General features: G+C 68.4%; 50 protein-coding genes and 1 tRNA gene (1 of these 51 cut by a window edge). 28 read left to right on the top strand and 23 right to left on the bottom strand.

Translation table 11 applies throughout. The annotated features are described in order from the left end of the window. A protein-coding gene (locus tag ASF43_RS10810; protein ID WP_156373273.1) for a FimV family protein crosses the window boundary here: on the top strand, nt 1-76 show its 3' end. The gene continues 2129 nt to the left of window position 1, outside the view; 76 of the gene's 2205 nt are visible here — the last part of the coding sequence; its start codon lies beyond the left edge, outside the window; the stop codon is at nt 74-76. Between the two features lie 9 nt (nt 77-85). Here the strand turns inward: ASF43_RS10810 and ASF43_RS10805 are convergent, their stop codons facing one another. From ASF43_RS10805 to lexA, 4 genes are all read right to left on the bottom strand, one after another. Then, nucleotides 86-1093: a D-2-hydroxyacid dehydrogenase family protein gene (locus ASF43_RS10805; protein WP_056180291.1), complete on the bottom strand. Its 1008-nt coding sequence runs from the start codon at nt 1091-1093 to the stop codon at nt 86-88. Between the two features lie 361 nt (nt 1094-1454). Continuing rightward, nucleotides 1455-2564: a phosphatidylserine/phosphatidylglycerophosphate/cardiolipin synthase family protein gene (locus ASF43_RS10800; protein WP_056180288.1), complete on the bottom strand. Its 1110-nt coding sequence runs from the start codon at nt 2562-2564 to the stop codon at nt 1455-1457. Between the two features lie 317 nt (nt 2565-2881). Further along, nucleotides 2882-3250 (bottom strand): hypothetical protein, encoded by a 369-nt coding sequence (locus ASF43_RS29805; RefSeq protein ID WP_156373272.1) that lies wholly within the window; start codon nt 3248-3250, stop codon nt 2882-2884. Nucleotides 3251-3407: 157 nt separating this feature from the next. Then, complete coding sequence (gene lexA, locus ASF43_RS10790; protein WP_056180282.1) at nt 3408-4094, bottom strand: transcriptional repressor LexA; 687 nt, start codon at nt 4092-4094, stop codon at nt 3408-3410. 76 nt (nt 4095-4170) lie between these two features. On the opposite strand from lexA, the gene ASF43_RS10785 reads away from it, so the two are divergent. Beyond that, nucleotides 4171-5130 (top strand): asparaginase, encoded by a 960-nt coding sequence (locus tag ASF43_RS10785; RefSeq protein ID WP_056180279.1) that lies wholly within the window; start codon nt 4171-4173, stop codon nt 5128-5130. A gap of 34 nt (nt 5131-5164) precedes the next feature. Here ASF43_RS10785 and adk read toward each other — a convergent pair whose 3' ends face one another. The 6 genes from adk to ASF43_RS10755 form a co-directional block, all read right to left on the bottom strand. Beyond that, entirely contained in the window at nt 5165-5821 is a 657-nt protein-coding gene (gene adk, locus ASF43_RS10780; protein WP_056180276.1) for an adenylate kinase, read from the bottom strand. Nucleotides 5822-5939: 118 nt separating this feature from the next. Beyond that, entirely contained in the window at nt 5940-6692 is a 753-nt protein-coding gene (gene kdsB, locus ASF43_RS10775; RefSeq protein WP_056180275.1) for a 3-deoxy-manno-octulosonate cytidylyltransferase, read from the bottom strand. Further along, nucleotides 6692-6874: a Trm112 family protein gene (locus ASF43_RS10770; RefSeq protein ID WP_056180272.1), complete on the bottom strand. Its 183-nt coding sequence runs from the start codon at nt 6872-6874 to the stop codon at nt 6692-6694. Before ASF43_RS10770 ends, kdsB begins: the two co-directional genes overlap by 1 nt. Then, nucleotides 6855-7886 (bottom strand): tetraacyldisaccharide 4'-kinase, encoded by a 1032-nt coding sequence (lpxK, locus tag ASF43_RS10765; protein WP_056180269.1) that lies wholly within the window; start codon nt 7884-7886, stop codon nt 6855-6857. Before lpxK ends, ASF43_RS10770 begins: the two co-directional genes overlap by 20 nt. A gap of 18 nt (nt 7887-7904) precedes the next feature. Next, nucleotides 7905-8333 (bottom strand): biopolymer transporter ExbD, encoded by a 429-nt coding sequence (locus tag ASF43_RS10760; RefSeq protein ID WP_056180266.1) that lies wholly within the window; start codon nt 8331-8333, stop codon nt 7905-7907. Continuing rightward, nucleotides 8330-8965 (bottom strand): MotA/TolQ/ExbB proton channel family protein, encoded by a 636-nt coding sequence (locus ASF43_RS10755; RefSeq protein ID WP_056180263.1) that lies wholly within the window; start codon nt 8963-8965, stop codon nt 8330-8332. Before ASF43_RS10755 ends, ASF43_RS10760 begins: the two co-directional genes overlap by 4 nt. A gap of 354 nt (nt 8966-9319) precedes the next feature. On the opposite strand from ASF43_RS10755, the gene xseA reads away from it, so the two are divergent. Next, nucleotides 9320-10618: an exodeoxyribonuclease VII large subunit gene (gene xseA / locus ASF43_RS10750; protein ID WP_056180260.1), complete on the top strand. Its 1299-nt coding sequence runs from the start codon at nt 9320-9322 to the stop codon at nt 10616-10618. 63 nt (nt 10619-10681) lie between these two features. After that, on the top strand, nt 10682-11263 hold the full coding sequence (locus ASF43_RS30675) for a superoxide dismutase (RefSeq protein WP_056180257.1): 582 nt from the start codon (nt 10682-10684) through the stop codon (nt 11261-11263). 78 nt (nt 11264-11341) lie between these two features. Here ASF43_RS30675 and ASF43_RS10740 read toward each other — a convergent pair whose 3' ends face one another. Further along, complete coding sequence (locus tag ASF43_RS10740) at nt 11342-11797, bottom strand: DUF192 domain-containing protein (RefSeq protein WP_056180254.1); 456 nt, start codon at nt 11795-11797, stop codon at nt 11342-11344. A 254-nt stretch (nt 11798-12051) separates the two neighbouring features. On the opposite strand from ASF43_RS10740, the gene ASF43_RS30670 reads away from it, so the two are divergent. From ASF43_RS30670 to ASF43_RS10730, 3 genes are read left to right on the top strand one after another with little or no spacing between them, the layout of a single operon-like run. After that, complete coding sequence (locus ASF43_RS30670; RefSeq protein WP_156373271.1) at nt 12052-12228, top strand: hypothetical protein; 177 nt, start codon at nt 12052-12054, stop codon at nt 12226-12228. Nucleotides 12229-12249: 21 nt separating this feature from the next. Further along, nucleotides 12250-13050 (top strand): glycoside hydrolase family 19 protein, encoded by an 801-nt coding sequence (locus ASF43_RS10735; protein ID WP_200932502.1) that lies wholly within the window; start codon nt 12250-12252, stop codon nt 13048-13050. Next, nucleotides 13047-13646 (top strand): hypothetical protein, encoded by a 600-nt coding sequence (locus ASF43_RS10730; RefSeq protein WP_056180251.1) that lies wholly within the window; start codon nt 13047-13049, stop codon nt 13644-13646. Before ASF43_RS10735 ends, ASF43_RS10730 begins: the two co-directional genes overlap by 4 nt. Nucleotides 13647-13650: 4 nt before the next feature. Here the strand turns inward: ASF43_RS10730 and putA are convergent, their stop codons facing one another. Continuing rightward, nucleotides 13651-17388, bottom strand: coding sequence for a trifunctional transcriptional regulator/proline dehydrogenase/L-glutamate gamma-semialdehyde dehydrogenase (putA, locus tag ASF43_RS10725; protein ID WP_056180248.1), 3738 nt, complete (start codon nt 17386-17388; stop codon nt 13651-13653). A gap of 92 nt (nt 17389-17480) precedes the next feature. On the opposite strand from putA, the gene ASF43_RS10720 reads away from it, so the two are divergent. Continuing rightward, nucleotides 17481-17954, top strand: coding sequence for an Lrp/AsnC ligand binding domain-containing protein (locus tag ASF43_RS10720; RefSeq protein ID WP_056180246.1), 474 nt, complete (start codon nt 17481-17483; stop codon nt 17952-17954). Here ASF43_RS10720 and ASF43_RS10715 read toward each other — a convergent pair. Next, a complete protein-coding gene (locus ASF43_RS10715; RefSeq protein WP_056180243.1) occupies nt 17951-18841 on the bottom strand; it encodes a LysR family transcriptional regulator in 891 nt (296 codons plus the stop codon). The genes ASF43_RS10720 and ASF43_RS10715 overlap by 4 nt on opposite strands. A 104-nt stretch (nt 18842-18945) precedes the next feature. Between ASF43_RS10715 and argC the strand changes: the two genes are divergently transcribed. Continuing rightward, nucleotides 18946-19902: an N-acetyl-gamma-glutamyl-phosphate reductase gene (gene argC, locus ASF43_RS10710; protein WP_056180241.1), complete on the top strand. Its 957-nt coding sequence runs from the start codon at nt 18946-18948 to the stop codon at nt 19900-19902. A 21-nt stretch (nt 19903-19923) separates the two neighbouring features. Here argC and ASF43_RS10705 read toward each other — a convergent pair whose 3' ends face one another. Next, nucleotides 19924-20715 (bottom strand): hydroxyacylglutathione hydrolase, encoded by a 792-nt coding sequence (locus ASF43_RS10705; RefSeq protein WP_056180238.1) that lies wholly within the window; start codon nt 20713-20715, stop codon nt 19924-19926. 543 nt (nt 20716-21258) lie between these two features. Here ASF43_RS10705 and ASF43_RS10695 point away from each other — a divergent pair. The 7 genes from ASF43_RS10695 to ASF43_RS10665 all read left to right on the top strand — a co-directional run bounded on the left by ASF43_RS10695 (nt 21259) and on the right by ASF43_RS10665 (nt 33609). Next, nucleotides 21259-21513 carry a DUF1488 family protein gene (locus tag ASF43_RS10695; RefSeq protein ID WP_056180465.1) on the top strand — a complete coding sequence of 85 codons (255 nt, stop codon included), beginning with the start codon at nt 21259-21261 and terminating at the stop codon, nt 21511-21513. Further along, nucleotides 21510-29972, top strand: coding sequence for a GH36-type glycosyl hydrolase domain-containing protein (locus ASF43_RS10690; RefSeq protein WP_235578214.1), 8463 nt, complete (start codon nt 21510-21512; stop codon nt 29970-29972). The genes ASF43_RS10695 and ASF43_RS10690 overlap by 4 nt, the downstream gene beginning before the upstream one ends. A 58-nt stretch (nt 29973-30030) precedes the next feature. Next, the gene (locus ASF43_RS10685; protein WP_056180234.1) at nt 30031-30327 is read left to right on the top strand and encodes a hypothetical protein; all 297 of its coding nucleotides are present in this window, start codon (nt 30031-30033) and stop codon (nt 30325-30327) included. 12 nt (nt 30328-30339) lie between these two features. Then, nucleotides 30340-32001 (top strand): PepSY domain-containing protein, encoded by a 1662-nt coding sequence (locus ASF43_RS10680; RefSeq protein WP_056180231.1) that lies wholly within the window; start codon nt 30340-30342, stop codon nt 31999-32001. After that, the gene (locus ASF43_RS10675; RefSeq protein WP_235578213.1) at nt 31994-32326 is read left to right on the top strand and encodes a DUF3325 family protein; all 333 of its coding nucleotides are present in this window, start codon (nt 31994-31996) and stop codon (nt 32324-32326) included. Before ASF43_RS10680 ends, ASF43_RS10675 begins: the two co-directional genes overlap by 8 nt. Beyond that, complete coding sequence (locus ASF43_RS10670; protein ID WP_056180226.1) at nt 32323-33066, top strand: 2OG-Fe dioxygenase family protein; 744 nt, start codon at nt 32323-32325, stop codon at nt 33064-33066. Before ASF43_RS10675 ends, ASF43_RS10670 begins: the two co-directional genes overlap by 4 nt. 96 nt (nt 33067-33162) lie before the next feature. Beyond that, entirely contained in the window at nt 33163-33609 is a 447-nt protein-coding gene (locus ASF43_RS10665; protein ID WP_056180223.1) for a universal stress protein, read from the top strand. Between the two features lie 23 nt (nt 33610-33632). On the opposite strand, the gene ASF43_RS10660 is transcribed toward ASF43_RS10665, so the two are convergent. The 6 genes from ASF43_RS10660 to ASF43_RS10635 form a co-directional block, all read right to left on the bottom strand. Continuing rightward, nucleotides 33633-33827 carry a hypothetical protein gene (locus tag ASF43_RS10660; protein WP_056180220.1) on the bottom strand — a complete coding sequence of 65 codons (195 nt, stop codon included), beginning with the start codon at nt 33825-33827 and terminating at the stop codon, nt 33633-33635. Between the two features lie 280 nt (nt 33828-34107). Continuing rightward, complete coding sequence (locus tag ASF43_RS10655) at nt 34108-34875, bottom strand: THxN family PEP-CTERM protein (RefSeq protein ID WP_056180217.1); 768 nt, start codon at nt 34873-34875, stop codon at nt 34108-34110. Between the two features lie 353 nt (nt 34876-35228). Beyond that, a tRNA-Ser gene (locus tag ASF43_RS10650) sits at nt 35229-35319 on the bottom strand. A 24-nt stretch (nt 35320-35343) separates the two neighbouring features. Beyond that, the gene (locus ASF43_RS10645; protein ID WP_056180215.1) at nt 35344-35721 is read right to left on the bottom strand and encodes a DUF2237 family protein; all 378 of its coding nucleotides are present in this window, start codon (nt 35719-35721) and stop codon (nt 35344-35346) included. Nucleotides 35722-35740: 19 nt separating this feature from the next. Continuing rightward, a complete protein-coding gene (locus tag ASF43_RS10640; protein WP_056180212.1) occupies nt 35741-36658 on the bottom strand; it encodes an SPFH domain-containing protein in 918 nt (305 codons plus the stop codon). Nucleotides 36659-36693: 35 nt separating this feature from the next. Next, complete coding sequence (locus ASF43_RS10635; protein WP_369803255.1) at nt 36694-37194, bottom strand: NfeD family protein; 501 nt, start codon at nt 37192-37194, stop codon at nt 36694-36696. 62 nt (nt 37195-37256) lie between these two features. On the opposite strand from ASF43_RS10635, the gene ASF43_RS10630 reads away from it, so the two are divergent. After that, the gene (locus tag ASF43_RS10630; protein WP_056180209.1) at nt 37257-39608 is read left to right on the top strand and encodes an arginine/lysine/ornithine decarboxylase; all 2352 of its coding nucleotides are present in this window, start codon (nt 37257-37259) and stop codon (nt 39606-39608) included. A 98-nt stretch (nt 39609-39706) separates the two neighbouring features. Here the strand turns inward: ASF43_RS10630 and ASF43_RS10625 are convergent, their stop codons facing one another. The 3 genes from ASF43_RS10625 to fabI all read right to left on the bottom strand — a co-directional run bounded on the left by ASF43_RS10625 (nt 39707) and on the right by fabI (nt 42174). Continuing rightward, a complete protein-coding gene (locus tag ASF43_RS10625) occupies nt 39707-40351 on the bottom strand; it encodes a choice-of-anchor E domain-containing protein (RefSeq protein WP_162241798.1) in 645 nt (214 codons plus the stop codon). Between the two features lie 211 nt (nt 40352-40562). Further along, nucleotides 40563-41438: a DNA ligase gene (locus tag ASF43_RS10620; protein WP_056180204.1), complete on the bottom strand. Its 876-nt coding sequence runs from the start codon at nt 41436-41438 to the stop codon at nt 40563-40565. Beyond that, nucleotides 41392-42174, bottom strand: coding sequence for an enoyl-ACP reductase FabI (fabI, locus tag ASF43_RS10615; RefSeq protein ID WP_056180203.1), 783 nt, complete (start codon nt 42172-42174; stop codon nt 41392-41394). The genes ASF43_RS10620 and fabI overlap by 47 nt, the downstream gene beginning before the upstream one ends. A 171-nt stretch (nt 42175-42345) precedes the next feature. On the opposite strand from fabI, the gene ASF43_RS10610 reads away from it, so the two are divergent. The 11 genes from ASF43_RS10610 to typA all read left to right on the top strand — a co-directional run bounded on the left by ASF43_RS10610 (nt 42346) and on the right by typA (nt 56464). After that, entirely contained in the window at nt 42346-44103 is a 1758-nt protein-coding gene (locus tag ASF43_RS10610; RefSeq protein ID WP_235578212.1) for an extracellular solute-binding protein, read from the top strand. A 6-nt stretch (nt 44104-44109) separates the two neighbouring features. Beyond that, on the top strand, nt 44110-45144 hold the full coding sequence (locus ASF43_RS10605; protein WP_056180199.1) for a microcin C ABC transporter permease YejB: 1035 nt from the start codon (nt 44110-44112) through the stop codon (nt 45142-45144). Between the two features lie 55 nt (nt 45145-45199). Further along, complete coding sequence (locus tag ASF43_RS32030; protein ID WP_255358111.1) at nt 45200-45334, top strand: hypothetical protein; 135 nt, start codon at nt 45200-45202, stop codon at nt 45332-45334. Further along, on the top strand, nt 45331-46380 hold the full coding sequence (locus tag ASF43_RS10600; protein WP_056180196.1) for an ABC transporter permease: 1050 nt from the start codon (nt 45331-45333) through the stop codon (nt 46378-46380). The genes ASF43_RS32030 and ASF43_RS10600 overlap by 4 nt, the downstream gene beginning before the upstream one ends. After that, nucleotides 46377-48014, top strand: a complete 1638-nt coding sequence (locus ASF43_RS10595; protein ID WP_056180193.1) for an ABC transporter ATP-binding protein — start codon at nt 46377-46379, stop codon at nt 48012-48014. The genes ASF43_RS10600 and ASF43_RS10595 overlap by 4 nt, the downstream gene beginning before the upstream one ends. A gap of 123 nt (nt 48015-48137) precedes the next feature. Then, nucleotides 48138-48722: a ribosome maturation factor RimP gene (rimP, locus tag ASF43_RS10590; RefSeq protein WP_056180190.1), complete on the top strand. Its 585-nt coding sequence runs from the start codon at nt 48138-48140 to the stop codon at nt 48720-48722. Nucleotides 48723-48788: 66 nt separating this feature from the next. Next, nucleotides 48789-50285, top strand: coding sequence for a transcription termination factor NusA (gene nusA / locus ASF43_RS10585; protein ID WP_056180187.1), 1497 nt, complete (start codon nt 48789-48791; stop codon nt 50283-50285). 24 nt (nt 50286-50309) lie between these two features. Further along, nucleotides 50310-53210 carry a translation initiation factor IF-2 gene (gene infB / locus ASF43_RS10580; protein WP_056180185.1) on the top strand — a complete coding sequence of 967 codons (2901 nt, stop codon included), beginning with the start codon at nt 50310-50312 and terminating at the stop codon, nt 53208-53210. A 21-nt stretch (nt 53211-53231) separates the two neighbouring features. Continuing rightward, nucleotides 53232-53603, top strand: a complete 372-nt coding sequence (gene rbfA, locus ASF43_RS10575; protein ID WP_056180182.1) for a 30S ribosome-binding factor RbfA — start codon at nt 53232-53234, stop codon at nt 53601-53603. A 66-nt stretch (nt 53604-53669) separates the two neighbouring features. After that, nucleotides 53670-54641, top strand: a complete 972-nt coding sequence (gene truB / locus ASF43_RS10570) for a tRNA pseudouridine(55) synthase TruB (protein ID WP_056180179.1) — start codon at nt 53670-53672, stop codon at nt 54639-54641. Beyond that, complete coding sequence (gene typA, locus ASF43_RS10565; RefSeq protein ID WP_056180176.1) at nt 54638-56464, top strand: translational GTPase TypA; 1827 nt, start codon at nt 54638-54640, stop codon at nt 56462-56464. The genes truB and typA overlap by 4 nt, the downstream gene beginning before the upstream one ends. Nucleotides 56465-56881 lie beyond the last annotated feature (417 nt).

Raw genomic sequence — 56881 nt, 5'->3', positions numbered from 1 at the left:
GGACAGCGGCCTGGTCGACTTCGACCTGTTCGACCCCGGCACCGAGGCGCGCATCGCGCCCAAGTCGACGCGCTGACCGGGGCCCTCAGCGCCTGACCTGCAGCGCGCCGGGGTTGACGATGTTGGTCGGCGTGCCCTTGATGAAGTTCAGCACGTTGTCGAACGCGGCGTTGAAGTACATCTCGTAGCTCTGCAGTTCCACATAGCCGATGTGGGGCGTGCAGATGCAGTTCTCCAGGCGCAGCAGCGCATGGCCTTGCAGGATGGGCTCGCTCTCGAACACGTCGACCGCAGCCATGCCCGGGCGGCCGCGGTTCAGGCCGGCCAGCAACGCATCGGGCTCGATCAGCTCGGCACGCGAGGTGTTCACCAGCAGCGCCGTGGGCTTCATGCGCGACAGGTCTTCCAGCGTCACGATGCCGCGTGTCTCCTCGTTCAGGCGCAGGTGCAGGGACAACACATCGCTGTTGGCGAACAGCTCTTCCTGGCTGGCGGCAACCTGGTGGCCGTCGGCCCGCGCGCGTTCGCAGGAGCCGGCCCGGCCCCAGACCAGCACGCGCATGCCGAAGGCGCGCGCGTAGGTGCTCACGATCTGGCCGATGCGGCCGTAGCCGAAGATGCCCATGGTGCGCTCGCGCAGCACCGTGCCCAGGCCGAAGTTCGGCGGCATCGAGGCGGTCTTCATGCCGGACTGCTGCCAGGCGCCATGCTTGAGGTTGCCGATGTACTGCGGCAGCCGCTTCGTGGCGGCCATGATCAAGGCCCAGGTCAACTCGGCAGGCGCCACTGGTGAGCCCACGCCCTCGGCCACGGCGACGCCGCGCTCCGTGCAGGCGGCTACATCCACATGCGAGCCGACCCGGCCAGTCTGGGCGATCAGCTTGAGCTTGGGCAGCTTCTCGATCACCTGCCGGTTCAGATGCGTGCGTTCACGGATCAGCACGATCACGTCGGCATCGCGCAGCCGCACGGACAGTTGGCCCAGGCCCTTCACGGTATTGGTGTAGACCTTGGCGGCATAGGGTTCGAGCTTGACGGCGCAGTCGAGCTTGCGGACGGCGTCCTGGTAGTCATCGAGAATCACGATGTTCATACGTGCCCCGCCGTTTGCATGTGAGGGGTCTGTGTGGAGCTTTCTCCGCAAGCTGGTCGATTCATTTGGGATGTGCTGTCCGATTGTGCGGCCTGACGCCTTAACTGGATGTGCCCCTGGGCCTGGTGTCGCCTGCGCAATTCGGGGTGCGCGCGCCGCCAGGCTGGGGCCCGGTGGGCGCATTGTCGTACAGGCTTGCGCCGGCCCAGATCCGGCGAGCAACGCCGGCACGCATCACTGGCGCGTCATGGGAGGCGTTGCAAGCCGGTGGATCGGCCCCGCCCGTGCTGCAGACGGTGTTCGCGAAATGCAAGGCTGAAGGCCGGTGCACCCCAAAGCTACACGCCCGCCGAAACCTCGCTCACAGCACTTCGTTGAACAGGTAGGCAACGTTGTCCTTGAGCTTGTGCCATGTGCCGCGGTGCTGCCATGCGTGCAAGTCGATCTCCTGAGCCCGCGCCACGTACTTCTCGAACACGGCGTCCAGCTGTCCGGCGGTCTGTTCGTCCGTGATGGCCAGCGTGATCTCGTCATTGGTCTCGAATGAGCGGTCGTCGAAATTGCTTGAGCCGATCGCGCTCCAGCAGCCATCGATCGTCATGACCTTCTGGTGCAGCAGCGTGTGCGGGTATTCGAACAGCCGCACGCCGCATTTCAGCAGCTTCTCGAAGTTGCGATGGCCGGCGTGCTGCACCATGGGGTTGTCCGACCCTGCCGTGGAAGGCATGAGCACCCGCACGTCCACGCCGCGCCGCACGGCCGCGCCGAAGGCGTCGATGGCTTCGGGCTCGGGGATGAAATACGGGTTCTGGATCCAGATGCGGCGCCGCGCCAGGCAGATGACGGCGTGGTGCAGGATCTTCACGGCTGGCGCCGAGCGGTGCGGCTTCGCAAACGCCGCATGGATCACGATGTCGCCGGCCGGCTCCAGGCGCGGAAACACGTCGTCGCCCAGGAACAGCTCGCCGGTGTGGCCGCCCCAGTTCTCGCTGAACGCGCTCTGGATGCTGTTGACGATGGGGCCGTGCAGCCGCACGCTCAGGTCGGCGAAGTGCTCTTTGTCCTGGGCATCGCCGAGCCAGGTGTCCACGATGCAATGGCCGCCGACGAAGGCCTCGCGGCCGTCGACGATGAGCATCTTGCGGTGGGTGCGGTCGTTCAGCACGCCGATGTTCACGAAGGCGCGTTTGTGGAAGAACTCCACCCTGCAACCGGCCGTGCGCATCTGGGCGATCACTTCCTTGCCGGCGTCCTTCGATCCATCGGCGTCCAGCATCACACGCACCTTGCGGCCGGCCCGGGCCTGGGCCGACATGGCATCGGCGACGCGTTGGCCCAGCACGCCCTGCTTCCACAAGAATGTCTCGAAATGCACCGTGTGTCGGGCGCTCGCGATGCTTTCCAGCAGCGCGTCGAAAAACGCGCCGTTCTCCAGCACCTGCACGCGGTTGCCGCCCAGCGCCGTGCCCAAGGTCAGGCCTGCAACGGAAGGCGCAAGGCGGTCAATCGGGCTTTGGCATTCCACGCGCAGGGTGGGTGCGCGATGCCGCCGGATCGACCAGATCACGGCAGCGAGCAAGACGCAGACGCCGACTGACAGGTACAACCATGGTGAACTGGTGGGCAAGGGGTGATCCTCCGGTGGCGACACAGCGTTGCGCCAGACATCGAGGCAGACGCGCAAGCTCGACCACCTTGGCCCTCGTCGCGGCAGCTAGACCGATCTTAGAGGCTCCTCGAAAGGACGCAGCCGCAAGGCTGCCCGCGCCGTTCCCCTTACAGCCGTGCCTAGGGTTGGTTCGCCGCCTCGGCCGCGGCGAGCCGGTCGAGCTCGGCGCAGACATCGGCCATGCGACCGGAAATCACCATGCGGCCTGCGGCTGCGCGCGGCTGCTGTGGTTCCAGCACGCGCAACACGCGCAGGGGCCTGGGGTGGGCCGGGCGATCGGCCGTCTGCACCGGGAAGGGCGCGCCGGTGCGTTGCCGCCGTTGCGCCAGCCTGGCCAGCAGGCTGCCCGCGACCCTGGCCATGCCTGGCCAGACCGTACCGGCCTGACTGTCCACCGCCGTGCGCGCCACCGGCTTGCCTGCCCGATTGGCCCACCTGCCGGCCTTGAACGGCTTGCATTCCTCAACCCAGACCGGAACGACCTGCACCAGGCGAGCTGCTGCCAACATTGCGATTCCCATGTGAACTCCTAACACCGCGAAGGGGTGAACACAGGCAGGATTGGTTGACGATTCCGCTGCGCCAGGGTCGCCGTGCTGTCGCACGGCCAAACGCCCGCCACCTGGTGCCGCGAAGATCCGGGTGCTACATGAGCATGGTGTTGCGGATCAGGCCGACGGCCAGACCTTCGATCTCGAACGGCTCGCCCGGCTCCACGTAGATCGTGGGGTAGTCCGGGTTCTCGGGATGCAGCTCGACCGTGTCCTTGTTGCGGCGGTAGCGCTTGACGGTGACGTCGTCGCCGATGCGGGCCACCACGATCTGGCCGTTCTTGGCGTCCTTGGTGGCGCGCACGGCCAGCAGGTCGCCGTCCATGATGCCGATGTCGCGCATGGACATGCCGCGCACGCGCAGCAAGTAATCGGGCTTGTGCTGGAACAGGCTGCTCTCGACGTAGTAGGTCTGGTCCACATGCTCCTGCGCCAGGATGGGCGATCCCGCAGCCACACGGCCGATCAAAGGCAGCGCCAGCTGGGCCAGTTCCTGCAACGGCAACAGGAACTGCTTGCCACGGCTTTCGTGGATGGAGCGCAGCATGTCACCACGCAGACGGATGCCGCGGGATGTACCGCTGACCAGCTCGATCGCGCCCTTGCGTGCCAGCGCCTGCAGATGCTCCTCGGCCGCGTTGGCGGACTTGAACCCCAGCTCGCTGGCGATTTCCGCGCGTGTCGGTGGCGCGCCGGTGTTGGCGATGGCAGACTGGATCAGTTCCAGGATCTGCTGCTGGCGCGCGGTCAGCTTGACGGGGGTGGACGGTGCATCGGTCATGGCAGCTCCTTGTGGCCTGGCCCTGGACTTCTGTTGAAACGTCCAGTATCTGTATTTTTAACCAGTTTCTAAGCACATGCAAGCATTCGATAGCAGCAGTGAGCAAGTGGCTCGCAAAATTGTGGTGCTTGGCACCGGCGGAACCATCGCCGGCCTGGCCGCCGCCGCTGGCGACAACCTGGGTTACCAGGCCGCGCAGGTTGGCATCGCCCAATTACTCCAGGGCGTCTCGTCTGGCTCTGTAGATGCGATCCAGACCGAGCAGGTGGCGCAGATCGATAGCAAGGACATGGACGCCAGCGTCTGGCGCGCGCTGGCCATGCGGTGCGCACACTGGCTGGCCGACGACAGCGTGCAGGGCATCGTCATCACGCATGGCACCGATACGCTGGAGGAAACCGCGTACTTCCTGCACGCGACTTTGGCCCCAGCCAAGCCCGTGGTGCTGACCTGCGCGATGCGGCCGGCCAACGCCGCCATGCCGGATGGGCCGCAGAACCTGCGCGATGCCATGGCGGTTGCTAGCACTGCAGGCGCCCGCGGTGTGCTCGCCGTGTGTGCGGGTGTCGTGCACGGCGCGCCCGATGTGCGCAAGGTGCACGCGTACCGGCTCGATGCCTTCGGTTCAGGCGATGCCGGGCCGATCGGCTACGTGGAGGAGGGTGCCTTGCGCCAGGTGCGCGACTGGCCGCAGGCGGCGCGCGCATGTGCCCCGCGGCAATGGCCTGTCACGCCCGAGGCCTGGGCACGCGTGGAGATCGTCACCAGCCACGCCGGTGCCGGCGGCGCGCTGGTCCAGGCGCTGGTGCGTGACGGCGTGCAGGGCCTGGTGGTCGCCGCCACCGGCAATGGCAGCGTGCACCATGCACTGGAGGCCGCGCTGCACCAGGCGCAGGCGGCCGGCGTGCGCGTGTTGCGCACGAGCCGATGCGATCAGGGTCGGGTGATGGGTGCGGCCGCAGGAGCCTTGCCGCATGCGGGGCCGCTGTCACCGGTCAAGGCGCGCATCCAGCTGATGCTGGAGCTGATGGCGTAAAGGGCCGCGCCAGCCCAGCTTGGCCGGGGCTGCGTCAGGACGTGAGGGCCGCGAGGGCGCGCGTGGTGATCTCGTCGACCGTACCGGTGCCGCTGATGGCACGGTACTTGGGCGCGTTGGCCGGGTCGGCCTTGGCCCAGCGGGAGTAGTAGTCGATCAAGGGCCGCGTCTGGGCGCTGTAGACATCCAGGCGCTTGGCCACGGTCTCCTCGCGGTCGTCCTCGCGCTGCACCAGGGGCTCACCCGTCACGTCGTCCACGCCTTCGACCTTGGACGGGTTGAACTTCAGGTGGTAGGTGCGTCCCGATGCCGGGTGCGAGCGGCGGCCGCTCATGCGTTCGATGATGGCGTCGAAAGGGACGTCGATCTCCAGCACATAGTCCAGCTTCACCCCTGCAGACTTGAGTGCGTCGGCTTGCGGGATCGTGCGCGGGAAGCCGTCGAACAGGAAGCCGTTGGCGCAATCAGGCTGCCGGATGCGTTCCTGCACCAGGCCGATGATGATGTCGTCGCTGACGAGGGCGCCTGAATCCATCACCGACTTGGCCTGCAGGCCCAGCGGCGTGCCGGCCTTGACGGCCGCGCGCAACATGTCACCTGTAGAGATCTGGGGAATCCCGAACTGCTTGCAGATGAAAGTGGCTTGCGTGCCTTTGCCGGCGCCTGGCGCGCCCAACAGAATCAGTCTCATGGATGTCCTCGGATGTTGTGAATGCTCGCGGCGCCGCTGGCGGCTCGGGCCGCCGCAGTGCTTCATGCACCCGAGAATAGCATGCAGTAAGTCACGTTTCAGTCCATGCAACAGTTCGTCAGAACAGCCGCCGCACCCGTTCCAGATCCTGCGCCGTGTCGACACCAGGGCCGGGTGCCTGGTCGGTGACGTGGACAGCGATCCGGTGGCCATGCCACATCGCGCGCAATTGCTCGAGGGCCTCGATGTGCTCGATTGGCGACTGCGACAAGGCGGGGAACAGGCGCAGGAAACCGGCGCGGTAACCATAGATGCCGATGTGGCGCAACGGGGCCGGCGCGGGAAGGGCTGCGCCGCCGGCCGCGGAGCCGTCGCGCCACCAGGGAATGGGCGCGCGGCTGAAGTACAGCGCGTGGTCCTGTGCGTCCAGCACGACTTTCACCACGTTCGGATTGCGCAGGTCTTCCAGGCTGTCGAAGGGATGCGCGGCGGTGCTCATGCTCGCCTGCGGCCGCTGTTCGAGCAGCTGCGCCACGGCGTCGATCAAGCGCGGTGCGATGAGGGGCTCGTCGCCCTGCACGTTGACCACCAGGTCGTCCCCGTCCAGGCCCAGCAGTGCGCAGGCTTCGGCCAGGCGGTCGCTGCCCGAAGGGTGGTCGTTGCGCGTGAGCACGGCGTCCACGCCATGGGCCGCACAGGCGGCGGCGATCTCGGGGCTGTCGCAGGCGACCACGGTGCGTTGCGCCTGCGACAGCTGCGCCCGCTGCGCAACGCGCACGACCATAGGCGCATCGCCCAATGCAGCCAGCGGCTTGTTGGGCAGACGCGTGGACGCGAGCCGCGCGGGAATCAGGACGGTAAACGGGCGCATCAAAGACCCAATTCTTCGTCGCTCAGGGTGCGTGCCTCCTGCTCCAGCAGGATGGGAATGCCGTCGCGCACGGGATAGGCCAGCCTGGCGCTGCGCGAGACCAGTTCCTGGCGCTCGCGGTCGTATTGCAGGGGCCCTTTGGTCACGGGGCAAACCAGCAGTTCAAGGAGTTTGCTGTCCATCGGGGATGTGTGAATGGGAAGGGGAGGATGGTACCTGCGCGGCCAGGCGCGCATCGAGGTCCTGCAGCAGGCCGGGATCCAGTGCGAGTTCCAGCGGCACGGCCCAGGCTTCGGGGTGGCGGTCCCAGAGCTTGACGGCATCCTTTTCCGTGCAAAGCCAGGTGCTGGGCGCGCCCGCGGGTGACTGCCAGCTGCTGAAATCATGGTGGTCTGGCAGGCCCATCTCGACGAGGTGCCGGACACCGGCGGAGCGCAGCATCGCAAAGAAGCGCTCGGGCCGTGCGATGCCGGCAACGGCCAGCACCGGCGTGTCGGCCAGGCTGTGCAAGGCGAGCCGTGTGCCGTCCGCGCGCTGCGCGAAAGCGCCCAGGCTGCGCCGGGCGCGAAAGCCGCCGAAGGCCGGCCGCTCGCCGGTGTGCACCACGATGTCCGCCGGCCGCGGCCAAGGTTCGCGCAAGGGCCCGGCCGGCAGCAGCCAGCCGTTGCCGAGACCGCGGTCATCGAAGACACAGACCTCCACGTCGCGCTGCAAGGGCAGGTGCTGCAAGCCGTCGTCGCAGACCAGGATCTGCGTTTGCGGATGCCGCTCCAGCAGGGCCAGCCCCGCCTGGACACGCCGTGCCGCGACGAACACCGGGACCTGGCACATGCGCTGGATCAAGGCCGGCTCATCGCCGACCTGCGCGGCCAGGCTGCCGGGCTGCACCTCGCGGCAGTCGGTGGTGCTGCGGCCGTAGCCGCGCGAGACCACGCCGACCTGCCAGCCCGCGGCTTGCAGATGCCGGACCAGCGCCATGACCACGGGCGTCTTGCCCGAGCCCCCGGCCACGACGTTCCCGACCACGATGACCGGCACCGGCAGACGCGTGCTGCGCAACAGGCCGGTGCGGAACAGTGCGCGGCGCAGGGCGGTGACCGCGCCATAGAGTAGCGACAGCGGCCACAGCAGCATGGCAGGCCAGCCGCGCCGCAGCCACAGCTGCGGCAACGCAGCCGCAAGCCAGGCGCGCATGCCGGGTGGCCCCGCCGCCTAGCGCGCGCCGGCGCCGGCGGCCGTCTGCGTCGCGAACGTGATCTGGTGCAGGCCGGATCGGCGGGCCGCTTCCATGGCCGTGATGACGGCCTGGTGCGGCGTGCTGGCGTCGGCGCTGATGATCACCATCGCATCTTGCGCCTGCTTGGCCGCCTCCACCATCGCCAACGACAGCAGCTCGACGCTGCGCCCTTCGATCGCCTGCTTGTTGACCGCGTAGCGGCCGTCGGCAGCGATCGCGACCACCACCTCACGCGGGCGGTCGCGCTGCTGGTCGGCATTGGCCACCGGCAGCTGGATCTGCAGCTCGGCGTATTTGCTGTAGGTGGTGGACAGCATCAGGAAGATCAGCACCACCAGCAGCACGTCGATGAACGGGATCAGGTTGATCTCGGGCTCGTCCCGGTTCCGGTGCCGGAAGTTCATGGCTTGCGGCGCAGGCCGTTCAGGTGGCGCGCAAAAGCCTCGGCCGAGGTCTCCAGCGTCAACAGATACCCATCGACGCGTGCGCGGAAGTACCGCCAGAAGATCAACGAGGGGATGGCCACGATGAGCCCGAACGCCGTGTTGTACAGCGCAATCGAGATGCCCTGCGCCAGCTGCGCCGGGTTGCCGCCGACGCCGCTGGTGGCGCCGGCCTGCGAGCCGAAGATCTCGATCATGCCGATCACGGTACCCAGCAGGCCGAGCAGCGGTGCGGCCGACGCGATGGTGGCCAGTGCGCTGAGGTAGCGCTCCAGCCGGTGCGCCACGCCGCGCCCGGCCGATTCGATGACGGCGCGCAAGTCCGCCTCGCTGCAGTTCGGGTTGCTGTTCAGCGCGCGCATGCCGCTGGCCAGCACCTCACCGAGCGCCGAGTTCTGCGCCAGCTGCGCCACCACGCCGGGCGCCGGCACGGCGCGCTGCGACACGGTGATGGCCTCCTCCAGCAACTGGGGCGGAGCCACCTTGCGCGTGTTGAGGTTCATGAAGCGTTCGATGATCAATGCCAGGGCCAGGATGGAGCATGCAATCAAGGGCCAGATGGGCCAACCTGCGGCTTGTATGATCGAAAACAACACGAATCTCCGTGCGGATGGAAAGGTCGCGGATTATGGCCCAGGCCCTTTTCAGCGCGGTCTTATGAGCCAATCCCGGCCCACGTGGCGTCGGCTTTGCGCTGTCAGCGGCCGTCGGCGCAGACCCACAATTGCTGTGGATAACTTTGTGAAGAACTCTGGTGCAAAGCGCTGATCGCCAGCACTGGCGCGGGCTCAAGTCAGTTCGATTAAAAATCGGGCACAAGAATATTCAATGAAATCAACCATCTTCAACGTGAATGCTGGCTCTGGGACGCTGTGTGGACTGCGCACCAGCCCAGGGCGCACGCTTGTGGAGTATTGCGGCCTCGCATGCTGTGCTGCAGCATGCCAATGCCCTTGCACGACGTGCTGAGGCCAGGATTGGCGCCGTCCATCTGGGAAGTCGGCGCGCTATGCCGCGCCATTGCTGGGGCGCTGGACCACGGCTTCAATCCCGTCGCGGTCCGCGGCGAGATTTCGGGCTTTTCGCGCGCTTCCAGCGGGCATTGCTACTTCCAGATCAAGGACCCGCAAGGCCAGATCCGCTGTGCCATGTTCCGCCGCGCGGCCGCCCTGGTCGATTTTTCGCCGCGCGACGGTGACCTGGTCGAACTGCGTGGCCGGCTTGGTGTGTACGAGGCGCGCGGCGACCTGCAGCTCGTCGTGGAGAGCCTGCAGCGCGCCGGGCAGGGCGCGCTGTTCGAGCAGTTTTTGCAACGCAAGGCCCGGCTCGAGGCCGAGGGCCTGTTCGACGCCGAACGCAAGCGCAGGCTGCCGGCGCTGCCACGTGGCATCGGCGTGGTCACCTCGCTGCAGGCTGCGGCGCTGCATGACGTGGTCAGCGCGCTGCGCCGCCGCCTGCCGCATGTGCCGGTGCTGCTGGCGCCCGCGCTGGTCCAGGGCGAGCAGGCGCCGGCCGACCTGGTGCGCGCGCTCGACGGCCTGTACGCGCAGGCGGCGCCGCGTGCCATCGACGTGATCCTGCTGGTGCGCGGTGGCGGTTCGATCGAAGACCTGTGGGCCTTCAACGACGAACAGCTCGCACGCTGCATCGCGCGCAGCCCCGTGCCCGTGGTCAGCGGCGTGGGGCACGAGACCGACTTCACGATCGCCGATTTCGTGGCCGACCTGCGCGCGCCCACGCCCACGGCCGCGGCCGAGCTGGTCGCGCAGCCGCGCGAGATCTGGCTGTCGGTGCTGCAGGGCATGGGCGATCGCCTGCGCGATGCGGCCGACCGCGCCATCGACCTGCGCGCGCAGCGGCTGGACCAGGCCGCATCGCGGCTGGGCCGCCCCTCGCAACTGGTCGGCCGCCAACAGCTGCGGCTGGCACGCAGCGCGCAGCAGATGACGCATGCGCTGCGCTCGCAGCTGCAGCAGCGTCGCACCGCACTGGCCTTGCAGCAGCCGCGCCTGACCGGCAGCCTGCACAGCCGCGTGCGGCAGGCGCACGAGGCCCTCGCCCAGTCGCAGCGTGTGCTCGACCTGCTGGACCCGCGCGTCGTGCTGCGCCGCGGCTATGCCTGGCTGGCCGATGGCCAGGGCAAGACGGTCTCCAGCGTGGCCCAGGTGCAGGCCGGGGACTCGCTGCGCGCCACCCTCGCGGATGGCGAGGTTGATCTGCTCGTGCAGCAGGCGCGTCGCGTTTAATTCCTACAATGCCCCGTCCCCCACGACAGCATCATTCTTCACCCCCACCTCACGAGGAAAAAAATGGAACACAAGCTGCCTCCCTTGCCTTACGCGATCGATGCCCTGGCACCGGCCTATTCGCAGGAAACGCTGGAATACCACCACGGCAAGCACCACAACGCCTACGTGGTGAACCTGAACAACCTGCAAAAGGGCACCGAGTTCGAGAGCATGACGCTCGAGGAGATCGTCAAGAAGTCCAGCGGCGGCATCTACAACAACGCCGCCCAGATCTGGAACCACACCTTCTTCTGGAACTGCATGAAGCCGGCCGGCGGCGGTGAGCCTTCCGGCGCGTTGGCCGACGCCATCAACGCCAAGTGGGGCAGCTACGCCGCCTTCAAGGAGGCCTTCGTGAAGTCTGCGGTGGGCAACTTCGGTTCCGGCTGGACCTGGCTCGTCAAGAAGGCCGACGGTACGGTCGACATCGTGAACACCGGCGCGGCCGGCACGCCGCTCACCACGGCCGACAAGGCGCTGCTGACCGTCGACGTCTGGGAACACGCCTACTACATCGACTACCGCAACCTGCGTCCCAAGTTCGTCGAGACCTTCCTCGACAAGCTGGTGAACTGGGGCTTCGCCGAGTCCAACTTCGCCTGACATGCCGGCCGCCGCAGCGGCCTGGTCGAATTGAAAATGCCCCGCCATGCGGGGCATTTTTTTGGGCGGGCGATGCGCTCAGCGTGCGGCCGCGAACGGCTTGCCCGTCAGCTTGAAGCCGGGCTTGATGTTCTTCTTGGCGAACCAGCCCTGGTTCATCTCGAGCACGAATCGCACGGGCTTGGCCGAGCAGTGCGAGGCCTCGTCCAGCGGCCGCATGTCGGCCAGGTTCACGATCACGCCGGCATCGTCGACAAAAGCCGCGGTCAGCGGCAGCAGCGTGTTCTTCATCCAGAAACACTGCACGCCAGGCTGTTCGAACTCGAACAGCATGCCTTCGTGCTGCGGCATCTCCTTGCGGTGCATCAGGCCGATCTGGCGCTGCAGCGGCGTCATGGCCAGCTGCACATCGAGCTGGTGCATGCCCGCCGACAACGTGGTGCGGGGCAGGTCGAGCTGGGGGCCGTCCTGCGCCGCGGACAGGCCGGACAGGGTGACGAGAACGAGGCAGGCGAGCGAGCGGAGCAGGCGCATAGGAGTCGTTGGGCAGGGGCGAAAAGCGCCATTGTGACGGCAGGCCGGAGGTTCAGGACAGCTGGAGCGTACCGCCCGGTGCGCCCGGCCTGCCTGGGCCGACGTGCGTGGTTCTGCTTGGCCAGGCGCGCCTTGCTTGGCCCGACTGCGGCCGGCAGCAAGACGTGTCCGTCACCGAAGTCTTCGAACAGTGCTTGCATGTCGCACCCGCAAGCGCTCAAATCGGCGCGCACTCTTCTTGAGAGGAGACCTTCTTGAGCCATCTCATCGAGCTGGGTCGTTGCGACGCTGCCGGGTCCGACGCCCAGCGCAAGGCCTGCCTGGCCATGCTGGAGTACACACGGCTCGACGAGCTTGGCCCTCACCTGGACCCGGCCCTGAAGGACACGCTGGACGCCGCGCGCCAGCGCCTGTGCAAGCGCATCCACTGACCACGGACAGCAGGAGTCACCATGTGCATCGCCAAAACCGTGGGCGTTGGCGCCCGCAACGACACGGCCGACGTGGCCGTCGTGCAGATCCTGCTCAACGAGAACGCGCACCGCCTGCCCGCGCCGGGCAAGCCGCTCACGCCCGATGGCCGCATCGGCCCCAACACGCTGGCCGCGATCGAGGCCTTCGAGACGAAAGTGATGGGATTGCCCGAGTCCGACCGCGTGATCGCACCGGGCGACGCCACGATCCGGGCGCTGCTGGCCGGCCTGGCGCCCGGGCCCACCAAGGAGAAGCTGGCCATCGTGCTGCCGGCCGCGGCCAGCAGCAAGATCGATCTGTATTTCGAACCGCTCAAGGCCGGCATGGTCAAGTACGGCATCGCCAGCAGCCCGCTGCAGATGGCGCACTTCATTGCCCAGATCGGCCATGAGTCCGGCTCGTTCCTGTACTCCGAAGAGATCGCCAGCGGCGCCGCCTACGAGGGGCGCGGCGACCTGGGCAACACCCAGCCCGGCGATGGCAAGCGCTTCAAGGGCCGCGGCCTGATCCAGCTGACCGGGCGCGCCAACTACGCAAGCTACAGCCAGTTCAACAACGCCGACTACCTGAGCGACCCGACGCCGATCGCCCGCGACCCGCTGCTGTCGGTGGATGCTGCCTGCTGGTACTGGGCCGTGCTGCGCAGGATCGGCCCGCACGCCGAAGCCGACGACGCGAAGAAGGTCACGCGCCTGATCAACGGCGGCCCGCCGTTCAATGGGCTGGACGACCGGCTGGCCAACCTGGCGCGCGCCAAGGCCGTGCTGGGGCTGGCTTGAAGCGGGCCGCCGCGCTGGTCAGCGCGGCGCTGCTCGCAGCGTGCCAGCCGGCGGCTGCGCCACCGGCCGCCACGGCGCCGGCGGCACCTGCATCAACACCCGCGGCCGCCACCAGCGCGGCGCTGCAGTTCGCACGTGCCGGCGACACCATCGAAGTGCGCCGTGGCGCCGATGTGCTGCAGCGGCTTCAGATCCCGGCATCGGCCGAGGCGCCCGAGATCGAGGTGCTGGACATGAATTTCGATGGCGCGCCCGACCTGCGCGTCATCGACGTGCGCCCGGCCGGGCCGAATGTGCGCTATGTGAACTGGCTGTTCGACCCAGCGGGCCAGCGCTTCGTGCGCAGCGCGGCGCTCGATGAACTGCCGGCACCGGCGTTCGATGCGGCCCGGCGCGAAGTGCTTTCGTCGTGGCGCGACGGGGCCACGCAATACGGGCGCGACACCTATGCGTTTCGTGGGGGCGAATTGGTGCCCCAGGCGCGCGAGCTGCGGGCGTACTCGGCGCCCGGCGTCTACACCCTGAAGCGCTCGCGATGGGCGGACGGTGGCTGGCAGCTCGTGGAGACCACGCAGGGCCGCGGCGAGCCGCCGTGAGCCGTCAGCCGATCGCCATCAGGCTCGCATTGCCGCCGGCTGCAGCCGTGTTGACACTCAGCGCGCGCTCCACCACCAGGCGCTCCAGCGGGATCGCGGTGTCGCCTGCCGGCAGGCCGGTCACGGCCACCAGCGGGCCGGAGCGTGCCGCCACGCGCGCGTTCACCTGCTGCAGGGCCGCGGCGTTGCCGTGGTGCAGCACGGCGTCCAGCGGCACGGCGTCGGACGCCCAGTCCTGCGCCAGCACCACGCAGGCCTGGGTGGCCGCCGGCAGGCGAGCATGCAGCGCAGCCGCGTCGGCCGGCCACACGGCACGGCTGCCCACGGCCAGCACGGCCGCCAATTGCGCCAGCCGGTCGGCGTCGCTGTCGGCCAGGCACAGCACGGTGTCGCGCGGCACCAGGCTGTAGACGTTGCGCTCACCGGTCGGCCCGCGCAGCGTGCGCGCCGCGCCGGTACAGGCCAGGCTGGCATAGCGCGCGCACCAGGCGGCCAGATCGGGCTGGCCCGAAGCGCTCCAGGCGCGCAGCGCGTGCAGGGCCTCGGCCGCCTCGGTCATCGGCGTGGCGGCAGCCGGCGCGTCCTGCGCGCCGACATAGGCGAGCGCGCGGGCCAGCACATCCTGCGGCCTGCCGGACAGCAACCGGTACATGTACAGCGGCCCGCCTGCCTTGGGCCCGGTGCCCGACAGGCCCTCGCCGCCGAAGGGCTGCACGCCGACCACGGCGCCCACGATGTTGCGGTTCACGTAGACGTTGCCCGCATGCGCACTGGCCACCACCTGGGCGATGGTCTCGTCGATGCGCGTATGCAGGCCCAGCGTGAGGCCGTAGCCCGTGGCGTTGATCTGCGCGATCAGGGCGGCCAGGTCGCGCCGCTTGTAGCGCACCAGGTGCAGCACGGGGCCGAAGACCTCGCGCTGCAGTTCGGCGATGGTGTCCAGCTCGATCAGCGTGGGCGCGATGAAGGTGCCGGCCGCAGGCGCATCGGTGGCCTGGAACACGGCACGGCCTTTGGCACGCATGGCGTCGATGTGGCGCGCGATGCCTTGCTGCGCCTCGGCGTCGATGACGGGGCCGACGTCGGTCGCCAGCGCGGCCGGGTCGCCGACCTGCAGCTCGGCCATGGCGCCCTTGAGCATGGCGACGATGCGCTCGGCCGCGTCGTCCTGCACGCACAGCACGCGCAGCGCCGAGCAGCGCTGGCCGGCGCTGTCGAACGCCGAGGCCAGCACGTCGGTCACCACCTGCTCGGCCAGCGCGGACGAGTCCACGATCATGGCGTTCTGCCCGCCGGTCTCGGCGATCAGCGGCACGGTGCCGCCGTCGGCCGCCAGGCGCTGGGCCAGGCTCTTTTGCAACAGGCGCGCGACCTCGGTCGAGCCCGTGAACATCACGCCCTGCACGCGGGCGTCGCCGACCAGTCGCGCGCCCACGGTCTCGCCGCGGCCGGGCAGCAGCTGCACGGCCGCGCGCGGTACGCCGGCCTGCCACAGCAGGCGCAAGGCATGGGCGGCCACCAGCGGGGTCTGCTCGGCCGGCTTGGCCAGCACGACGTTGCCTGCAGCCAGCGCGGCGGCGACCTGGCCGACGAAGATCGCCAGCGGGAAGTTCCACGGGCTGATGCAGACCACCGGGCCCAGCGGCACGTGGCTGGCGTTGTCGTAGTCGTGGCGTGCCTGGGCCGCGTAGTAGCGCAGGAAGTCCGCCGCCTCGCGCACCTCGGCGATGCCGTTCGCATAGGTCTTGCCGGCCTCGCGCGACAGCAGGCCGAGCAGGGGCGCGAGGTCGGCTTCCAGCAGCGCGGCCGCGCGTTCCAGCGCGGCGGCCCGCTCGGCCGGCGCGGTGGCGGCCCAGCCGGCGGCGGCGGCCGTGGCGCTGGCCAGGGCGGAGTCCACGTCGGAGTCGCTGGCCTCCTGCACGCTGCCGACGGCATCGTCGTGGTCGGCCGGGTTGCGCACCGTGTTGGCCTGGGCAGCGGTGGTGCCGGCGGCCAGCAGCGGCGCGGCCGTCCACGGCGTCTGCGCGCCGGCGAGCAGGCCCAGGTCCAGCTGCGCCAGGTCGCGCTCGCTTGCCAGGTCGAGCCCGTGCGAGTTGGCCCGCGCGGCGCCGTACAGCGCGCCGGGCAGCGGGATGGCGGGGTGCGGCTGGCCGGCCGAGCCCTCCTGCGCGGCCATGCGCTCCACGGTGGCGACCGGGTCCTCGACCAGCGTCTCGATGGGGATCGACGCATCGGCGATGCGGTTCACGAACGAGGTGTTGGCACCGTTCTCCAGCAGCCGGCGCACCAGGTAGGCGAGCAGCGTCTCGTGCGTTCCGACGGGCGCGTAGATGCGGCAGGGCCGGCCCAGCTTGCCGTCGGCCGGGCGGCCCACGACCTGCTCGTACAACGGCTCGCCCATGCCATGCAGGCACTGGAACTCGTACTGGCCCGGGTGGTAGGTGGCCGGCCCGGCCAGCTCGTAGATGGCGGCCAGCGTGTGCGCGTTGTGGGTGGCGAACTGCGGGTACACGGCGTCAGGCGCTGCCAGCAGGCGGCGCGCGCACGCGATGTAGGCCACGTCGGTGTAGGCCTTGCGCGTGTAAACCGGGTAGCCGGCCTGGCCGTCGACCTGGGCGCGCTTGATCTCGCTGTCCCAGTACGCGCCCTTGACCAGCCGCACCATGAGCCGGTGGCCGCTGCGGCGCGCCAGGTCGACGATGTGGTCGATCACGAAGGGGCAGCGTTTCTGGTAGGCCTGGATCACGAAGCCGATGCCGTTCCAGCCGGCCAGCGCGGGCTCGAAGCACAGGCGCTCCAGCAGGTCCAGCGACAGCTCGAGCCGGTCGGCTTCCTCGGCGTCGATGTTCAGGCCGATGTCGTACTGCTGCGCCAGTTGCGCCAGGCCCAGCAGGATGGGGTACAGCTCCTCGTGCACGCGTGCCACCTGGGCGCGGCTGTAGCGCGGGTGCAGCGCCGACAGCTTGATCGAGATGCCCGGGCCGTCGTAGATGCCCCGGCCGGCCGACGCCGCGCCGATGGCGTGGATCGCCTGCTCGTAGTCGCGCAGGTAGCGGCTGGCGTCGGCGGCGGTCAGCGCGGCCTCGCCCAGCATGTCGTAGGAATAGCGAAAGCCCTGGGCCTCCAGCGATCGCGCGTGGTCCAGCGCCTGGCCGATGGTCTCGCCGGTCACGAACTGCTCGCCCATCATGCGCATGGCCATGTCCACACCCTTGCGGATCAGCGGCTCGCCGCCCTTGCCGACGATGCGCGCCAGCAGCGTGGACAGGCCGGCCTCGCTGTGCGTGGCGACCAGCTTGCCCGTCAGCAGCAGGCCCCAGGTCGCTGCGTTGACGAACAGCGAAGGGCTGCGGCCCACGTGCGGCTGCCACTGGCCGTGCGCGATCTTGTCGCGGATCAGCGCGTCGCGCGTGGCCTTGTCGGGGATGCGCAGCAGCGCCTCGGCCAGGCACATCAGCGCCACGCCTTCCTGCGACGACAGCGCGTATTCCTGCAGCAGCCCCTGCACGATGCCGGCCTTGCCGCCGGCCGCCTTGCGCTCGCGCAGCGTGCGGGCGATGCGCTGGGCCAGGTCCTGCGTGGCGCGCGCGACATCGGGCGCCAGCCGGGCCTGTTCCAGCAGCGCCGGCACGGCTTGCGGCTCCGGCATGCGCGTGGCCGCGGTGATGGCGGCACGCAGCGGCGAGGCCTGCACGCTGGCGCTGGCGAGGTCGTGGCGGGGCAGGGCGGGGGGTGGAGGCATGGCGGTCTCGGCAGTGGAAGCCGGGATGATGCTGCGCTTCTGCCCGAATTAAGATTCGTTTTTCCTCCATTTCGACGAACGATTCACTAGCCATGACCGAGCCCGTCCCGCTGGACCGCATCGACCTGCGCATCCTGTCCGTGTTGCAGGCGCACGGCCGCATCGCCAACCTCAAGCTGGCCGAGGCCGTGGGCCTGTCGGCCACCGCCGTGCTGGCGCGCGTGCAGCGCCTGGTGCGCGAGAACTACATCCTGGGCTACGAGGCGCGGCTGAACCCGCTCAAGCTGGGCGCCGGCATGATGGTGTTCGTCGAGGTGCTGCTGGACCGCACCACGCCCAACGTGTTCGACCAGTTCAAGGCGGCCGTGCAGGTGCGGCCCGAGATCATGGAATGCCACATGGTGGCCGGCGGCTTCGACTATTTGCTCAAGACGCGCAGCGCCGACATGGCCGCTTACCGCGAGTTCGCCGGCACCGTGCTGTGGCAGCTGCCCGGCGTGCGCGAGACGCGCACCTATGCGGTCATGGAAGAAGTGAAGAACTCGGCCCACCTGCACCTGGGCTAGGCGCGTCCTTCCTTCATCTCCAGCAGGGCCCGCAGCGTCACCTGCGTGGCTTCGTCGTCCGGCCGGGTGCGGTGCGCGATGCCCAGCGCGCGCGACAGCGCCGGCCGCAGCGCTCTAGTGCTGATGCGTGGGTCCGGCGCGGGCGCGCCGGCCTCGTGCGGCAGCAGCGCGGCGCCGTAGCCGGCGGCCACGAGGCTCTTCATCGCGTCGTTGTAGTTGAGCTCGATGCGCGGCTCGGGCCGCTCGCCGCCCGCGGCGAACCACTCGGCGGTCTGGCGCGAGAGCCGGGTGCCGCGGTCGTTGGCGATCAGCGGCCGGGCGGCCAGCCAGCCCGGCGTCACGTGCCGCGGCGGCTTCCAGGCGGCAGGGATGAAGGCCAGCACCGGGTCCTGGCGCCAGGGCTGAACCCGCAGGCCGCGCAGCACGGGCTGGGGCAGCGCGACGATGCCGATGTCCAGGCTGCCGGCGGCCAGCCGCGCCAGGGCCTCCTCGCTGGTCAGCACCGCCACCTGCACGTCGATTTCCGGATGCCGGGCGGCCAGCGTCTCCAGGGCCTGCGGCAGAAGATGCGCGAGTGCGCCGGTGGAGGCCCCCAGGCGCACGCGCCCGCCGCGCGCGGCGACCTGGCGCTGCACGGTCTGCAGCAGGTCGTCGGCCTCGGCCAGCAGCCGCCGCGCCTTGTCCACCAGCAGGGCGCCCGCCGACGTGGTGGTGACACCGGCCGGCGCGCGGTGCAGCAAGCGCGTGCCGAGCCGGGCTTCGAGCTGCGCGACATGCAGCGTCACCGTGGGTGGCGCCAGGTGCAGTGCCTTGGCCGCTGCGGCGAAGGAGCCGAGGTCGGCCACTGCCAGCAGCGTGCGCAGGCGGTCCAGGTTGATCTCGCGCATCGTGCCGCCCCTTCAGGATTCGTGAACGGCTAGTTTGTCAGATTCAACTGGCCTGCACGCGCTGGCCGGTGCACCATGCGTGCGGACAACACTCGGAGCGCGACATGACCCCTCTTGTTTTCATCGACGGCGACCAGGGCACGACCGGCCTGCAGGTGCAGCAATGGCTCCATGGGCGGACCGACCTGCGCCTGCTGCAACTGCCGCCCGGTCACCGCAAGAGCGCGGCGCACCGCGTCGAGGCGCTGAACGATTGCGACGTCGCCCTGCTGTGCCTGCCCGACGACGCAGCGCGCGAGGCCGTGGCCCTGGTGCGCCGCCCGGGCGTGCGCGTGATCGACGCGAGCTCGGCCCACCGCACCTCGCCGGGCTGGGTCTACGGCCTGCCCGAGCTGCATGCGGGCCAGGCCGCGCGCATTGCCAGTGCCACGCGCGTCAGCAATCCCGGCTACTACCCGAGCGGCGCGCTGGCCTTGCTCCGGCCCCTGGTCGACAGCGGCCTGCTGCCGGCCGACTACCCGCTGGCGATCCACGCCGTGTCGGGCTACTCAGGGCGCGGCCGTGCCGGGCTCGACGACCACGAGGGCGCAGGCGCGGCGCGTGCAGTGCCCTTGCAAATCTATGGCCTGGGCCTGCACCACAAGCACGTGCCCGAGATCCAGCAGCACGCCGGCCTGGCGCACGCACCGGTGTTCGTGCCGGCCTACGGCCACTACCGGCAGGGCATCGTGCTGACCATCGCGCTCCACCTGCGCCTGCTGACCGCCGGTGTGACGGCCGAACGCCTGCATGCCGCGCTGCAGGCGCGCTACACGGCGCAGGCCTGCATCGAAGTGCAAGCGCTGGCCGAGGACGCCGACGCGCAGCGGCTCGACCCCCGCGCGCTGAACGGGACGAACCGGCTGCGGCTAGCGGTGTTCGGGAACGCGCGCACGGGCCAGGTGCTGCTGACGGCGGTGTTCGACAACCTGGGCAAGGGCGCAGCCGGTGCGGCGGTGCAGAACCTGGACCTGATGCTCGGCCTGTCGGCGGCTGCGCCGCTGGAGCCAGCCGCGGCCTGAGAAGCCGTGCCGCGCTGCGGGTCACCAGCGGTTGCGCAGCTCCCGCAGCTTCACGAACACCGTCTTCGCATCAGGCTGCTCGGGCAGGTCCGGGAAGTCCTCGCGCAGACGGGCGATCAGCGCGGGGCTGTCCAGCCGCATGAAGGTGTTCACGTCCTTTTCCTGCGCCAGCGTGGTCACGGGGGCCTGGGCCGCATCCTGCCCGGCCACGCGGTCGAGCAGGCGTTGCGCCTCGGCGTTGCCGGGCTCGCGTGCGAGCGTGAAGCGCAGGTTGTTCTCGATGTAGTCGTGGCCGGGGTAGACGGCGGTCTGCGCGGGCAGTTGGGCAAGCTGGCGGGTGAACGTGTCGTAGAGCTGGTTCACGTCGCCGCCGTTGTGCACGTTGCCGGCGCCGGCGTTGAACAGCGTGTCGCCCGAGAACAGCGCGGGTTGGTCTGTGTGCGCAAACAGGCAGACGTGGCACAGCGTGTGGCCCGGCGTGTCCAGGCATTGCAGCTCCACGTGGCGGCCGACCTTGATCACGTCGCCGGCCTTCACGCCGCGCGTGACGCCCCCAATCTTGCCGGCCGCGCGCTCGTGCGCGATCAGCTGCGCACCGGTGGCGGCCAGCACGGCTGCGTTGCCGCCGGTATGGTCGTGGTGCTCGTGCGTGTTGAGCACCTGCGTGATGCGCCAGCCCTTGGCCTTGGCCGTCGACAGGGTCTTCTCGTGGTCCAGCGGGTCAATGGCCAGCGCTTCGCCGGTCTCGGGGCACGCGACGAGGTAGTTGTAGTTGCGGTAGGCGTTGCCCGTCCAGATGCGCTCGACGATCATGCGGCCGGCCCTCGCGCGGGCAGGGGGGCGGCTTGCAGGCGCGGCGTCGCGCGGCGCGGTTCTGTGGTGTTCAGGTGCATGGGCGGCAAGTGTTCCAGGAAATGAATGCCACGGCGCGCTGACGGTGCGCTGCGGTGGCCTACGCGGGCAGTACATTCGACCACTTTGACGAGGAACACATCATGGCCAAAGGCGAACAGCGGAGCAACAAGATGACGAAAAAGCCGAAGAAGGACAACAGCCCGCCGTCGGACTCCTCCAGCACCTCCACGCGCCCCATGCCGCCCACCACGGCGGTGCTGCCCAAGGGCAAGCTGAAGAACAAGTAATCTGCCGCCGCGGGTACAGCCAGACGCACCTGAGGGTTCGATCTCATCCTGGCTGGCGCCTCGCAGGCCTTATGTGCGGCAGCGCACAGACGGCAGCGCGTGGCGGGCCTACCCTGGGACACAAGGCCGGTGGCGTTGCGCCGCCTGTTGCAGGCGGCGAATTCAGGCGAAGCCAACTGCGGACGGTTGACCCGCCGCATTTTTGGAGTTCGCCATGTCCCAGGATTCTTTTTTCCACGAGGCCTCCGGCGCCGTGCGCTTCTGGGTCGAGATCGACGCCGCACTGGTCGGCGCCAGCATCCGCAAGGAAACGCTGCACTACGCCTACCGGCCCGACGGCCGCGACGACGACCCCATGGAGACCTACCGTCAGCACATGCCGGAGCTGGATGCCGCCGTGCGCCGGCGGGTGGCGGGCGGTGCGCGTGAACCAGTGATGCTGCGCGACGCGGATCTGGTCGTCGCTTGAGCGCCGCGAACCTGCTGTGGAACCGCACGCTCGGCCGTACACCCCGCACCACCCCCTGGCATGACACCGCGCCCGTGCGCGAGGAGCTGTTCGGCGTCGAACGGCTCGAGCAGCATGCGCGCAGCCTGGCCGCTGCGCAGACCGTCACAGAGCGCCCGCCGCGCGTCACCACCTTGCGCACGCGGCTGGACGACAACGCGCGCGTGTTGCTGGCCGCCTACCAGGACAGTGCCGCCGAGCTGGAGGCCGGGCGCCGTGTCGTGCCGGCGGCCGAGTGGCTGCTCGACAACTACCACCTCGTCGAGAAGCAGATCCGCGAGATCCGCGGCGACCTGCCGCCCAACTTCTACCGGCAGCTGCCCAAGCTGGCCGACGGCCCATTCGCGGGCTACCCGCGCGTGTTCGGCCTGGCCTGGGCCTTCGTCGCGCACACCGACAGCCATGTCGATGCCGGCGTGCTGGCGGGCTTTCTGGCGGCCTACCAGCGCGTGCAGCCGCTGACCATCGGCGAGCTGTGGGCCGTGGCGATCACGGTGCGCATCGTGCTGATCGAGAACCTGCGCCGGCTGGCGGACCAGATCAGCGTGGGCCGCGTGGCGCGCGCCGATGCCGATGCGTTCGCAGGCCGGCTCACGGGCCTGGAGGCTGCGTCCGCACTGGCCGACGACATCGCCGCGCGCTCGCCGCGGCCGCTCTCCGAGCTCTTCGCCGCGCAATTGGCCAAGGGCCTGCGCGACCGCGACCCGCAGACCATGCCGGCACTGGGCTGGCTGGAGCAGCGCCTGCAGCAACAGGGCAGCAGCGTGGACGCCGTGGTCGCGCATGCGCAGCAGCGCCAGGGAGCTTCCAACGTCACCGTGCGCAATGTGATGACCAGCCTGCGCCTCATGTCGGACATCGACTGGGCCGACCTGTTCGAGCGCGTGAGCCTGGTGGACGCCGCGCTGTGCGCAGGCAGCGGCTTCGCGGCCATGGACTTCGCCACGCGCAACCTGTACCGCAACGCCATCGAGCAGCTGGCACGCGCCTCGCCGTGTTCCGAGCTGGAGATCGCCGGCCACGCCCTGGCCGCTGCGCACGCGGCGCCGCCTGCGTTCGCACGCGCGCAAGACCCGGGCTACCACCTGATCGCCGAGGGCCGGCCAGCGCTGGAGGCCACCGTGCGCTTTCGGCCGCGGCTGGGCTTGCGCATCGTGCGCTGGCACGCGGGGCGCGGCCTGGCGGCCTACATCGGCGCGATCGCGCTCACCACCGTGGCGCTGCTGGCCCTGGCCTGGTGGTGGCTGCCGGTGGGCGCCGGCCTCGCCGTCGTCGCGCTGTGGCTGCTGGGGCTTGCGCTGCCGGCCAGCGAGGTCGCCACCGCGCTCGTGCAGCGCGCCGCGGCCTGGCGCTTCGGCGCGACCTTGTTGCCGGGCCTGGAGCTGGCCGGCGGGGTGCCCGAGGCGCTGCGCACGCTGGTTGCGGTGCCGACCCTCCTGGGCAGCGAGGCCGAACTGCGCGAGCAGATCGAACGGCTGGAGGTGCACCACCTGGCCGGCGGCGGTGGCGACCTCGTGTTCGCGCTGCTGACGGACGGGCTGGACGCGGCCAGCGAAACCCTGCCTGGCGACGCCGCGCTGCTGGCCGTGGCCCATGAGGCCATCGCGGCGCTGAACCAGCGCCACGGCCCGGCGCCCGGCGGCGCGCGCTTCCTGCTGCTGCACCGGCGGCGCACGTTCAACGCACGCGAAGCCGTGTGGATGGGTTGGGAGCGCAAGCGCGGCAAACTGCACGAGCTGAACCGCCTGCTGCGTGGCGCGACCGACACCAGCTACGGCCCGTGCACCGTGCCGCAAGGCGTGCGCTACGTGCTGACGCTGGACGCCGACACCCGCCTGCCGCGCGACGCCGCGCTGCGCCTGGTCGGCAAGATGGCGCACCCGCTGAACCAGCCGCGCCTGGACGCCGCGCTGCAGCGCGTGGTGGGCGGCTACGCCATCCTGCAGCCGCGCATCACGCCCTCGCTGCCCGTGGGCCGCGAGGGCTCGCTGTACCAGCGCATCTCGTCCAGCCCCGGCGGCATGGACCCGTATGCCATGGCCGTCTCCGACGTCTACCAGGACCTGTTCGGCGAAGGCTCCTACACCGGCAAGGGCATCTACGACATCGACGCCTTCGAGGCCGCGCTGCAGGGCCGCGTGCCCGACAACAGCATGCTGAGCCACGACCTGTTCGAAGGCGTGTTCGCGCGCGCGGGCCTGGCGTCCGACGTGGAGCTGGTCGAAGAGGCCCCCGCACGCTACGACGTGGCCGCGCGCCGCCAGCACCGCTGGACACGTGGCGACTGGCAACTGCTGCCCTGGCTGTTCGGCGCGCGTACCGGTGCGCAGGCCGTGCCCGCGCTGGGCTGCTGGAAGATGGCCGACAACCTGCGCCGCGCGCTGCTGGCGCCTTCGATGTTGCTGGCCCTGCTCGCCGCCTGGTGGATGCCGGCCAGCGCGGTGCCTGTGGCCGTGCTGCTGGTGCTGGCCACGCTGGCGGTCGCGCCGTTGCTGGCGCCCGTGTTCGGCATCTGGCCGCACCGGCCCGGCGTGCTGCTGCGCAGCCATGTGCAGGCCCTGGTGGCGGATCTGCGGATGGCCTTGCTTCAGATTGCAACGGCCCTGGCCTTCCTGCCCGAGCAGGCCTGGCGCATGGGGGACGCCATCGTGCGCACGCTGGTGCGCCTGGGCTTCACGCGGCGCCGGCTGCTGGAGTGGACCACGGCCGCGCAGTCCGGCCGCAAACCGCGGCTGGACCTGTGGGGCTTTTACCGCCAGATGGCCGGCGGCACGGCGCTGGGCCTGGCGGCCTGCGGCGGCGCGCTGCTGCTGGCGCCTGCGGCCGCGCCCTGGGTGCTGCCGTTCGCGCTTCTATGGGCCGCTGCGCCCGCGCTCGCGCTGTGGGCCAGCCGGCCACCGGCGCCCAGCCGCAAGCGCGTGCTGCCCGCGGCCGACGCGCTGGCCCTGCGCCTGGTCGCGCGGCGCACCTGGCGCTTCTTCGAGACCTTCGTGACGCCGGCCGACCACATGCTGCCGCCCGACAACTTCCAGGAAGACCCGCAGCCCGTGCTGGCACGCCGCACCTCGCCGACCAACATCGGCCTGTACCTGCTGGCCACCGCGACCGCGCGCGACTTCGGCTGGGCCGGGCTGGTGCAGACCGTGGAGCGGCTGGAGGCCACCTTCGCCACGCTGCATCAGCTGCCGCGTCTCAAGGGCCATTTCTTCAACTGGTACGGCACGGCCGACCTGCGTGCGCTGGACCCGCGCTACGTGTCCTCGGTGGACAGCGGCAACCTGGCCGGCCACCTGATCGCGCTGGCCAATGCCTGCGACGAGTGGCAGGCCGGCGCCGCGCTGGCCGACCCGCGTGCCGGGCTGTGGGACGCGGTGCGCCTGGCGCGCCAGGCCGATGGTGCCGCCGCGCCGCGTGCTGCGGCCGTGCTGGACGACATCACGGCCCAGCTGCAAAGCCCGCTGGCGCTGGACGCGCTGGCCCCCGCGCTGGTGCGCCTGGCCGACAAGCTGGCCGGCGCCGCGCGCGGCCTGGGCCAGCAGAGCGAAGACGCGTTGGCCGACCTGCTGTTCTGGGCGCAGGCGCTGGGCCGCCTGGCCGCCGCGCATGGGCAGGACCGCGCGCAGCCCCTGCCGCCGCTGGTGCTGCGCCTCAAGGCCCTGGCCGCCACGGCGCGCGAGATGGCGCTGAACATGGACTTCGCTTTCCTGCTCGACCCCGAGCGCAAGCTGCTGTCCATCGGCTACGCGCTGGCCGAGCAGCGGCTGGACACCAACTGCTACGACCTGCTGGCGTCCGAGGCGCGGCTTGCCAGCCTGTTCGCCATCGCCAAGGGCGACGCGCCCACGCGCCACTGGTTCCGCCTGGGCCGCACGGCCACGCCGCTGTTCGGCGGCTCGGCGCTGATCTCGTGGTCGGGCTCGATGTTCGAGTACCTGATGCCGTCCCTGGTCATGCGCGCGCCGGCCGGCAGCTTGCTGGAGCAGACCAACCGCCTCATCGTGCAGCGCCAGATCGCGTATGGCCATGCGCTGGGCATGCCCTGGGGCATCTCCGAGTCGGCCTACAACGCGCGCGACCTGGAGTTCACCTACCAGTACGCCAACTTCGGCGTGCCCGGCCTGGGCCTGAAGCGCGGCCTGGCCGACCACCAGGTGGTGGCGCCCTATGCCACGGCGCTGGCCGCCATGGTCGACCCGCAGGCCGCGTGCCGCAACTTCACGCGCCTGGCCGCGATGGGCGCGCTGGGCCGCCACGGCTTCTACGAGGCGCTGGACTTCACGCCTGCGCGATTGCCCGAGGGCGCGCGCGTGGCCATCGTGCGCAACTTCATGGCCCACCACCAGGGCATGGCCATCGTGGCGATCGCCAACGTGCTGCAGAACGGCCGCATGCGCGAGCGCTTCCACCGCGAGCCCATGGTGCAGTCCAGCGAGCTGCTGCTGCAGGAACGCATGCCGCGCAACGTGGCCGTGGGCCATCCGCGTGCCGAAGAGGTGCATGCCTCGCGCGACGAGGCCGGCGCCGCGGCCGCCACCGTGCGCCGCCTGCCGGGGCTGGAGCCGGGGCGCCCTCCCGTCACGCATGTGCTGTCCAACGGCAGCTACAGCGTGATGCTCACCGCATCGGGCGCGGGCTACAGCCGCTGGCGCGGCCTGGCCATCACGCGCTGGCGCGAAGATGCCACGCGCGACCCCTGGGGCGCGTTCCTCTATTTGCGCGACGTGGTCACGGGCCAGGCCTGGTCGCCGTGCGCGCAGCCCATGCCGCTGGCCGGCGCCGACCTGCGGGCCTACGAGGTGGTGTTCGGCGAAGACCAGGCCAGCTTCACGCACCGCCAAGGCGGCCTGGCCAGCACCCTGGCCGTGCTGGTCTCGGGCGAGAGCGATGCCGAGGTGCGCCGCCTGTCGCTGGCCAACAGCGGCCGGCGCGCGCGCGAGATCGACATCACCTCCTATGCCGAGATGGTGCTGGCCGCACCGGCCGCCGACGAGGCGCACCCGGCCTTTGCCAAGCTGTTCGTGCACACCGAATACCTGCCCGAGTTCGGCGCGCTGCTGGCCACGCGCCGCCCACGCTCGCCGGACGAGCCGCCCGTGTGGGCCGCGCACTTCGCGGTGGTGGAGGGCGAGAGCACGGCCGCGCCGCAGCACGAGTCCGACCGCGCGCGCTTCCTGGGCCGCAGCCGCGACGCCGGCACGGCCGCGGCCATCGTCGACGGCCAGCCGCTGTCGGGCACGGTGGGCACGGTGCTGGATGCGGTCTTCGCGCTGCGCCACCGTGTGCGCATCCCGCCGGGCGCGCTGGTGCGCGTGGCGTTCTGGACCGTGGTCGCGCCCTCGCGCGCCGAGCTGCTGCACCTGATCGACAAGCACCACGACCGCAGCGCCTTCGAACGTGCCGCCACGCTGGCCTGGACGCAGGCCCAGGTCCAGCTGCGCCACCTGGGCGTGGACGCCGACGAGGCGGCCGACTTCCAGCGCCTGGCCGCGCCGCTGCTGTACGCCGACCGGCGCCTGCGCGCGCCAGCCGACACACTGCTGCGCGGTGCAGGGGCGCAGTCCGGCCTGTGGCCGCATGCCGTGTCGGGCGACCTGCCCCTCGTGCTGCTGCGCATCGACGACATGGAGGACCTGGCCCAGGTGCGCCAGGCGCTGCGCGCGCACGAGTACTGGGGCATGAAGCAGGTCGGCGTGGACCTGGTGATCGTGAACGAACGCGCCAGCTCGTATGTGCAGGACCTGCAGATCGCCATCGAAACCGCCGTGCGCAGCAGCCAGGCCCGGCCGCGCCTGGGTGCGGGCCTGGTACAGGGCGCCGTGCATGTGCTGCGCGCCGATCTCATGGGCAGCAGCGCCCGCGCCCTGCTGCAGGCCGCCGCGCGCGTGGAGCTGGTGGCGCGGCATGGCGCCATCGCCGACCGGCTGGCACGCTTGCCCGCGCCGCGGCCGGTGGCGTCGCCGGAGCCCGCCGCACCCGTGCAGGAGCAGGGGGAACCCACGGTGCCCGACGCCGATGCGCTGGAATTCTTCAACGGCCTGGGCGGCTTTGCCGACGACGGGCGCGAATACGTGGTGCGCCTGCACGCCGGCCAGGCCACGCCCGCGCCGTGGATCAACGTCATCGCCAACCCGGGCTTCGGCTTCCACGCATCGACCGAGGGCAGCGGCGCCACCTGGTGCGCCAACAGCCGAGACAACCAGCTCACGCCCTGGTCCAACGACCCCGTGAGCGATCCGCCCGGCGAGGCCTTCTATGTGCGCGACGAGGCCAGCGGCGCGCTGTGGACGCCCACCGCCCAGCCCGTGCGTGGCGCCGGCTGCTACGAGGCGCGGCACGGCCACGGCTTCAGCCGCTTCCTGCACACCACGCAGGGCATCGCGGTGGAGCTGCTGCAATACGTGCCGCTGGCCGACCCGGTGAAGATCTCGCGCTTGAAGCTGCACAACCGCAGCGACCAGCCACGGCGCCTGTCGGTCACGGCCTATGCGGAATGGGTGCTGGGCACTTCGCGCGGCGCCTCGGCCCCGTTCATCGTGACCGCGGTGGACGCGGCCAGCGGCGCGCTGCTGGCGCACAAGCCCTGGGGCCTGGCCTTCCCCGGCCGCGTGGCCTTCGCCGACCTGCGTGGCCGCCAGACCGCGTGGACGGCCGACCGCAGCGAGTTCCTGGGCCGCAACGGCAGCCTGGCCGCACCCGCCGCGCTGCTGGCGCGGGCTTCGCTGTCGGGCGCGACCGGTGCCGGGCTGGACCCATGCGCGGCGCTGCAATGCGTGGTGGACCTGGCACCCGGCGCCACCATCGAGGTCGTCGCCGTGCTGGGGCAGGGCGCGTCGCTGGAAGACGCCCAGGCCCTGATCGCACGCTACCGCGCCGCCGACCTGGACGCCGTGCTGGCCGAGGTGCAGGCGCATTGGCGCAGCACGCTAGGGGCGGTGCAGGTCAAGACGCCGGACCGCGCCATGGACATCCTGCTCAACGGCTGGCTGCTCTACCAGACCATCGCCTGCCGGCTGTGGGCGCGCGCGGCGTTCTACCAGGCGAGCGGCGCCTACGGCTTTCGCGACCAGCTGCAGGACAGCATGGCGCTGGGCTTCACGCAGCCCGCCACGGCGCGCGCGCAATTGCTGCGCGCGGCGGGCCGCCAGTTCGTCGAGGGCGACGTGCAGCACTGGTGGCTGCCGCATTCGGGCCAGGGCGTGCGCACGCGCATCTCTGACGACCGCGTGTGGCTGGCCTATGCCGCGGCGCACTACATCCGGGTGTCAGGCGACGCCGCCGTGCTGGACGAGCCGCTCGACTTCCTCGACGGCCCGGCGCTCCAACCCGGCGAGCACGACGCTTTCTTCCAGCCGCAGCCGGCCGGGCAGCCGGCCTCGCTGTTCGAGCATTGCGCGCGCGGGCTGGACCAGTGCCTGGCGCTCACCGGCACGCTGGGCCTGCCGCTGATCGGCACCGGCGACTGGAACGACGGCATGAACCGTGTCGGCGCCGAGGGCCGCGGCGAAAGCGTGTGGCTGGGCTGGCTGCTGGTGCGCACCATTGCGCTGTTCGCACCGCTGGCCAACGGCCGCGACGACGCACGCGCCGCGCGCTGGCGTGCGCATGCCGAGTCCGTGCGCGCCGCCATCGAGCGCGGGGCCTGGGACGGCGCCTGGTACCGGCGCGCCACTTTCGACGACGGCAGCTGGCTGGGCGCCGACGGCAACGCCGAATGCCGCATCGACGCCATCGCCCAGGCCTGGGCCGTGCTGTCCGGCGCGGCCGACCCGCAGCGCGCCGCGCAGGCCATGGACGCGCTGGCCCGGCACCTGGTGCTGCCGGCCGAGCAGCTCGTGCTGTTGCTGGCGCCACCGTTCGACAAGGGGGCGCGCGACCCCGGCTACATCCAGGGCTACCCGCCCGGCGTGCGCGAGAACGGCGGGCAGTACAGCCACGCCGCCATGTGGGCCATCCTGGCCTTCGCGCAGCAGGGCGACGGCGACCGCGCGACCGAGCTCTTTCGGCTCGTGAACCCGATCCACCACGCGCTGACGCCCGAGGCCGCGGCGCTGTACCGCGTGGAGCCGTACGTGGTGGCCGCCGACGTCTATGCCGTGGCGCCGCACCAGGGCCGCGGCGGCTGGAGCTGGTACACGGGCTCGGCCGCGTGGATGTACCGGGCGGGCGTGGAGGGCATCCTGGGGCTGCGGCGCGAGGGCGCGACGCTGGTCATCGACCCCTGCCTGCACGCCGACTGGCCGATGTTCGAGATGACGCTGCGCATCGAGGGCACGGTGTACGCCGTGCGCGTGCTGCATGCCTCGCGGAGTGGCCGCGGCATCACGGCGGCGCTGCTGGACGACGAGACGCTGCTGGACGCCGCGCAGGGCGCCCGCGTGGCGCTGGATGGGGGCGCGCACCGCCTGCTGCTGACGATCTGAAGGCGCGGCGGCGTCGGCGATAATGCGAACCACTCTCAAATAGCGAAGTGGATCGACCATGGCTTTCCGCCCTTTGTCCCGCCTGCACATCGCGTCACGCATCGCCGCTGGCACGCTGGGCGGCTACGCCTTCACCTGGGGCTTCATGGCCGCCAGCATCGCGCTGCTGTTCGCGGCTGGCATGCCATTCCACGACGCCGAGTCGCTGAGCACCATGATCGGCTTCCTGCTGTTCCTGGGCCTGTTCTGCTGGTCCTTCGCGGCCGGCAGCCTGGCGCGGGTGTGGGCGGTGCTGGCCGGTGGCGGCGCGGCGATGACAGGCGTGGCCTGGCTCGTGCAGCGCGCGTTGGTCTGAGGGGGGCGACACATGTTCCAGAATTTCCGCCTGTCCATGGCCTGGCTGCACACCTGGTTCGGGCTGGTGCTGGGTTTCGTGCTGATGGCCGTCTTCTTCTTCGGTGCGCTGTCGGTGTTCGACCGCGAGATCGACCGCTGGGCCATCCCCGAGTCGCGCTTCGCGCCGCAGCCCATGCCCTCGTTCGACCGCATGCTGCTTCCCGTGTTCCAGGACATCAAGCCGCTGCCCGACGCCATCGAGCAGGCCCGCTCGCGCGTGAACGGGTCCATGGCCACCAGCTTTGCTGCGCAGCGCTACGGCGCCTACACCACGCACCGCGACCCGGTGCTCAGCGTGTTCGTGGGCTTCGAGCTGCCGAACGCCAAGGACCCGGACGACAGCATCTTCGGCACGCGCACCATCGACCCGCGTTCGGGCCGATCGCTGTCGGACGACCGGCTCAAGATCGGCAGCCAGTTCTTCTATCCGCTGCACTACAGCCTGAACTGGCAGTGGATGAACCTGGGCACCTGGATCGTCGGCTTCGCCGCGCTGGTCATGCTGGTGGCGCTGGTCAGCGGCGTGGTCATGCACCGCAAGCTCTTTCGCGAGTTCTTCACCTTCCGCCCGAAGAAGCACACGCAGCGCAGCACGCTGGACCTGCACAACCTGACCGGCGTCGTGGCGCTGCCGTTCCACTTCATCTTCGCCTTCTCGGGCCTGGTGATCTTCGGTGGGACCTACTTCCCGATCACGCACACGCAGCTGGCGCCGTTGCACGAACTGCACGAGCAGCACGAGGCCACGCAGACCGGCCTGCCGGCCAAGGCCTCGGGCGTGCCCGGCACGCTGGCCTCGGTCGATGCCATGGTGGCCGATGCGCAGCGCCGCTGGGCGGCCAAGGGCATGGCCGGGGAGGTCGGGTTCCTCAACGTGCAGCACGTAGGCCATGACAACGCCTACGTCAGCGTCTACCGGGCCGGCACCGACCGCGTGACGCTGACGGGCGAGGGCATCCACTACCAGGCCGCCACCGGCAGGTTGCTGCACGAAGACCCGCCCGTGACGGCCGTGGCCGGCATCAACAACTTCCTGACCGGCCTGCACCTGCAGCACTTCCGGCACTGGACGCTGCGCTGGCTGTATTTCATCGGCGGCCTGTCGGGCTGCGTCTGCATCGCCACGGGCTTCATCTTCTTCGTCGAGAAGCGCAAGCGCCAGCACGCCAAGCAGGGCGTGAGCGGGGCGCGCTGGGTCGATGCCTTCGCGGTCAGCACCGTGACCGGCATGCTCTGCGCGGCCCTGGTCATGCTCATCGCCAACCGCGTGCTGCCGGTGGACCTGCCGGCCCGCGGCGACTGGGAGCAGTACACCTTCTGGGGCGCATGGCTGCTGGCCTTTGCACATGGCATCTGGCGCACGGCTCCCGTGGCCGACGGCGGCATGGCACCCGCCTGGGGCGAGCAGAGCTGGGCGGTGGCGACGCTGGCCGTGGCAGCCGTGCTGCTGAACTGGGTGACCACGGGCGACCATCTGCTGCGCACCATCGCCGACGGCTATTGGCCCGTGGCCGGTGTCGACCTCGTGATGCTGGCCGGCGCTGCGCTCGCGGTGGTGGCCGCGCGCCGGCTGCGAAGCCGGGCGCAGGGCGCGGTGCCGCGCGGCACGGCCGTGGGAGCGGCCCGTGCCTGAGTCGCTGATGGTCGCGGCGGCCGTGGCCGCCAACGCGCTGGGCCTGGCTTGGCTGGCCCTGGCGATGGACGTGCATTGGGCGCAGGTGCGCGGCGGCACCGTGCCGGCGCCAGGTGGCGTGCGTCTGTTGCGCGTGCTCGGCGCCCTAACGCTCGCCGGCGCGCTGCTGCTGTGCCTGGCCGTGGACCATGGCTCCATGGCCTCACTGGTCTGGACCATGAGCCTGGCCGCTGCCGCGATCGCCATAGCGCTCACGTTGAGCTGGCGGCCGCGCCTGCTTGCGCCACTGGTGGCTTGGGTACCATCGGCCCGAGCGACGCCATGACCACACCCATTCTTGCCCCTTCCCTGACCTCATCGGCCGAGGCCGTGGCGGTCGTCCGCCAACAAGGCTATGCCGTGCTCGGCACGGCGGCCGTCTGCGAGCTGGCGGGCTGCACGCCGGCCGCGCTGCGCCCGCTGGAGCCCGGCTGGGCCGACTTGCCGCCCGACGGTTACCTGAAGGACGGCGGACGCTACCGGCGCCGCCGCCATTCCTGTTTCGTGGTCCAGGCCGACACGCTGAACCAGGTCGCGCACCGTGCGCACTGGCAGCCCGTAGCCTACAACGCACTGCATGGCGGCATGGAACGCTGGTTCGAACCCATGCACGCCAGCGACGTGCTGCAGCCTGCCTGGCGCCAGCTGCTGGTGGGCCTGGGCAACCTGTGCTCGGCGCTGCGCGGGCAGGCCGGCACGCCCTGGTACGTGGAGGCACACCAGTTCCGCATCGACACCACCGACGGCATCGGCCGGCCCACGCCCGAAGGCGCGCACCGCGATGGCGTGGACTTCGTGGCCGTGCTGCTGATCGGCCGCCACGGCATCAAGGGCGGCGAGACGCGCGTATTCGAGGCCGAGGGGCCGAAAGGCCAGCGTTTCACGCTCACCGAGCCTTGGTCGCTGCTGTTCCTGGACGACGCACGCGTGATCCACGAGTCCACGCCGATCCAGCCGCTGGAGCAGGGCGGTTGGCGCGACACCTTGGTGCTGACCTTCCGGGCCGGCGGTTTCCAGGGCGTCTGAATCGCGGGTGCGGTCCTACAGCCTGGTGGCTGGCGATTTCCTAGACTGGCTGCGGCGGCATCGGCGCCGCTGTCTTTCCCGGAAAAGGACGCCAGCATGTACCAGCAGATCCTCGTTCCCGTCGACGGCTCGCAGAGCGCGCTCAACGCCTTGCGCCAGGCCGTCACCGTGGCCAAGGCCTTCGGTTCCACCTTGTTCCTCGTCCATGTGATCGACCCCTACCCGTTCCTGGGTGCGGGGGCCGACTACGCCCTGGGCCAGGCCGACTATCTGTCGGCGGCCACGTCGAACGCCAACAACGCGCTGCATGCGGCAACCGAGATCGTCACGGCCGCAGGGCTGCAGAGTGATTCCGCCGTCGTGGACGGCCACGCGGCTGAGGAAGGCATCCTGGCGACGGCGAAGACCTGTGGCGCCGACCTGATCGTCATGGGCTCGCACGGCAGGCGCGGCATCGAGAAACTGCTGCTGGGCAGCGTGACCCAGCGTGTGCTGCAGGACGCGCGCGTGCCGGTGCTGGTGGTGCGCGGCAGCGAAGCCTAGGCTGCCATGCAGCTCGCTGCGGCTCAGACTTGATCGGCCACACTGGCGTCGGCGGGCGGTCTGAGCCATTCGGGGCCTCGGCTCGGCGCCTCGTAGCTCTCCATTTCCAACGCGGTGGCTTCGGCGAACCCGTCGCTGTCTTCGCCACCGCCGCAGCCGGGCAGGAAGGCAGCGACCAGGACCAGGAGAGCGGCTGTCTTGATGAGGTGTCGCTGCATGGTGAATCTCGCAAGGATGGGCTGTCGATGCGTTGATTTTTCAGGCTGGGAGAAACCCTGATGGCAACTAATGCGCACCGCAGGCCAGCCAATCCTCTGGCGACACAGTTGCGCCACGATTGGCCCCGGCGTGTTGCGGGCACGCCACCCATCGTGGCGCGACTGTGTCGGCGCTCGCCCCTGGCGGTGCCTGTCGCGACCCTGAAAGCATCTGCAGGTGCGACGGAAGGTACAGCAATAAAAAAACCCGCCGAAGCGGGTTTCATGGGAGGCGAAGAACTCAGGCCTTCGTCTTTTGCTTGCGGCCGCGCAGGCCGGCCAGGCCCAGCAGTCCCACACCCAGCAGGGCGATGGAGGCGGGCTCCGGCACTTCGATGGCCTGGCTCGTGATCACCAGGTTGAAGTTCACGGCCGTGTCCTGGAACTCCTGCGTGGTGAAGCCGAAGCAGCCGGCTGCTGCGTTGGCAGCCGCGCAGACTTCAGGTGCGAGCGCCGTCAGCGACGGTGCTGCGAAGAAGCTGACGAAGTAGCGGAAACCGTTGAAGTCAAAGGTTTCGTTCAGCGAGCCGCTCAGGACGAAGATGTCGTCGCAGGGCACTGCCGAGGTCGTCACGGCGCAGGTGCCGGCAACGTTGCGCGTTTCTGCGAAGTTGATGGTGTAGTTCGCGGTGAACGCCTCGTAGGCCAGGCCAGAGCCGGTGGGCCGCAGGCTCAGGGACGCGTCGATCTGCGTGCTCTTGAGCGAGACGCTGTTCAAACCCAGTGCGCCGTTGTTGATGTGCGTATAGGTATTGGCCAGCTTGGATGCACCATCGGTGTCCAGGGTGCCGGCGCTCGGGGTGTTGGAGATCTGCAGCGCGCTGCGGTTGAGGCCGACGTCACCGCCTTGCACGCCCCAGCTCACTTCCAAGGCACTGGCCAGGCCATTGCTGCCTGCACGGCCAGCGTTGAAAAAAGTCTGATCGACGTTGAAGGCGCTGTCGACGATGTAGTCCCACTGCATGATGGGTGCAGCGACCGCTGCGTTGACTGCACAAGCGGCGGCCATAACAATGGCAACGCGGGAGAAGGTACGGGTCATGGGGTTCCTGATCCAAATTTGTTACGACGGGTAACATTTAGCACGCCCCGTGCCAGTGTCAAAAAACACTTTTGAATCAATAACTTGTTTGAAAAACACTGTCGAGGATGTGACGGAGTTGACACATTTATCGACGGAGGACAGGTCCTACAAGGCGTAACCCACGCGCAGGTTGCTCCACTGGCCGTGCGAGTCGGCTGACCGGCTCGCCACGTTTCGTGGTGGAGTGGGGACCCACAACAAAAAACCCTGTAGAAGCATCGTTCTACAGGGTTTCAGGGGACGTCCCGAGCCTCGTGAATTGCTCGGAACTACGTTATTGGCGGAGCAGGCGGGATTCGAACCCGCGGAGGGCTATTAACCCTCACACGCTTTCCAGGCGTGCGACTTAAACCGCTCATCCACCGCTCCGCGAAGCCCGCAAGTATAGCAGTGTCAAGTGGGCGCACTGCGCTTGGGCCAGGCGTGGCGCTGCAGGTCTTCGAGCAGCACGAACTCGAGCGCGCTGATGTGCGTCGATTCGAGCACCACCCAGGGCGCGCAGCCGGCTTCGTGCGCCTCCTTCCAGCGATTCACGCAAAGGCACCAGCGGTCGCCGGGCTGCAGGCCGGCGAAGCGGTGTTCCGGCCGCGGCGTCGACAGGTCGTTGCCGCGGCGCTGCGAGAACGCCAGGAACTCGGCCGTGACCTTGGCGCAGACCACGTGCGTGCCGGCATCCTGCGCGTCGGTGCGGCAACAGCCGTCGCGGAACCAGCCGGTCAGCGGAGCGTAGGAGCAGGGCACCAGTTCCGAGCCCAGCACGTTGTGGTCCATGGCGCCGTCTGCCACGGCCTCAGGCCTTCGGTGTCGGCAAGTGGATCATCTGCATCGCCGAGCCGATCAGCGTGGCCACGTCCGTCATGTTGCTCGGCACGATGAGCGTGGTCTTCGCATCCGCAGCGACCTTGCTGTAGGCGTCGACGGCACGCTCGGCCACCTTGAGTTGCACGGCCTGGTCGCCGCCGGGCTGGCGGATCGCGGAGGCCACGAGCGCGATGGCCTGGGCCGTCGCGTCGGCAACGGCCGTGATGGCGGCGGCTTCGCCCTGGGCCTGGTTGATGGCGGCCTGCTTCTCGCCCTCGGACCTGGCGATGAAGGCCTCGCGCTCGCCGGTGGCGATGTTGATCTGCTCCTGGCGCCGGCCTTCGGAGGCGGCGATCAGCGCGCGCTTCTCGCGCTCGGCCGTGATCTGCGCCTGCATGGAGCGCAGGATCTCGGCCGGCGGCGTGAGGTCCTTGATCTCGTAGCGCAGCACCTTCACGCCCCAATTCAGCGCGGCCTCGTCGATGGCGGCAACGACCTGCGCGTTGATGATGTCGCGCTCCTCGAAGGTCTTGTCCAACTCCAGCTTGCCGATCACGCTGCGCAGAGAGGTCTGGGCCAACTGTGTGACGGCCATGATGTAGTTGGACGAGCCGTAGCTGGCGCGCATGGGGTCGGTGACCTGGAAGTACAGGATGCCGTCGACCTGCAGCTGCGTGTTGTCGCGCGTGATGCAGACCTGGCTCGGCACGTCCAGCGGAATCTCCTTCAGGCTGTGCTTGTAGGCAACGCGGTCCACGAAGGGCACGAGGAAGTTCAAGCCGGGTGTCAGCGTGGCGTTGTACTTGCCCAGCCGCTCGACCACCCACGCGTTCTGCTGCGGCACGACCTTGATCGACTGGGACACGAAGACCACCGCGATGACCAGCAGGACGAGAGCAAATTCCATCCAGTTTCTCCAGAGATGTTGTGACAGACGGCGCGTCAGGCCTTGTCGACCACCAGCCGGTTGCCGACCACGGCAACCACCCGGTGCAGGCCAGGCTCGGGCGTTGCGGCACCGCGCTGCACGACAGTCCAGCGTGCGCCGCGGTAGTGTACGGAGGCCGTGCCATCGGGGCTCCAGGCCTGGACCGTGAGCGTCTCGCCAATGTCCATGTTGACGTCGGGATTGGCCTGGGCAGCAACACCTTGCGGCCTGCGGCTGCGCACTGCATACCACACGGCCACCGCGCCGCCGCCGACGACGGCCGCCATTGCGATCTGGCCCGTCATCGCGACACCCAGATAGGCCATCAGGGCCGCTGCGATAAAGCCCAGCGCCACCATGAGCAGATAGAAGGTGCCGGTCACCAGTTCCAGCACGATGCAGGCACCTGCCAGCAGCCACCAGAACGTCGAGTCCGCCATGCCCATCCGCTTGCCCCTTGTGTTTGAACCCGCGCATTGTGGGACAAAAGCAGCAGGGCCCAAACGCGCCGTCATGCAATGTCCTTACACTTCGCGCCTGTCGTTTTCCACCACGCCCAGAAGGGCCGGAGCCCCGCATGAAGTTTCGCTTTCCCATCGTCATCATCGACGAGGACTACCGCTCCGAAAACACCTCGGGCCTCGGCATCCGTGCGCTGGCACAAGCGATCGAAAGCGAAGGCTTCGAGGTGCTGGGCGTGACCAGCTACGGCGACCTGTCGCAGTTCGCCCAACAGCAAAGCCGCGCCAGCGCCTTCATCCTGTCGATCGACGACGAGGAGTTCTCGCCCGGACCGGACCTGGACCCGGCCGTGCTGAGCCTGCGCAAGTTCATCGAGGAAGTGCGGCGCAAGAACCTGGAAGTGCCGATCTATGTGTATGGCGAGACGAAGACATCGCGGCACATGCCCAACGACATCCTGCGCGAGCTGCACGGCTTCATCCACATGTTCGAGGACACCCCGGAGTTCGTGGCGCGCCACATCATCCGTGAGGCCAAGAGCTACCTGGAGAGCGTGCAGCCGCCGTTCTTCAAAGCGCTGCTGGACTATGCCGAGGACGGCTCGTACTCGTGGCACTGCCCCGGGCATTCCGGTGGCGTCGCGTTCCTCAAGAGCCCGGTCGGGCAGATGTTCCACCAGTTCTTCGGCGAGAACATGCTGCGTGCCGACGTCTGCAACGCGGTCGAGGAACTGGGCCAGCTGCTGGACCACACCGGCCCCGTGGCCGACAGCGAACGCAATGCGGCGCGCATCTTCAATGCCGACCACTGCTTCTTCGTGACCAACGGCACGTCGACCTCCAATAAGATGGTGTGGCACCACACCGTGGCGCCGGGCGACGTGGTGGTGGTGGACCGCAATTGCCACAAGTCCATCCTGCACGCGATCATCATGACCGGCTCGATCCCGGTGTTCATGAAGCCCACGCGGAACCACTTCGGCATCATCGGCCCGATCCCGCAAAGCGAGTTTGACCCGGAGGCCATCAAGGCCAAGATCCGCGCCAACCCGCTGCTGGCCGGCGTGGACGCGGACACCGTCAAGCCGCGCGTGATGACCGTCACCCAGTCCACGTACGACGGCGTGCTCTACAACACCGAGACCATCAAGAAGATGCTGGACGGCTACGTCGACACGCTGCACTTCGACGAGGCGTGGCTGCCGCACGCGGCGTTCCATCCGTTCTACGGCGCCTACCACGCGATGGGCAAGCGCCGTGCGCGGCCCAAGGACGCGCTGGTCTTTGCCACGCAGTCCACGCACAAGCTTCTGGCCGGCATCAGCCAGGCCAGCCACGTGCTGGTGCAGGACTCGCAGAACCGCAAGCTGGACCGCCACCTGTTCAACGAGGCGTACCTGATGCACACGTCGACCTCGCCGCAGTACGCCATCATCGCCAGCTGCGACGTGGCGGCAGCCATGATGGAGCCGCCCGGCGGCACGGCGCTGGTGGAGGAGTCCATCCTCGAAGCATTGGACTTCCGCCGCGCCATGCGCCAGGTCGAACGCGAGTTCGGCGAAGACGAATGGTGGTTCAAGGTCTGGGGGCCAGAGCATCTCGTCGAGGAGGGGGTGGGCCGCGCCGACGACTGGATCATCAAGGACGCCAGTGCCGAACGCTGGCACGGCTTCGGTGAACTGGCCGACGGCTTCAACATGCTGGACCCGATCAAGTCCACCATCGTCACCCCGGGCCTGGGCCTGGACGGCAAGTTCGCCGAGCAAGGCATCCCCGCGAGCATCGTCACCAAGTACCTGGCCGAGCACGGCATCATCGTGGAGAAGACGGGGCTGTACAGCTTCTTCATCATGTTCACGATCGGCATCACCAAGGGCCGGTGGAACACCATGCTGGCCGCGCTGCAGCAGTTCAAGGACGACTACGCGAAGAACCAGCCGATGTGGCGCATCCTTCCGGAGTTCTGCCAGCAGCACAAGCGCTACGAGCGCATGGGTCTGCGCGACCTGTGCCAGCACATCCACACGCTGTACGCCAAGTACGACATCGCGCGTCTCACGACCGAGATGTACCTGTCGGACTTGACGCCTGCCATGAAGCCCAGCGACGCCTATGCCCACATTGCGCACCGCAAGACCCAGCGCGTGCCGATCGATGAACTGGAAGGCCGCATCACGACCAGCCTGGTCACGCCGTACCCGCCCGGCATTCCGCTGTTGATCCCGGGCGAGGTCTTCAACAAGAAGATCGTGGACTACCTCAAGTTCTCGCGCGAGTTCAACATCCAGTGCCCGGGCTTCGAGACCGACATCCATGGCCTGGTGGAGACCGAAGACGAGAACGGCAAGATTAGCTACTTTGCGGACTGCGTCGCCGAGGGCAAGCCGATGTCCGAGGCCGAGAAGGTCACGCGCGCCGAGGATGTGGTCCAGGTCGGCAGCGACGGGCCTTTCGGTCGCACGATCTAGACGATCCAATTCCACGAAGAAAAAGGCCCCGCGCATGCGGGGCCTGTGTGGGCCGATCGCGGCGTCACGCGCGCGATGGCTTCATCTTGCCGCGAGGATCAGCTGCGACGGCGACGCACGGCCACCAGGCCCAGCGCGGCCACACCGAGCAGCGCCAGCGAGCCGGGTTCCGGCACTTCGACAGGAGTGTCCGCCGTGTAGTCGTAGACGACGTTCAAGCCGCAGCCTGCGGTCGTGGACTGCTCGATCAGGATGTTCCCGCCGCCGCCGGTCTGGGTGTTGCTGATCGCGGTCGTGCAGAGGAAGTCCACGGTGCCGCCGCCGATGAAGGAGCCCAGATCCGCGGCGGTGAAGGTCAGCGTGTTGCTGATGTCCTGCGCGCCCAGGTCAACCCGTTGTCCGCCCGCAATGGGCGAGGGGCCGTAGTTGAACAGCGGCGCATCGAAGGTCTGGAAGATGGAGCCAGGGCCTGTCAGAAAAAAGTTCTCGGTACTGACGAAGCCGAAGATCTGCGTTTGCGCTGCTTCATTGAGGAGTGAGGCGCTCGACAGGACGCGGCCATCCAGGGTGATCGTCACGCTGTTCAGCGTGCCGAGGCTGGCATCGAATTGTTGGAGCGTGTGCGTCTGGTTGATCTCCGTCAGTTCCATCACTTGGGGAGAGGACTGCGTGACCACGGCTGCACTAGCGGCTGCCGCAGCAGAGGACATGACGGCGAGGAGGGTTAATTTCTTGAGGGACATACTTGTTGTTACTCCTTTACTCGAATCACCAGAAAGTTGGTGACCCAAAGATGAAGGTGAGCAAGGTGTATGCCGCCACTTGAAGTTCATTGATCTGTCAGGTGTTGGTTTTCTTCGATTCGAGAAATTAGTTGGAGACTGTCAGGTATTCCGTCAGCAGGAAAACATTCATAAGGTGAGTTGTGTACCAGGATGTTCTAAAGGCAACTTGTCAACCGTCAAGTCGCACACGAAGAAATCGCGCGTGGCGCGGCATGCCACTGCCGTGCAGGCCGTTATAGCGGTAGGTGACGAGTGCCCCGATCGGCGGCGGATCGGCGCGTTGCGCATCGGTGAAGCCGCTGCCGAGCCTGAAGCGCAAGCCCTCACCGGTCTCCACGATGAGCGCGCCCAGTCGGCCTGCGTGCCGGCCCTGGCCTGGCACATAGCCCACGACGCGGGCCTCGGCGTCATCGTAAGGCTTGAACTTCAGAAGATCATCGTTGCGCTCGCTGCGGTACGGCGCACTGCCCAGATGCAGCATCAGCCCCTCGCCGCCTGCGCGCACGATGCGGTCGAGTTCGGCCTGCAGCGCCTGATGCGTGGTCGCCCGTTGCTGGGGCACGGCAACGACCCATGGCACCCCCGAAAGCGGCAGCAGCGAATTCAGGCGCTGCAGCCGCCGGTCGAAATCGCCTGGCTCGGCGGGCAGGTCGAACACCATGTAGCGCATGGCGCGCCACGCGGCATCGGACGGCTGCTGGCTGCGCACGGTCGCCAGGGCCTGCTCGAAGCGGCCTCTGCCGGCCCACAGTTCTCCATCCAGTGCGACGCCGGGCAGCGGCGCGGTGAACCAGGCCGGCGGCACGATGCGTTCGCCGCCGCGCGTCCATAACTGCCGGCCGTCCCAGTAGGCACGCAGGCCATCGTATTTCTCTCTCACCCAATAGCCGGCCAGGGGCATGCCACGTCGGTAGACGTTGGCCAGCATCAGCCGCGGCGGCGCCGCGGCAGCGGGCAGCGTGGCCGCGAGTGCGGCCAGGACCAGTGCGCGACGAAGCCTATTCGTCGAGCCCGCCGACCACTTGGCTGAAGCCGCCGTCCACATAGGTGATCTCTGCCGTCACGCCGCCCGCCAGGTCACTCAGCAGGAAGGCAGCCACGTTGCCCACGTCTTCGATGGTCACGTTGCGCCGGATCGGCGACACGGCGGCGACAGCCGGCAGCAGCTTGCCGAAGCCCTTGATGCCGCTGGCGGCCAGGGTCTTGATCGGCCCGGCGCTGACCCCGTTCACCCGGATGCCCTTGGGCCCCAATGCGCCGGCCAGGTACCGCACGGACGCTTCCAGCGAGGCCTTGGCCAGGCCCATGGTGTTGTAGTTGGGCACGGTGCGTACGGCGCCCAGGTAGGTCAATGTGATCAGCGCCGACTTGTCATTCAGGTAGGGCAGAGCGGCCTTGGCCATGGCCGGAAAGCTGTAGGCGCTGATGTCGTGCGCGATCTTGAACGACTCGCGCGACAGGCCTTCGAGGAAGTCGCCGGCGATGGCCTCGCGCGGCGCGAAGCCGATGCTGTGCACGAAGCCGTCGAACTTGGGCCAGGTCTGGGCCAGGTCGGTGAACAGCTTGTCGATCTGCGCGTCGTCGCCCACGTCGCAGTCGAAGATCAGCTTGGAATCGAAGTCGGCCGCAAATTCGGTGATGCGGTCCTTGAAGCGTTCGCCGACATAGCTGAACGCCAGTTCCGCACCCTGTGCGTGGCAGGCCTTGGCGATGCCATAAGCGATGGAGCGGTTGCTCAGAACGCCGGTGATCAGCAGTTTCTTGCCGGTAAGAAAGCCCATGTCGTAGTGTCTCGCGCGGCTTTGAGGAGAGGTCCGCGCCTTGGTGCTCCGAGCCGGTCGCGAAGCAGCGGAGAAGAGGCCCCTGCTAAGGGTCACTCCGAAGGCGCTGAAGGATTGGTGCAGAATTGTCGCATGCGGATTTGCTGGCTTTGTTTGGGTTTCCTGGCGTCGATGCCAGCCTGGGGAGCCCACGCATATGCCCAGTTCGGCGACATCAAGTACGGCCCGGACTTCACGCATTTCTCCTATGTGAATCCGGACGCGCCCAAGGGTGGCGAGATCCGCATGGTGCCGCCGACACGGCCCACCAACTTCGACAAGTTCAACCCGTTCACGCTCAAGGGCACGGCGCCCTACGGCATGGGCAACCTGGTCTTCGAGAGCCTGCTCACGGGCAACATGGAAGAGTCGACCACGGCCTATGGCCTGCTCGCCGAGGACGTGGAAGTGGCGGCGGACAAGCTCTCGGCCACATTCCGCCTCAACCCCAAGGCCCGCTTCCACGATGGCTCGCCGGTGCTCGCCGGCGATGTCGTGCACTCGTTCGAGACCTTGATCAGCAAGCTGGCCGCGCCGCAGTTCCGCAGCATCTATGCCGAGGTCAAGGGTGCGCACGCGGTCGGCGAGCGCACGGTGCGTTTCGACTTCAGGACGCCGAACCCGGAGCTGCCGCTGGTCGTGGGCGGCATGCCGGTGTTCGGGCGCCAATGGGGGGCCGGCAAGCCCTTCGACCAGATCACGACCGACGTGCCGGTGGCATCCGGCCCGTACAAGATCGCCAGCCCACGACTGGGCCGCGACATCACCTATCAGCGGGACCCGAACTACTGGGGCGCCGGCCTGGCGGTGCGGCGCGGCCAATACAACTTCGACCGCGTCACCTACAAGATCTACCTCGACGAGACTTCGCGCTTCGAAGGGCTCAAGGCCGGCGAATACGACTTCATGCGCGAGTTCACGTCGCGCAACTGGGCGCGCCAGTATTACGGCAAGGTGTTCGACCGCGGTGAGGTTCGAAAGCAGGCCTTCCAGAACCGCAACCCGGGTGACTTCCAGGGCTACGTGATCAACGTGCGCAAGGACAAGTTCAAGGACATCCGCGTGCGCCAGGCCCTGGGCCTGGCTTACGACTTCGAGTGGCTCAATCGGCAACTGTTCTATGGCCTGTACCAGCGCGTGAACGGCTACTTTCCGAACAGCGAGTTCCATGCCGAAGGCCTGCCCAAGGCCGACGAACTGGCCTTGATGGAGCCGCTGCGCGCGAAGCTGCGGCCCGAGTTGTTCGGCCCTGCGCTGCGCTCCGTGAGCACGGCGCCGCCGGGCAGCCTGCGCGAGAACCTGCGCCAGGCGCGCGCGCTGCTGGCCGAGGCCGGCTGGACTTACCGCGACGGCGCGCTGCGCAACGCCAAGGGCGAGCCCTTCACGATCGAGTTTCTGAACGACCAGCCGTCGCTGGTCCGTACGGCGACGCCTTACCAGTCGGCTCTGCGCAAGCTCGGCATCGAGCTGAGCTTTCGCACGGTGGACTTCTCGCTGTCGCAGCAGCGCATGGACACCTTCGACTTCGAAATGACCTCGGTGCGCCTGCCCGGCAGCGCGGCGCCCGGCAGTGAATTGCTCGAACGCTTCGGCTCCGAGGCGGCCAGGACCAACGGCTCGTCCAACATCTGGGGCATCAGCGACCCGGCCATCGACACCGTCGTGCGCAAGGTGCTCAGCGCGACCACGCGGCCCGAGCTCGCGACCGCCATGCGCGTGCTCGACCGCATCCTGTCGCATGGCCACTATTCGGTGCCGCAGTACTACGGCAGCGCATTCCTCATCGGCTACCGGCCTGGACCCTTCGTGCTGCCCGATGTGATCCCGCCGTATTACGACGCCGGCATCTGGGCCGAGTCCACCTGGTGGGCGTCGCCCGCGAACCGCTAGCCCCGCATGGCCGTCTACGTCCTCAAACGTCTGCTGTTGATGGTGCCCACGCTGTTCGGCGTGCTGCTGCTGACGTTCGCGGTGATCCAGTTCGTGCCGGGCGGGCCGGTCGAGCAGATGGTGGCGCAACTGCAGGGCCGCGACTCAGGCGGCGAGGGCGCTGCAGCCAGCGGCGCCGGCTACCGTGGGCGGCAGGGCCTGGACCCGCAGCGCATCGAGGAGATCCGCGCGCTGTACGGCTTTGACAAGCCGGCTCATGAGCGCTTCTGGATCATGCTCAAGTCCTTCGCCAAGTTCGACCTGGGCCAGAGCTTCTACCAACGCAATGCCGTGTGGGAGCTGGTCAAGGAAAAGCTGCCCGTGTCCATCAGCCTGGGCCTGTGGACCTTCTTCATCAGCTATTTGATCGCCGTGCCGCTGGGCGTCGCCAAGGCCGTGCGCGCGGGCTCGCGCTTCGACTTCGTGACCACGCTGGTCGTGCTGGTCGGCTATGCGATACCGGGCTTCGTGCTGGGCGTGGCGCTGCTGGTCATCTTCGGCGGCCAGTTGCAGTGGTTCCCGCTGCGCGGACTCACATCCTCCAATTGGGAGCAACTGGGCTGGGGCGCGCGCATCGTCGACTACCTGTGGCACATCGCCCTGCCGGTGACAGCCATGGTGCTGGGCAGCTTCGCCGTGACCGCCATGCTGACCAAGAACTCGTTCCTGGAGGAGATCCGCAAGCAATACGTGCTGACCGCGCGCGCCAAGGGCCTGGACGAGCGCAAGGTGCTGTGGAAGCACGTGTTCCGCAATGCCTTGATCCCTATCATCACCGGCTTCCCGGCCGCGTTCATCGGGGCCTTCTTCACGGGGTCGCTGCTGATCGAGACGCTGTTCTCGCTGGACGGCCTCGGATTGCTGAGCTACGAGAGCGTGATCCGGCGCGACTACCCGGTGGTGTTGGGCACGCTGTACCTGTTCACGGCCATCGGGCTCGTGACCAAGCTCATCAGCGATTTGTGTTACGTCCTGGTGGACCCGCGGGTCAAGTTCGATTGACGGGCATGGGAACTTCAATGAATAGCGTGTCCACCTTTGACTGTGGGAGATGACCATGGACTGGAACATCGCCACCACCAGGCAGCAGTTCTCCGAGGCCGTGCGGCTGAGCGCGCAGGAGCCTCGGGCCATCGACGTACGCGACTTCAGTGGCTGCGGCAGCGCCTTTCTGAACCCTCTCACGGAATGAAGGCCACAGCTTCGCTCGCCGTCCACCTCTCGCCCGGCCGTCGCGCCTGGCAGCGCTTTCGACGCAACCGGCTGGGCTTCTGGAGCCTGCTCATCTTCAGCACGCTGGTCGTGTTGAGCCTCTTCGCCGAAGTGCTGTCGACCGACAAGCCGCTCGTCGTGCGCTACGAGGGCGCGACCTACTTCCCCGTGCTGCGCGACTATTCGGAGAAGACTTTCGGGGGCGACTTCGAGACGCCTGCCGACTACCTGGACCCATTCATCCGTGACCGCATCAAGGGCGGCGACAACTGGGCTGTGTACGCACCCAACCCCTACGGCCCGCGCACGCTGAACTACTTCGCCAAGTCGCCGAACCCGGCCGCGCCGTCGTCGGAAAACTACTTCGGGACGGACGACCGCGGCCGTGACCTGCTGGCTCAGTTGATCTATGGGTTCCGCGTGAGCGTGCTGTTCGCGCTGGCGCTGACGGCCATCGGCGTGGTGCTGGGCATCGTGGCCGGTGCCATCCAGGGCTATGCCGGCGGCAGGACCGACCTGGTGCTGCAGCGGTTGATCGAGATCTGGGGCTCCATGCCCGAGCTCTACCTGCTCATCATCTTCAGCGCGATCTTCGCGCCCAGCGTGGCGCTGCTGCTGGTGCTGCTGTCGCTGTTCGGCTGGATGGGCCTGTCGGACTATGTGCGCGCCGAGTTCCTGCGCAACCGGCAGATGGACTACGTGCGTGCCGCTCGTGCGTTGGGCGTGTCCAACCTGCAGATCATGTGGCGCCACATCCTGCCCAACAGCATGGTGCCCGTCGTGACGTTCCTGCCATTCCGCATGAGTGCTGCCATTCTGGCGCTGACCTCGCTGGACTTCCTGGGCCTGGGCGTGCCGCCCGGCACGCCGTCGCTGGGCGAGTTGCTGAACCAGGGCAAGGCCAACATCGACGCCTGGTGGATTTCGATGTCGACCTTCGGCGTGCTGATGGTCACGCTGATGCTGCTGACCTTCATGGGCGACGCCCTGCGCGATGCGCTGGACCCGCGTAAGGCCGAAACATGACGCAGCCATTGCTGTTGAACGTCAAGCAGTTGCAAATTGCGTTCGGCGAGAACACGGTCGTGCACGGGGTGGATTTCACGATCGCGCCGGGCGAAAAGCTGGCCTTGGTCGGCGAGTCCGGTTCGGGCAAGACCGTGACTGCGCTGAGCCTGCTGCGCCTGCTGCCGGATGCGCGCCTGGGCGGCCAGGCGCTGTTCCAGAGCCGTGAAGGCTGGGTCGACCTGGTGAGCCTGCCCGAGCGGTCGCTGCGCGGCCTGCGAGGGCAGGAGATCGCCATGATCTTTCAGGAGCCGATGACGGCGCTGAACCCGCTGTTCAGCGTCGGCGAGCAGATCGCCGAGGTGCTGCAGCTCAAGCAGGCCCTGCTGCGCGGCGAGGCCTGGGCCCATGCCGTGCGCCTGCTCGGCGACACCGGCATTCCTGAGCCCGAGCGACGCGCGCAGGCCTTTCCGCACCAGTTGTCGGGCGGCCAGCGCCAGCGCGCCATGATCGCCATGGCCCTGGCCTGCAAGCCTGCGCTGTTGCTGGCGGACGAGCCCACGACGGCGCTCGACGTCACGCTGCGCAGCCAGATCCTGGAGTTGCTGTCCGATCTGCAGCGCAAGAACGGCATGGCCGTGCTGCTCATCACGCATGACCTGAACCTCGTGCGCCGCTTCGCAGATCGAGTTGCCGTGATGGAGTCCGGCCACATCGTGGAGCAGGGCGCGGTCGCCGAATTGTTCGCCCGCCCGCGCCATCCCTACACGCAGCGCCTGTTGGACAGCCGGCCGGCGCGCGACGTGGTGGAGCCCGCGCCGACGCAGGCGGTCGTGCTGCGCGGCGAAGGTGTGCGCGTGACCTACCCGGTGCCGCGTTCCGGCATCCAGGGCTGGTTCCGCAAGGGCCGTTTCGTGGCGGTCCAGGGGGCGGATTTCCAGGTTGCGCCGGGGCAAACGCTGGGCGTGGTCGGCGAATCCGGTTCCGGCAAGTCCACGCTGGCGCTGGCGGCGCTGGGGCTGGTGCCGTTCGAGGGACGCTTGGCAGTCGCCGGCGGCGCCTGGGGGCGCGACACGCGCGGCAACCTGGCCCTGCGCCGTGCCGTGCAGGTGGTGTTCCAGGACCCGTTCTCGTCGCTATCGCCGCGCATGACGGTCGAAGACATCGTGGGCGAGGGGCTCAAGGTGCATGTACGGCAACTTTCCGAGGTAGAGCGCCGAGCGCGTGTGCTGGAGGCGCTGGACAGCGTGGGCATGACGCCGGCACGCTTTCCAGGCTTGCTACAGCGCTACCCGCACGAGTTTTCCGGCGGCCAGCGCCAGCGCCTGGCGATCGCGCGTGCGCTGGTGGTCGATCCGCAACTCCTCGTGCTGGACGAGCCCACCAGCGCGCTGGATGTGACGATCCAGAAACAGGTGCTGCAGTTGCTGCAGCGGCTCCAGCGCGAGCGTGGGCTGGCCTATCTGCTGATCACGCACGACGTGGACGTGGTGCGCGCCATGGCGCACCAGGTCATCGTCATGAAAGATGGCGAGATCCTGGAGTCCGGCAGCGTGGACGCCGTCCTGGGCGCCCCCCGCCATGCCTACACACAGGCGCTAGTTGCTGCGGCGGCGCTCTCGGATCGCGCGTTTCAGGCGTCAAGCGCCCCCTAACCTCGGGCAATTCATCGCGTTCTGCGTTACAATCGCTGCTTCACGACCAAACGGGCGGGTATTTACCGCCCGTTTTTTTTGGTCGCTTTATTTTGAGAGATTCGGGCGCAGGTAAGGAGAGCCGTGGCATTGCAGGAGCTGGTGGACAAGACCGTACAGGGTCTGGGATACGAACTGGTGGAGATCGAACGGTCCGCCGGCGGGCTGCTGCGCATCACGATCGACCACCCCTGGGCGCCTGGCGTGGAGCGCTTCATCACGGTGGAAGACTGCGAAAAGGTCACGCGCCAGCTGCAGTTCGGCCTGGAGGTCGAAGGGGTCGAGTACCGCCGGCTGGAGGTGTCCTCGCCCGGTATCGACCGACCGCTCAGGCGCGTGTCTGACTTCGAGCGTTTTGCCGGCGCGCTGGTCGACCTGACACTGAAGGCGCCGCTGGGCTCTGCTGCTGGCGGCCAGGTGCATGCCAGTCGCAAGAAGTTTCGCGGCACGCTGGAACGCGTGGCGCCCTCCGAGCCTGGTGGTGCCGTGCAATGGCAACTGCTCTGGACCGAGGAGCCGCCAGCGGCCAAGCCGGGCAAAAAGCCTGGCAAGAAGGCGCAGCCGTTGCCGGTGAATGTGTTGGGTTTTACGCTGGACGAGCTGCGCGACGCGCGGCTGGCACCGGTGGTGAATTTCAAGGGCCGCGGCGGTGCCGCGGATACCGATTGAGGGGCGGGCGGTGCTTCGCGGCCGGGGCCCGGGTGTTTGGTGTGAACGTTGCAGGAGAAGCGTGACATGAATCGCGAAATGTTGATGTTGGTCGACGCGATCTCGCGTGAGAAGAACGTGGAGCGGGACGTGGTGTTCGGTGCCGTCGAGGCGGCACTGGCCCAGGCCACGAAAAAGCTGTACCAGGGCGAGGTGGACATCCGCGTGGCCGTGGACCGTGACAGCGGCGACTATGAAACCTTCCGCCGCTGGCTGGTCGTGCCCGACGCCGCCGGCTTGCAGAACCCGGAAGCCGAAGAACTGTTCTCCGACGTCAAGGAAGACATCTCCGACATCGAGGAAGGCGACTTCATCGAGAAGCCGGTGGACTCCGTGCCCATCGGCCGCATCGGCGCCATGGCCGCCAAGCAGGTCATCCTGCAGAAGATCCGCGACGCCGAGCGCGAGATGCTGCTCAACGACTTCATGTCGCGCGGCGACAAGATCTTCGTCGGCACCGTCAAGCGCATGGACAAGGGCGACATCATCGTGGAGAGCGGGCGTGTCGAAGGCCGGCTGCGCCGCAGCGAGATGATCCCCAAGGAAAACCTGCGCACCGGCGACCGCGTGCGGGCCATGATCATGGAGGTGGACCTGACGCTGCGCGGCGCGCCCATCATCCTGTCGCGCTCGGCGCCCGAGTACATGGTCGAGCTGTTCCGCCAGGAAGTGCCCGAGATCGAACAGGGCCTCTTGGAGATCAAGTCCTGCGCCCGCGACTCCGGCTCGCGCGCCAAGATCGCCGTGCTGTCGCATGACAAGCGCGTCGACCCGATCGGCACCTGCGTCGGCGTGCGCGGCACGCGGGTCAACGCCGTCACGAACGAGTTGGCCGGCGAGCGCGTCGACATCGTGCTGTGGAGCGAAGACCCGGCGCAGTTCGTGATCGGTGCGCTGGCGCCGGCCAACGTGTCCTCCATCGTCGTGGACGAGGAGCGCCATGCCATGGACGTGGTGGTCGACGAGGAAAACCTCGCGATTGCCATCGGCCGCGGCGGGCAGAACGTGCGCCTGGCCTCCGAGCTGACCGGCTGGAAGATCAACATCATGGATGCCGCCGAGTCTGCACAGAAGCAGGCCGACGAGACCGATTCCAGCCGCAAGCTGTTCATGGAAAAACTCGATGTGGACGAGGAGATCGCCGACATCCTGATTTCCGAAGGCTTCACCAGCCTGGAGGAGGTGGCCTATGTGCCGCTGCAGGAGATGCTGGAAATCGAGAGCTTCGACGAAGAGACGGTGACCGAGCTGCGTTCGCGTGCCAAGGATGCCCTGCTCACCATGGAGATCGCGCGGGAAGAAGGCGTGAACGAAGTCTCGCAAGATTTGCGTGATCTGGAAGGCCTGCCCGCCGACCTGATCGACAAGCTGCAAGCGAACGGGGTGAACACCCGCGACGATCTGGCCGATCTGGCCGTCGATGAACTCACTGAAATTACCGGCCAGTCTGCGGACGAGGCCACGACGTTGATCATGAAGGCGCGCGAACACTGGTTTACCAGCGATGCCGCTTCTCAAGAGTAACGGTCATGAAAGGTCGCACAACACATGTCCACTACCACCGTCGCTGAATTCGCCACCGAACTGAAGAAGCCTGCGGAAACCCTGCTCGAGCAATTGAAGGGCGCAGGCGTGTCCAAGCAGTCGTCCGCCGATGTGCTGTCCGAAGCCGACAAGCAAAAGCTGCTGAACTACCTGCAGGCCAGCCATGGCACGCTGTCGGCCGAACGCAAGAAGATCACGCTGGTCAAGAAGTCGACCACCGAGATCAAGCAGGCCGACGCCTCCGGCCGGGCGCGCACGATCCAGGTCGAGGTGCGCAAGAAGCGCACCTTCATCAAGCGTGACGATGTCGCCGAGGGCGAGGGCGAAGCGCCCGAAGAAGTCGTCGACACGAGTGCCGAGGACGCCGAGCTTGCCCGCCGCGAGGAAGAAGCCCGCCACCAGGCCGAGCTGATTCGTCGCCAGGAAGAAGAGCTCGCCGAGCAGCGCCGCCAGCGCGAAGCCCAGGAACAACGCGAACGCGAAGCCGCCGCCAAGGCCGCGCAGGAGGCCGCCACTGCGGCTGCTGCTGCCGAGGCTGCGCACAAGCTGGAGCAGGCGGCCCAGGCCAAGGCGCAAGCCGCCGCACCGCAGGCCAAGGCGCCAGAGGCGCAGGCCCCGGCCGTGCCGGTGCCCGATGCCCAGGCCAAGGCAGAAGCCGCGCAACGCGACAAGGCCGCTGCCGCGGCTGCAGAGTCCAAGGCACGTGCCGAAGACGAAGCAGCGCGTGCGCGCGACCTGGCCGAGCGCCGTCGCAAGGCCGAAGCCGAAGCCGCTGCGATCCGTTCCATGATGGCGGCGCCCAAGAAGGTGCTGGTCGCCAAGAAGGAAGAGCCCAAGCCCGTCGTCAAGGCGCCCGAGGCGGCCAAGCCCGGCGTCAAGGGCACGCTGCACAAGCCGGCTGCCGGCAGCACCGTCGCGCGTCCCGGTGCGCCGGCGGCTGCGCCGGCTGGCGCAGGCAAGGAAATCAAGTCGGCCAAGACGTCGTCCGCCTGGGCTGGTGATCCGGCCAAGAAGAAGGCCATCCCCACGCGCGGCGATTCCAGCGGCGGTGTGGGCCGCGGCAACTGGCGCGGCGGCCCGCGGGGGCGCCGTGGCGACCACCGCGACCACCGCGAGGATCATGCGCCGCAGGCGCAGGCCGAGACGCGCATCATCGAGGTGCACGTGCCCGAGACCATCACGGTGGCCGAGCTGGCGCACAAGATGTCGATCAAGGCGTCCGAGGTCATCAAGCACCTGATCAAGCTGGGCCAGATGGTCACCATCAACCAGCCGCTGGACCAGGACACGGCCATGATCGTGGTCGAGGAAATGGGCCACACGGCCGTCATCGCCTCGCTGGACGACCCGGAAGCCTTCACCGAAGACGAAGTGTCGCAACAGCAGTCCGAGTCCCTGCCGCGTGCCCCCGTGGTCACCGTCATGGGCCACGTGGACCACGGCAAGACCTCGCTGCTGGACTACATCCGCCGTGCCAAGGTGGCCGCGGGCGAAGCCGGTGGCATCACGCAGCACATCGGTGCCTACCACGTCGAGACCGCACGCGGCATGGTGTCCTTCCTGGACACCCCGGGCCACGAGGCGTTCACGGCGATGCGGGCGCGCGGCGCGCAGGCCACCGACATCGTGATCCTGGTCGTGGCGGCCGACGACGGCGTCATGCCCCAGACCAAGGAAGCCATCAAGCACGCGAAGGCGGCGGGTGTGCCCATCGTGGTCGCGATCAACAAGATCGACAAGCCCGATGCGAACTCCGAGCGCGTGCGCAACGAGCTCGTGGTCGAGCAGGTCGTGCCCGAAGAATTCGGCGGCGATTCGCCGTTCGTGGAAGTCTCGGCCAAGACCGGCCAGGGCATCGACGCGCTGCTGGAGCAGGTGTTGCTGCAGGCCGAAGTGCTCGAGCTCAAGGCGCCGGTCGAATCCGCTGCCAAGGGCCTGGTCATCGAAGCCAAGCTGGACAAGGGCCGCGGTCCTGTGGCCACGGTGCTGGTGCAGTCCGGCACGCTGAAGGTCGGCGACGTGGTGCTGGCCGGTTCCACCTCGGGCCGTGTGCGCGCCATGCTGGACGAGGATGGCAGGGTCAGCAAGTCCGCCGGCCCGTCGATCCCGGTGGAAATCCAGGGCCTGACCGAAGTGCCGCAGGCCGGCGACGACTTCATGGTGATGGTGGACGAGCGCCGTGCGCGCGAGATCGCCACCTACCGTGCGGGCAAGTTCCGCAACACCAAGCTGGCCAAGCAACAGGCTGCCAAGATGGAGAACATGTTCTCCGACCTGTCGGCGGGCGAAGTCAAGACGCTGCCCCTCATCATCAAGTCCGATGTGCAGGGTTCGCAGGAGGCGCTGTCGCAGTCGCTGCTCAAGCTGTCGAACGACGAGGTCAAGGTGCAGATCGTGTACGCGGGTGTCGGCGGCATCAGCGAGTCCGATGTCAACCTGGCGATCGCGTCCAAGGGCCTGGTCATCGGCTTCAATGTGCGTGCCGATGTCGGTGCGCGCAAGCTGGCCGAAGGCAACGGTGTCGAGCTCAAGTACTACAGCATCATCTACGACGCCGTGGACGAGCTCAAGACGGCCATGGCCGGCATGCTGGCCCCCGAGCGCCGCGAGGAAGTCATCGGCCATGCCGAGATCCGCACGGTGTTCGTGGCGACGAAGATCGGCACGATTGCCGGCTCCTACGTGCTCGACGGCGTGGTGCAGCGCAATGCCCACTTCCGCCTGCTGCGCGAGAACGTGGTCATCTACACGGGCGAGATCGAATCGGTCAAGCGCATGAAGGATGACGTGCGGGAAGTGCGCGAAGGCTTCGAGTGCGGTATCAAGCTGCGCAACTACAACGACATCCGCGAAGGCGATCAGCTCGAAATCTTCGAGATCAAGGAGATTGCACGGACGCTGTAAGCGTTCTTGCAAAGGAGCCACATGCCGGCGAGAAAGTCTTCCGCGCCCAACCGCAGCCTGAAGGTGGCCGATCAGATCCAGCGCGATCTGACCGAGCTGCTCGCGCGCGAGTTGAAGGACCCGCGCGTGGGCATGGTCACGATCCAGGGCGTGGAGGTCACGCCTGACTACGCCCATGCCAAGGTGTTCTTCAGCCTGCTCGTGGGCGACCCGGTGGAGACCGAGGCCGCGCTGAACCAGGCCGCAGGCTTCCTGCGCAGCCATCTGTTCAAGCGGCTGCACATCCACACCGTGCCCACGCTGCACTTCCAGTTCGACCGCACGACCGAACACGCCGCCGACATGAACGCCTTGATCGCCAAGGCCGTCGCATCGCGCGCGAAAGACGACTAGACCGTGAGCAACGCCGGGCCGCCCCAAGGTGCGAGAGCCCCCTTGGGGGGCAGCGATTTACACGCAGTGAAAGAGCGTGGGGGTCCAGTTCGCGCGCCACGCACCAGGGTGCAGCGGCGCCCTGTGCATGGGGTATTGCTGCTCGACAAGCCGCTGGGTCTTTCCAGCAATGACGCCTTGCAAAAGGCCAAGTGGCTGCTGCGCGCCGAGAAGGCCGGCCATACCGGTACGCTGGACCCCTTGGCCACCGGCGTGCTGCCGCTGTGTTTCGGCGCGGCGACCAAGTTCAGCCAGCTGCATCTGGACGCCGACAAGACCTACGAGACCACCGTCCGCCTGGGCGTCACGACCACCACGGCCGATGCCGAGGGCGAGGTGCTGCGCGAGCGGCCCGTGGCCTGCACGCCCGGCCAGGTCGTCGAGGTGCTGGACCGCTTCATGGGCCCGATCGCGCAGGTCCCTCCCATGCACAGCGCGCTCAAGAAGGACGGCAAGGCGCTGTACGCGTACGCGCGCCAGGGCCAGACCGTGGAGCGCGCGGCGCGCCATGTCGTGATCCACGACCTGGACCTGCTGGACATGCAGTTGCAAGGCGATGCGCCCGCGCTGCGCCTGCGCGTGCGCTGCTCCAAGGGCACCTACATCCGCACGCTGGGCGAAGACATCGCCGAAGCCCTGGGCTGCGGCGGTCACCTGACGGCGCTGCGTCGTGTCGTGACCGGCCCGTTCGACATCGCGCAGTGCGTGACGCTCGATGCGCTGATCGCCATGGCCGAACCCGAGCGCGAGGCGCTGATGCTGCCCACGCAGGCCTTGCTGGCCGATCACGCGGCCGTCACGCTGGCGGCTGAAGATGCCGGCCGTTTCCTGTCCGGCCTGCGCCGGCGCGGCACCTGGCCCGATGCCGAGCGCGTCGCGGTGTTCGGCGCCGAGCCTGCCGCCTTGCTGGGCACGGCCCACGCCAAGGCCGGCGAACTGATTCCGTCGCGGCTCCTGAGCCCACCCGAAATTCAACAGATCCTAGAAAGCCAACCATGAGCAAACAAATCCGCAACATCGCCATCATTGCGCACGTCGACCACGGCAAGACCACGCTCGTGGACCAGCTGCTGCGCCAGTCGGGCACCTTCGCCGAACACGAGAAAGTGGTCGACACGGTGATGGACAACAACGCGATCGAAAAGGAACGCGGCATCACCATCCTGGCGAAGAACTGCGCCGTGACCTGGAAGGGCACGCACATCAACATCGTCGACACCCCGGGCCACGCGGACTTCGGCGGTGAAGTCGAGCGCGCGCTGTCCATGGTCGACGGCGTGGTGCTGCTGATCGACGCGCAGGAAGGCCCGATGCCGCAGACGCGCTTCGTGACCAAGAAAGCGCTGGCCCTGGGCCTCAAGCCCATCCTGGTCGTGAACAAGGTTGACAAGCCCGGCGCACGCCCCGACTACGTCGTCAACGCCGCGTTCGACCTGTTCGACAAGCTAGGCGCCACCGACGAGCAGCTGGACTTTCCGGTGGTCTACGCCTCGGGCATCAACGGCTGGTCGTCGCTGGAAGAAGGCGAGCCCAACGAGCAGTGGGGCCCCGACATGTCGGCCCTGTTCGACACCGTGCTGCAGCACGTGCCCGCGCAAAAGGGCGACCCCACTGCACCGCTGCAGCTGCAGATCTCGGCACTGGACTTCTCCACCTTCGTCGGCCGCATCGGCGTGGGCCGCATCAGCCAGGGCACGATCAAGCCCATGATGGACGTGCTGGTCATGGAAGGCCCGGATGGCAAGACGGTCAAGGGCCGCGTGAACCAGGTGCTGACCTTCCAGGGCCTGGAGCGCGTGCAGGCCACCGAGGCCGGCCCGGGCGAGATCGTGCTGATCAACGGGATCGCCGACGTCGGCATCGGCGTCACGATCACCGACCCGGCCAACCCCGCGCCGCTGCCCATGCTCAAGGTCGACGAGCCCACGCTGACCATGAACTTCTGCGTCAACACCAGCCCGCTGGCCGGCCGCGAAGGCAAGTTCGTCACCAGCCGCCAGATCTGGGACCGCCTGCAGAAGGAACTGCAGCACAACGTGGCCCTGCGCGTGAAGGAAACCGACGAAGAAGGCATCTTCGAAGTCATGGGCCGCGGTGAACTGCACCTGACCATCCTGCTGGAGAACATGCGCCGCGAAGGTTACGAGCTGGCCGTGTCCAAGCCGCGCGTGGTGTTCCAGAACATCGACGGCGAGCGGCACGAGCCCATCGAAATGGTGACGGCCGACATCGAAGAGCAGCACCAGGGCGGCGTGATGCAGGCACTGGGCGAGCGCAAGGGCGAGCTCGTCAACATGGAGCCGGACGGCCGTGGCCGTGTGCGCCTGGAATACCGCATCCCCGCGCGTGGCCTGATCGGCTTCTCGAACGAGTTCCTGAACCTGACGCGCGGCACCGGCCTCATCAGCAACATCTTCGACAGCTACGAGCCGCACAAGGGCGACATCGGCGGGCGCAAGAACGGCGTGCTGATCTCCATGGACGACGGTGAAATCTTCACCTACGCCCTGGGCAAGCTGGACGACCGCGGCCGCATGTTCGTGCGCCCGAACGACCCAGTCTACGAAGGCATGATCGTCGGCATCCACAGCCGCGACAACGACCTCGTGGTCAACGCGACGCGGACCAAGCAGCTGACCAATTTCCGCGTGAGCGGCAAGGAAGACGCCGTGAAGATCACGCCGCCGATCGAGTGCACGCTGGAGTACGGCGTCGAGTTCATCGAGGACGACGAGCTGGTCGAGATCACGCCCAAGAGCATCCGCCTGCGCAAGCGCCACCTGAAGGAGCACGAGCGCAAGCGCGCATCGCGCGAAGCCTGATCGGCCCAGGGGCCGGCGCTGCCGGCCTCGCCCTTGCCCGAACGGGCCCCGCTGCATTGGCCAGCGGGGCCCGTTCGGCTTTGAAGGCCCCAGATTCCTGGGCCTAGGGTAAGCCCTGGGATGCGCTTCCGGGTTTCCGTGAAGGTCAGCGCAGGGCTGTCTGGCGGATCGGGATGGAGGCTCTCACGGTTTCTGAAAAGCCGTTGTAAATCAATCGGTTGGGTGTGCTTTTTGCGGTCGCTGGCCTGGCACACGCATTGCGATGCATTCCCCATCGCAACCACCGCAGAGACAAGCCCATGGACCACCCAACGGCCCCGCAACCCTTCTACAAGAGCCTGTACTTCCAGGTCATCACCGCCATCGTGATCGGCGTGCTGCTCGGGCATTTCTGGCCAGAGACCGGCGCGGCCATGA

The sequence above is a fragment of the Pseudorhodoferax sp. Leaf267 genome (genome assembly GCF_001422405.1).
GTDB lineage: Bacteria > Pseudomonadota > Gammaproteobacteria > Burkholderiales > Burkholderiaceae_C > Pseudorhodoferax.
Note: the sequence above shows the minus strand (reverse complement) of the source record. Positions and strands in the feature narration are given on the sequence as shown.

Excerpts from the sequence above, each read along its gene's own strand:
- kdsB (WP_056180275.1), bottom strand. The coding sequence starts at position 6,692 with ATGCGCCCGTTTACCGTCCTGATTCCCGCGCGGCTCGCGTCCACGCGT.
- ASF43_RS10645 (WP_056180215.1), bottom strand. The coding sequence starts at position 35,721 with ATGGACCACAACGTGCTGGGCTCGGAACTGGTGCCCTGCTCCTACGCT.
- ASF43_RS10705 (WP_056180238.1), bottom strand. The coding sequence starts at position 20,715 with ATGATCGTCGAGCGCATCTGGACGGGCAACGCCTACCGCAACTACAAC.
- ASF43_RS10635 (WP_369803255.1), bottom strand. The coding sequence starts at position 37,194 with ATGACGGCGCGTTTGGGCCCTGCTGCTTTTGTCCCACAATGCGCGGGT.
- ASF43_RS10600 (WP_056180196.1), top strand. The coding sequence starts at position 45,331 with ATGAAGGCCACAGCTTCGCTCGCCGTCCACCTCTCGCCCGGCCGTCGC.
- ASF43_RS10610 (WP_235578212.1), top strand. The coding sequence starts at position 42,346 with ATGCCAGCCTGGGGAGCCCACGCATATGCCCAGTTCGGCGACATCAAG.
- ASF43_RS10630 (WP_056180209.1), top strand. The coding sequence starts at position 37,257 with ATGAAGTTTCGCTTTCCCATCGTCATCATCGACGAGGACTACCGCTCC.
- ASF43_RS10685 (WP_056180234.1), top strand. The coding sequence starts at position 30,031 with ATGGCTTTCCGCCCTTTGTCCCGCCTGCACATCGCGTCACGCATCGCC.
- ASF43_RS10625 (WP_162241798.1), bottom strand. The coding sequence starts at position 40,351 with ATGTCCCTCAAGAAATTAACCCTCCTCGCCGTCATGTCCTCTGCTGCG.
- ASF43_RS10695 (WP_056180465.1), top strand. The coding sequence starts at position 21,259 with ATGTCCCAGGATTCTTTTTTCCACGAGGCCTCCGGCGCCGTGCGCTTC.
- rbfA (WP_056180182.1), top strand. The coding sequence starts at position 53,232 with ATGCCGGCGAGAAAGTCTTCCGCGCCCAACCGCAGCCTGAAGGTGGCC.
- ASF43_RS10660 (WP_056180220.1), bottom strand. The coding sequence starts at position 33,827 with ATGCAGCGACACCTCATCAAGACAGCCGCTCTCCTGGTCCTGGTCGCT.
- lpxK (WP_056180269.1), bottom strand. The coding sequence starts at position 7,886 with ATGCGCGCCTGGCTTGCGGCTGCGTTGCCGCAGCTGTGGCTGCGGCGC.
- ASF43_RS10720 (WP_056180246.1), top strand. The coding sequence starts at position 17,481 with ATGACCGAGCCCGTCCCGCTGGACCGCATCGACCTGCGCATCCTGTCC.
- ASF43_RS10655 (WP_056180217.1), bottom strand. The coding sequence starts at position 34,875 with ATGGCCGCCGCTTGTGCAGTCAACGCAGCGGTCGCTGCACCCATCATG.
- nusA (WP_056180187.1), top strand. The coding sequence starts at position 48,789 with ATGAATCGCGAAATGTTGATGTTGGTCGACGCGATCTCGCGTGAGAAG.
- ASF43_RS10680 (WP_056180231.1), top strand. The coding sequence starts at position 30,340 with ATGTTCCAGAATTTCCGCCTGTCCATGGCCTGGCTGCACACCTGGTTC.
- ASF43_RS10760 (WP_056180266.1), bottom strand. The coding sequence starts at position 8,333 with ATGAACTTCCGGCACCGGAACCGGGACGAGCCCGAGATCAACCTGATC.
- ASF43_RS10640 (WP_056180212.1), bottom strand. The coding sequence starts at position 36,658 with ATGGAATTTGCTCTCGTCCTGCTGGTCATCGCGGTGGTCTTCGTGTCC.
- ASF43_RS10595 (WP_056180193.1), top strand. The coding sequence starts at position 46,377 with ATGACGCAGCCATTGCTGTTGAACGTCAAGCAGTTGCAAATTGCGTTC.
- ASF43_RS10670 (WP_056180226.1), top strand. The coding sequence starts at position 32,323 with ATGACCACACCCATTCTTGCCCCTTCCCTGACCTCATCGGCCGAGGCC.
- fabI (WP_056180203.1), bottom strand. The coding sequence starts at position 42,174 with ATGGGCTTTCTTACCGGCAAGAAACTGCTGATCACCGGCGTTCTGAGC.
- ASF43_RS30675 (WP_056180257.1), top strand. The coding sequence starts at position 10,682 with ATGGAACACAAGCTGCCTCCCTTGCCTTACGCGATCGATGCCCTGGCA.
- ASF43_RS10785 (WP_056180279.1), top strand. The coding sequence starts at position 4,171 with ATGCAAGCATTCGATAGCAGCAGTGAGCAAGTGGCTCGCAAAATTGTG.
- putA (WP_056180248.1), bottom strand. The coding sequence starts at position 17,388 with ATGCCTCCACCCCCCGCCCTGCCCCGCCACGACCTCGCCAGCGCCAGC.
- ASF43_RS10620 (WP_056180204.1), bottom strand. The coding sequence starts at position 41,438 with ATGTGGACGGCGGCTTCAGCCAAGTGGTCGGCGGGCTCGACGAATAGG.
- ASF43_RS10805 (WP_056180291.1), bottom strand. The coding sequence starts at position 1,093 with ATGAACATCGTGATTCTCGATGACTACCAGGACGCCGTCCGCAAGCTC.
- xseA (WP_056180260.1), top strand. The coding sequence starts at position 9,320 with ATGCCCTTGCACGACGTGCTGAGGCCAGGATTGGCGCCGTCCATCTGG.
- argC (WP_056180241.1), top strand. The coding sequence starts at position 18,946 with ATGACCCCTCTTGTTTTCATCGACGGCGACCAGGGCACGACCGGCCTG.
- ASF43_RS32030 (WP_255358111.1), top strand. The coding sequence starts at position 45,200 with ATGGACTGGAACATCGCCACCACCAGGCAGCAGTTCTCCGAGGCCGTG.
- ASF43_RS10665 (WP_056180223.1), top strand. The coding sequence starts at position 33,163 with ATGTACCAGCAGATCCTCGTTCCCGTCGACGGCTCGCAGAGCGCGCTC.
- ASF43_RS10715 (WP_056180243.1), bottom strand. The coding sequence starts at position 18,841 with ATGCGCGAGATCAACCTGGACCGCCTGCGCACGCTGCTGGCAGTGGCC.
- ASF43_RS10740 (WP_056180254.1), bottom strand. The coding sequence starts at position 11,797 with ATGCGCCTGCTCCGCTCGCTCGCCTGCCTCGTTCTCGTCACCCTGTCC.
- adk (WP_056180276.1), bottom strand. The coding sequence starts at position 5,821 with ATGAGACTGATTCTGTTGGGCGCGCCAGGCGCCGGCAAAGGCACGCAA.
- ASF43_RS10605 (WP_056180199.1), top strand. The coding sequence starts at position 44,110 with ATGGCCGTCTACGTCCTCAAACGTCTGCTGTTGATGGTGCCCACGCTG.
- ASF43_RS10735 (WP_200932502.1), top strand. The coding sequence starts at position 12,250 with ATGTGCATCGCCAAAACCGTGGGCGTTGGCGCCCGCAACGACACGGCC.
- lexA (WP_056180282.1), bottom strand. The coding sequence starts at position 4,094 with ATGACCGATGCACCGTCCACCCCCGTCAAGCTGACCGCGCGCCAGCAG.
- typA (WP_056180176.1), top strand. The coding sequence starts at position 54,638 with ATGAGCAAACAAATCCGCAACATCGCCATCATTGCGCACGTCGACCAC.
- ASF43_RS10770 (WP_056180272.1), bottom strand. The coding sequence starts at position 6,874 with ATGGACAGCAAACTCCTTGAACTGCTGGTTTGCCCCGTGACCAAAGGG.
- infB (WP_056180185.1), top strand. The coding sequence starts at position 50,310 with ATGTCCACTACCACCGTCGCTGAATTCGCCACCGAACTGAAGAAGCCT.